The organism is Methylotetracoccus oryzae, from assembly GCF_006175985.1.
GTDB lineage: Bacteria > Pseudomonadota > Gammaproteobacteria > Methylococcales > Methylococcaceae > Methylotetracoccus > Methylotetracoccus oryzae.
In genome coordinates this window covers 1-57,671 of record NZ_SRSH01000021.1, presented here as the reverse complement: position 1 = coordinate 57,671, position 57,671 = coordinate 1, and the positions used below count along the sequence as shown (strand labels likewise).

The following is a 57,671-nucleotide window of genomic DNA, read 5'->3' as shown; positions in this document are numbered from 1 at the left end:
CCTCGTCCGGCTCCGCCACGGTTGCTGCCGCCCATCCCTTGCCCGAACTCGGTCTGTTGTCGGCGGCGCTGTTCCATTTGTTGCTGCTGTTCGAATTGCTGCCGGTCGCGTTCCCGAAGTCTTGCCTGATCTCGTTGCTCTACAGTGACGCGCTCGCGTTCCTGCTGCTGTTCCTGCGGCCGTTGCATGTCGGCCAGGACGACTGCGGCTGATCCCGCAGTGAACAACGTCACCAACGCAGCAAGCGTTACCGGGACGAATTTCCCTCGACCCATGACCCTATCCTCCCCTGTTTCTGCAAGGCAGCCCCTTGAAGTAAATCGGCGTCGTTCACGGCTGCGCGCTACATGTGAGCATCAACGAAATCTCGCCTTAGCGCCCCGGGAGGCGCGCGAGATAAACGCCAGCCATGTCGTCATCCGCTTCGTCCACGGCCACGGTGCCGGTTGCGCTCATTTTCGCGCTCACCGCCAACCAGGCGCCACGCAAGCCTTCACGTTCCAGACCGAGTTCCGAGATGATCGAAGCTTCCGGCGCCTCGGGATCGAGCGTTCGACCGGGCATCGACGTATCCAGCAACGTTGTGATGACCGCACGGCCCGGGTTGCTGGCCAGATAGATGCCCGTTGTTCCTGCGAGTGTCGTCGCCTTGAACACCGTGCGGACCGGAAGACCCTGTGCAGAGGCGGACACGAACGAGGTCGACCGCCAGCGGGGCGGTTCGCCATCATCGGAATCGCCCTCGCCTTCTCCCCCAGTCGGAATGCCGTTGGCTGCGCACCATTCCACCGGAGGCGACCCCGAGTAGTTCCAGTACACGAAATCGTCGAAAGGCGAGCTTTCCGTCCCGGTCCGGGCAACCAGACGCAGCCCATTCTTCCGCGCCTGGGTGTCGAGGACGAAGATCCCCTGATTCCTTGGCACATTGACTGTCGTATCGTCGGCGTCTTCACGGCAGTAAGCGATCCGACATTGGTTCCCTTCCGTCGGGCACTGCAGTGTCTTCGTCGCCGATTCCGTTCCCCAGGAACCCCAGAACCCCACGAAACGCCCGTCGAACGACACGGCCTCGCCTATCCTTGCGAACCTGGGCTGGCCAGGTAGCGGGATACCCATCTCATCGACGACCGGCGTACCCTGAACACCCACCGCAATCAGTGAGCGGAGGCGTGGATTCGGGCTGACCGGCGCCAGAAAAAGACCACCCAGCGTCGGGGCTTCCTCGTTGTCGAAGCCCGCGAACACCACCAGGCGGCCTGCAGCGCTGGGCGGTGCTGTGGATCCGAAAGGCGTCGTCGTGCCCGGGATCAGCGTCTCCCGGCTGGTCGCAATCGCGATCACCGGGCTACTACCGCCCGCCGGTGCCAGGGCGGCGGCGTCCGCCAACGGAATCGGCTCATTGCGCAGCTTGCGGAAATAAATTCCGGTCCTCCCGTCGGGCGAGTTGCCTTTGAAGACGACGGTGTCGCGATCCGTGACGGAGGGCGAACCGGGGAACACGTCGAAGGGCATCCCAAGTGAACCGGGCTCCGCGAAGAACCCGAAGTCGGGGACAGCGCCGAGCTTGGCCACACCGGTGATCAAGGCGCCATAGGGATTCGTATAGATGCCCGTCGTTCCGGCGCGGGTTTCGGAACCCTCGGTGAACGAATACCGCCACACGGGCTGATGATTCCCGCGGGTCGCGATCGTATTCGAAGACGCGTCGATCCGCGGAAAGGACGGCGTTTCGGCGAATAGACTGCCGAGGTTATTCGGCTGCGGGACGACCGTGTTCCGATCGAGAATCTTGACGATGGAACCACCGGGCCGAGCCATATCGCGCGTGTAGATACCGTGCGTCGCGGGGCCAGACGGCGGACCACCCCGACTGCGCGCCCGGATCACCACCGTCCCGCGGAGATTGACCGAGGGCTGGTTGTAGCTGTTGAAGGTTCGTCCCCCGGCATCGGGTATCGGATCGTTGTTGTTGGCGACCGTTTTCCAGTTGAGTTTCGGCGAGGGTGACGGATCGGCAAGGCTGATGGTGTCGACCGACCACAAGCCGGCAGCGGCCAGGAAACCCAAAGCAGTCGGACAGCGGCGTCGTTTCATTATTCTTTCCTCGGGGGGATTTGGGGTCCTTGCGCTTCGCCTATTTCTGCGCTGCACGCAGGACACAAGACAGGTGGAACGTTTCAGCGATGACGCGCGCGGCGCGGGAAAGGGGCCCGGCTCGGGCCGGTCAAGGCACTGCCCTGGCCGGCCGGTGACGAGGGAGATCGACTTGTCGTCGTCAGCCCTCGATCATGTGCGCCGATTCCCGTCGCGAGAACTACTTTGTCCTCCCGCCTTTCTTGCCACCACCGCCACCACCGCCACTGACGACGATGTCGAGGTACGCGTTGTTGGCGTCGTTAAGTTCGTGTAGAGCGTCAGTACCCGTGAACGTGACATTGGGTGCGTGAAACCGGATCTGGTAAGTTCCCGCCGCGGTGACGCGCAGGTTGTACCCGTACACGATCTTGCCGGTGGCGTTGATCTCGGGCGCGATTGCCTGGATCGGAACCGTGTACGTCCCGCTGGCCACATGCTGGACGCTGATCTGCATGCCGGCGTCATGTACCACCCACGACGCCTGCCCGACATCGACCGGGATGTCAGTCCAGCCGCTGGTAGAGTCACCGCCGGCCAGGTGACCGTAGGCGGATTCCCGGTCGAGCCTGCTCGGCTCCAGTTTGATGACGCTATAGCCTTTTAGGGTTCCGTTAGAAATCGACCCCGAAAAGTCGCCCGTGTTCGTGAGCACCAGTTCGACCCGGATCGGGCTGCCGGTCTTCAGGCTCGCATCCCCCGTAAGATTGTCGCCCCAGGCACCGAACACTGATGCCGTTGGGGCGTTGAAGCACTGCGCCTGCCAGGTGTGCACCTTCTGGACGTAGTAATAGCCCGGGACCTCGTAACCGGTCAGCGGTTCACTCGTGGGCGGCACCAGCGCTGTCGGCGCCTCTTCCGTACCGCAGATAAGAGTCCCCAGAGAACCGACCAGGATGGCCGGAACCGACAGGTTTTGGGCAGCGACGGTCTCGCCGCCACCGCCACCGCCACCTCCGCCGCCGCCAACACCCGGCGGACGTGCGGCAAAGGCGACCGACGTGGTCATCGCACCGCTCAGAATGAGCGCGATGGCTAGATTGAGTTTGTTCGTTTTCATGGCTGCATTCCTTCGTTGAATCGCAAGATCCCTTCGCCATTTTTTGTCTAGACGTTATCGCCTCGCGTGAGGCAAGGGCTTTCCTGCCCGCAGAAGCCGCGTCCCTGCCCACTCACACAAGACTCGACGCAACTGTATTCAGTGGAAGGCCGCCGGTAACTGACGTTCGTCACTTCTTTGAAAAAGATTGCGACGGGAATGACGCGCCGGTCCTGGATCTGGCAGAGGAGTCAGCGAACACCGAGCCCGGCATGGCGGTTCGGCACACGGTGTCCGAACATGGGGTAAGGCGTTCGAACTAGGCAGTTCTGCCAATTGTCTGCCGTCTGGGCTCACCGCAAACTGCGCATCAGTGAAGACTGATGATTCACGGCAACAGCGAGGGCAACCGATGGATGCGACCCCCCCGGTCCGACGACCCTTCCGAGAGACCATCGCGCGGTATTCGAAATGAACGGCGGAGCGCCGGCCCACTCAGAGTGTTGTCCCGACTGCTGCCGCCTGCAGTGTCTGATGGATCCTTCGGCTGCCAGCCGCTGCCGCCCTGTGTTGCGCAACCCGACCGCGACGGTCAAGTATCGCGAGGTGGTTGCGGGAGAGTCCGTCTTTCGCTCTACAGACAACCCGCAGGCGATCGTAATCATTCGCTCAGGTCTGGTGAAGGTGATCGACTATTCCGAAGGCGGAACGGAACGCATCATGCTGCTGGCGGGGCGCGGCAGCGCAGTCGGTCTGGAGGCAGTGCTTGGGCAGCCCATGCGGTACGGTGCGGTCGCTATCCGATCCGCCCAGATCTGCCGGATTCCCGTCGCTGTTCTCGCCACTTTGGGAAGCACTGATGCCGGGGTCTACCGGCAACTGATGTCCCTATGGCAAGCCAATCTCGAATTTGCAGACCGGAGCCTGTCGCGCTACTCCAGCGGTCCGATTGCGCTGCGGATTTTGCGGCTCATTGCCGACCAGATAGCCACTGAAACCTCAAGCGACCACCTCGAGATCAACTTGTTGCGGCGGCAGGACATGGCGGCCGTGATGGGAGTCGCTCCGGAGAACATTTCCAGAGCCATCGCAGAATTTCGGCGCAAGAAGCTATTGCGCAAGGTGAAGCGCGATGTTTACCGTTGTGACCTGAAGCAGATCAGGCATCTGGTCAAGACGCTGGCGATCCAGGCCGATCGCGGAGCAGGCAAAGCAAGGATCGCGAAGGCTGAATTGCGGGCTGCTTCACGATTGTCCTGAACGGGCGCGGTCCGCACATGGTGGCGGACAGCACCGCGAACATTCACCGGCACATCTCGTGTGACGGCGTTCGTCAACGTCGGACCACCACCTTGACGGGTGCCGCGCCGCGTGTGGCTGATTCCCTGCGCTTTCCCCATCCAACAGCGGCCCGATTCGCTGCCTGACGGACTCAGTCCTCGCTCGGCATCAGCGGGAAATCGAGCAGATCGCGTCGATAGACCTCATGCAACTCAGCCAGGGGGCGGTAGGCACGGTCGAATAGCAGTGCGCGGTGCTCGAACAAGGCCGCGGGCATAGTGAGAGGCTGCTCGGAATCCCGGTCGGTCATCTGCGGCTCGAGTTCCCAGCCGGCAGACAGCGGTGACCACAGCACCTTCGAGGCGAAGGTCCTGCGGGACGGGTCCAGCGGCTTGACGACCTTGCCGAAGGGGATGTCGGTGGTTTCCAGCAGCCCGTTCATCTCCGGCTCGAGCCGGTCGGGCACGTACCAGTTCTCGGCCTCCGACAGCACCCGGTCGCCGCAGCGCAGCTGGACGCGGCGATACTTGATCTCGGTTTCCGGCTCGACGCGCAGCCGCTCGCGCTGCTCGGGCGTGGGTGCGACGTCGCCCGACCTGACGCGATGGACAAAGACGCGCGGAGGGTCGGCGAGACGATGGGAGCCGCACCAGGCTTCGAGCGTCGCGGTCGCCGTGCGGCTGGCCAGGAGTTCGGCATTGAGTTGCTGAATCAGCGCCTGGGCCGCGAGCCGCGACACGAAGGAGTCAGGCCAAGCGGGCTTGTCCGGGGTTGCGGCACAACCCGCAAGCGCCGCGGCGAACGCAAGCGCCGCAAGCCGTCGACCGAACGAGTGAAGGGGTCGCCTCATCGACGGATATGATTCGGGGTACTTACGGGGCCGGGTCGATGCCCAGGCTGCCCCACAAGGCATCGACCCGTTCGCGGACGTCGTCGCGCATCCGGATCGGCACGCCCCATTCGCGGCTGGTTTCTCCCGGCCATTTGTTCGTGGCATCGAAGCCGGCCTTCGAACCGAGCCCGGACACCGGCGACGCGAAATCCAGGTAATCGATCGGCGTGTGCTCGATCAGGGTCAGGTCGCGCGCCGGATCCATCCGCGTGGTGATGGCCCACACGACGTCCTTCCACTCGCGCACGTCGACGTCGTCGTCAACGACGATGACGAACTTTGTGTACATGAACTGCCGCAGGAAGGACCATACGCCGAACATGACCCGCTTCGCATGCCCCGGGTATTGCTTCTTCATGCTAACGACCGCCAGCCGGTAGGAACAGCCCTCGGGCGGCAGATAGAAATCGACGATCTCGGGAAACTGCTTCTGCAGAATGGGCACGAAGACCTCGTTCAGCGCGACGCCGAGGATCGCGGGCTCGTCGGGCGGGCGGCCGGTATAGGTGCTGTGATAGATCGGCGCCTGCCGTTGCGTGATCCGCTCGATCGTGAACACCGGGAAGCTCTCGACCTCGTTGTAATACCCGGTATGGTCGCCGAACGGCCCCTCGGGCGCATTGTCGTCCGGATACAGAAACCCTTCGAGCACGATTTCGGCACTGGCCGGCACCCGCAGTTCGCTGAGCTGTGCCTTGGCCACTTCGGTCTTGGAGCCGCGCAGCAAGCCGGCGAACGCGTATTCCGACAGCGTGTCGGGGACCGGCGTGACCGCGCCGAGGATCGTGGCCGGGTCTGCGCCCAGCGCCACTGCGATCGGGAAGGGCTGCCCGGGATGGGCCGCCTGCCAGTCGCGAAAATCCAGCGCGCCGCCGCGGTGGGCCAGCCAGCGCATGATGACCTTGTTGCGCTCCAGCACCTGCAACCGGTAGATCCCGAGATTCTGCCGCTCCTTGTGCGGGCCGCGCGTGATGACCAGCGCCCAGGTGATCAGCGGGCCGACATCGCCCGGCCAGCAGGTCTGGACCGGATAGCGGCCGAGGTCGATATCGCTGCCCGACAGGATCAGCTCCTGACAGGGCGCGTTGCGCAATTCCTTGACCGGCATGTTCAGCACCTGCCTGAACAGCGGCAGCTTGTCGAACATGTCGCGCACGCCCTTGGGCGGATCCGGCTCCTTCAGGAAGGCCAGCAGTTTGCCGACCTCGCGCAGGGCTTCGACGCTGCTCTCACCCATGCCGAGTGCGACGCGCTGCGGCGTGCCGAACAAGTTGCCCAGCAGCGGCACATCCGAGCCGCGGCAGCGTTCGAACAGCAGCGCCGGCCCGGCGCGCCGCAGGGTCCGGTCGCAGATTTCGGTGATTTCCAGGTAAGGATCGACCTCGATGCCGATACGCCTGAGCTCACCCTGTTCTTCCAGCTGGGAGATGAACTCCCGCAAATCCCGGTATTTCATGCCGTCGTTCTCATGCCGCGCGACGCTGCTCCATCATGCGTTCGAGGATGGGCCGGAAGATGATTTCCATCGCCATGCCGACCTTGCCGCCAGGCACGACCACGGTATTCCAGCGTGACATGAAGGAGTTCTGCACCATCGACAGCAGACCGGGGAAATCCACGCCGAATTTTTCGGGATCGTTGATCCGGATGATCACGAGGCTTTCGTCGGCCGTCGGTATGTCGCGCGCAATGAAGGGGTTAGACGTATCGACCGTCGGCACGCGCTGGAAGTTGATATCGGTCAGCGCAAACTGCGGCGTGATGACGGTGACGTAATCGGGCATGCGGCGCAGGATGGTGTCGGTCACGTCCTCGGGCTTGTAGCCGCGTTCGGCCGTGTCGCGATGGATTTTCTGGATCCACTCGAGGTTCAGGATGGGCACGACGCCGATCAGCAGATCCGCGTATTGCGGCAGATTCAGTGTGTCGGTCACCACGGCACCGTGCAGTCCCTCGTAGAACAGCAAATCGGTGTCCGGCGGCAGATCCTCCCATTCGGTGAAGGTACCGGGCTTCAAGCCCCCAAAGCGCGCGCCCTCTTCATCGTCGTGGATATAGTGCCGGCGCCGGCCGGTGCCGTCCTTGCCGTACTGACGAAACAGCGCCTCGAGTTCGTCGAGCACGTTCGCCTGAATCGAGAAGTGGCTGAAATGCTCCTGCAAGGCATTCGCCCTGGCGATCCGGCGACGCATTTCCGTGCGGTCGTAGCGATGGTAGCTATCGCCCTCGATGATGGCGGCCTTGATGTTCAGCCGCATGAACAAATGCTCGAACGCCGTTTTGACCGTCGTGGTCCCGGCCCCGGAGGAGCCGGTCGTCACGATGATCGGATGCTTCTTCGACATGACGGCCGTGTTGCCCGCGGTGATTCGTTCGCTCTGCTGTGCCGAGAGTTCCGTCGCGACCGGCTGCCCGACGGCGGACAAGGAAGCCACAATCCCGTCACCCGTCCCGTGCCGCCGCGCTCCCTTCGAACGCATCGTACGCCATACCGGTTCCACCCAATCGAAACGCAGATCGTTCGACCGCTATAGCGCCTGAATTATCCACCACTGCGCTGGGACTTGTCACGGCGCGGGTCGGGCAACCCCCACCGAATCCGGCAGCCAACCGGCTCTGCGCTACCGCGGGGCGGCTTTGGTAACATAAGCCGACAGGGCAAACAGACCGTCACCGATAAGGGATCGTTATCCTAGCGCCACGATGAACATCACGCTGCGCCAACTCAAAGTCTTCGAACGCGTCGCCCGGCGCCTCAGTTTCACCCGTGCGGCCGAGGAGCTTTATCTGACGCAACCGGCCGTATCGATGCAGATCAAGCAGTTCGAGGAGGCTGTCGGATTGCCGTTGTTCGAACGCCTGGGCAAGAAGATTTATCTGACGCGGGCCGGCGAAGAGCTTTACCGGCTCAGCCGGACGATCTCGCAGCAACTCGAGGAAGCCGATCAGATCGTCGAGGAATTGAAGGGCACCGACGCCGGACGCCTGGTCGTGGCCGTCGCCAGCACGGTGCGCTATTTCGCCATCCGGCTGCTCGCCGATTTCTGCGCCCGGTATCCCAAGGTGCGGGTGAATTTCAAGGTCACGAACCGCAAGGGTCTGCTGGTCATGCTGGACGACAATGAAGCGGACATCGTGCTGATGGGACAACCGCCCGAGGACGGCGATCTGGTCGCCGAAGCTTTCATGGACAACCCCCTGGTCGTCATCGCCCCGCCGCATCATCCGATGGCGGCCCGGAAGGGCATCCCGCTCGAAGAACTCCGGCAGGAAACGTTCCTGATGCGGGAACAAGGCTCCGGCACGCGGAGCTCGGTCGAGCGGTTCTTTGCGGAACGCGGGCTGGCCATCAATGCCAGCATGGAAATGAACACCAACGGCGCAATCAAACAGGGCGTCGAGGTCGGCCTCGGACTGGGGATCGTTTCGCTGCACACCGTGGAGCTGGAGCTGTCCGCCGGCCGGATCGTCACGCTGGATGTCGAGAGCTTCCCGATCATGCGCCAGTGGTACATCGTCCATCGCAGCGGCAAGCGCCTCTCGGCTGCCGGGCGGGCCTTCGAGCAGTTCGTCCGCCAGGAAGCCGGACGCTTCGTCCGGGTCGCGATGCCTCCGCGCGAGAGCGTTGATCCCACCGCTGCACCCGGTGCGAGCCCCGCGTGACCGGCTGGCCGACCGCAGTTGACGGAGGGCGATTTCCGCTCTCGGGACCTGTCGCAAACCTCCGCTTCCCCGGATGACCCGCTCCGCCACGAGCGCTCCGCGCCGGCGACGCGGCGAGCTTGCGTCCGCCGTCCTGTGCCTGGCGCTGGCCGCGAGCATGCCGACCCTGGCCGGCGCGGCGGCTGACGACGACCGCGACGAAACCCCGTCGGCCACTCCGTCGGCCGCCGTATCCCGCGACCCCGGCCCACCGGCCAGCCCGCAAAGCGTGCAGCTGACCGAGGCTCAACGGCGAACGGCCGGCATCGCGATCATCGTCGCGCGGCGCGCCGAGATCCAGCCCGAGATGGCCGTGCTGGGCAAGATCGTCGACCTCAGCCCCTTGCTCGAACTGCGCGCCCGCTACCGGGCGGCGCTGTCCGAGTTCAAGATCGCCGAAGCGTCGAGCATCCTGGCCCGCCAGAATCGCGACCGCCTGGCGAAGCTCAACCAGGAAGCCATCATCGCCAACAAGGAACTGGTCCGTGCCGACTCCGAGCTGACCGCGGCGCAGGTCCGCTCCGCGACCACTCGCCAGCGCCTCGGCGAAATCCGCGAAGAGGCCTTGCACAGCTGGGGCCCCGAGCTGTTCCGGCTGGCGATCGAAGAAGACTCCGAGTTGTGGAACCGCCTGCTGACGCGGCGTGAAGCACTGCTGCTGATCGCGCTACCCGCCAATGTGGAACTGCCGGCCGGCACCCGCCAGGTCTACGTCGCCCGCAACCGGGACCGTCAGCATGCCGTCGTAGCCGACTTCCTGGCACCGGCACCGAACACCGATAGCGTCGTCCAGGGCGAAACCTACTTCTTTCACGTCAGCGCACTGCGGCTCCGCACCGGCATGCGGGTCGACGCGTGGATCGCCAACCGGGGCGGCACGGCCGCCGGCGTCTTCATCCCGGCCTCGGCGGTCTTGTGGCATGGCGGCTCGGCCTGGGTTTACGTGGAAACCCAGGCAGGCACGTTCGAGCGCCGACCGCTGCGCGACGCCGTCGAATACGGCAGCGACTGGTTCGTGCGCTCGGGCTTCAAGGGCGGCGAGCACATCGTCACGATCGGCGGGCAACTGCTCCTGTCCGAGGAAATGCAGCGCCAGATCCCGCGCGAGGACGACGATTAGTGCTCGACGCCATCGTCCGCTTCGCCGTCCGCAGGCGCGGCCTCGTGATCGCGCTGGCGCTGTTGTTCTCGCTCTATGGCCTGTACCGGATCACGCTGAGCAGCCTCGACATCTTTCCCGAATTCGCGGGCAAACGGATCGTGGTCCAGACCGAGGCGCCCGGTCTCGCCGCGGAACTGGTCGAGAACCTCGTGACCTTCCCGGTCGAGCGCGCCCTGGCCGGACTGGTCGGCTTGCGGCAGCTTCGCTCCGAATCGATACAGGGGCTGTCGGTGATCGTCGCGGTCTTCGATGACCGGACCGACCTGTACCGCAACCGGCAACTGGTCGGCGAACGTCTCGCCACGGTCACCGGACAGTTGCCCGCAGGCACCGGCCCGCCGATCCTGGTGCCGCTGTCGTCCTCGTCAGCGACCATCATGACACTCGGGCTGACCTCGGCCACCCGGCCGTTGATGGAACTCTCGGATCTGGTGCAATGGACCCTGGCACCACGGCTGCTTGCGGTGCCGGGCGTCGCCGATGTCAACGTCTTCGGGGCCGAGCAGCGGCAACTGCAAATCCAGGTCGATCCCGACAAACTGTGGCGCTACGGGATCGGCATCAACGGACTCGAGCGCAGCGCGCGCCAGGCCGCCTCGCCCGTCGGCCTGGGCTTCGTCGAGAACGCCAATCAGCGGCTGAGCCTGCAACTGTCATCGGGCGCGGACGTGATCCGTTCGCTCGCCCACATCGTGTTGCTGCGCAGCCCGCAGGGTAACGTCACCCTGGGCGACATCGCCAAGGTCAACACGGCACCCAAACCGCGCTTCAGCGCGGCTCAGATCGGCGAGACGCCGGCGGTACTGATGATGGTCATCGGTCAGCACGGCGCCAACACGTTGCGGGTCTCCGGGCTGGTCGACGCCGTGCTGGCGGAGTTCGAGCCGATGCTGGCCCGGCAGGGCATTGCATTGCATCCGCGCTTGTTCCGGCCCGCCGACTACATTCAACGTTCGGTCAGCAATCTGGCGGGGCATCTGGCGATCGGTGCCGTGCTGGTGATCGCCGTGTTGGGCACCTTCCTGTTCGACCTCCGCGCCGCCGCCATCGCCGCGCTGGCCATCCCGCTGTCGCTGCTGAGCGCCGTGACGGTGCTGCTCGATGCCGGCATCAATCTGAACATCATGGTGCTCGGCGGACTGACGATCGCCCTCGGCGAGGTGGTCGACGACGCGATCATCGACACCGAAAACATCTTTCGCCGGCTCAGAGAGAATCAGCACGCGTCCCGCCCACTGCCCGCCTGGCAGGTCGTCTACCGCGCCTCGCTCGAAGTGCGCAGTTCGGTGGTCTACGCCAGCTTCATCATCGCCCTGGTCTTCGTGCCGCTGCTGACCTTTGGCGGCGTCGCCGGCCGGCTGTTCGCCCCGCTGGGCTACACCTACATCCTGGCCGTGCTGATGTCGCTGCTGACGGCCCTGACCGTCACCCCGGCGCTGTGCTACCTGTGGCTGGACCCGGAGCGGCTCGATCGCCGCCCTCCCCCCTTGATGCGGGCCCTGCAGTCGCTTTATCGCCGCCTCCTCGGCCGGGTCATGCTCCATCCGAAAGCCACCGCGCTCGGCAGCCTGGCGGCCTGCGTCGGCCTGCTGGCACTGACCCCGGGCTTCGGTGGCGAGTTCCTGCCGAAACTGCGCGAAGGCCATTACATCGTGCACACGGCCAGCCTGCCCGGCACGGCACTGGCCGAGTCGATCCGGATCGGCAGCCGTCTGACCGAGCGCTTCCGCTCGTTGCCGGGTGTGGAGTCGACCTCGCAGTGGGCGGGCCGGGCGGAACGCGGTGCCGACACCTACGGCACGCACTACAGCGAATATGAAGTGCGGCTGAACCCCGAGGTTCGCGCGTCCGGGGCCCGTCAGCAGACGATCCTGGAGGGACTCCGCGCCGTGCTGGCGGACTTTCCCGGCATCGTGTTCGAGGCGAACAGTTTTCTGACCGAACGGATCGACGAAACCATCAGCGGCTATACCGCACCGGTCGTCGTCAACCTCTACGGCACCGAACTCTCGCAGCTCGACGACAAGGCGCGAGAGCTCGCCGCACTGATTGGTTCCATTCCCGGCGCGGTGGATGTGCAGCTGCGGTCCCAACCCGGGACCCCGTTGGCCGAGGTGCAGTTGCATCCGGACCAACTGGCCAGCGTCGGCCTACAGCCCAAGGAAGTGCTGGACGCCCTGCAGACGGCCTTTGCCGGCACGACCGTGGGGCGCTTTTTCGAAGGGGCCCGCGCCTACGACATCACGACCATCCTGGTTCCGGGCAAGCGCAGCCGCCTCGAGGATTTGCGGGAGCTACCGCTGTCCACGGCCGACGGGACGCTGATCCCCTTGCGCCAGGTGGCTGAAATCCGGGAGAACGGCGGCCGGTACAATGTTCTGCATCAGAGCGCGCAGCGGGTACAGACGGTCACCTGCGCCGTCCAGGGCCGCGACGCCCAGTCCTTTGTGACCGAACTGCGCGACCGCGTGCTGTCCGAGCTCCGCTTCCCGCCGGACACCTACCCCGAATTCACCGGTTCGGCGGTCGAACAGGCCGCGGCGCGACGGGAACTGCTGGCGCACTCGTTGCTGGCGGGCCTTGGCGTGCTGCTGCTGGTGTACATCTCGATCGGCAGCGTTCGGCATGTCGCTATCACGCTGCTGAACCTGCCGTTTGCGTTGGCCGGCGGTATCGCCGCGGCCTATCTGACGGGGGGGACGCTGTCGGTCGGCAGCATGATCGGCTTCGTGACCCTGTTCGGGATCACCGTACGCAACTCGATCATGCTGATCTCGCATTATCGTCGTCTGGTCGGAGTCGAAGGGCTGCCCTGGGACGCCGCCACGGCACTGCGCGGCGCTCAGGAACGACTGCCCTCGATTTTGATGACCGCACTGGTCACGGCCCTGGCAATGCTGCCGATTGCCATCGCCAGCGACAATCCCGGGCGGGAGATCATGGGACCGATGGCTTCGATCATCGTCGGTGGCCTGGTGTCGTCGACGCTACTGAACCTGCTGGTTCTGCCGACCGTGCTGCGCCGCTGGGGACGCTTCGACCGGAACGGGGGCGTGTTGACGGAGGACTGACCGCCAGAGATGCCGGAACGGCATCGGGGGTCGGCGGCAAGAGCGGGGATGAAGTCAAACCACGAAGCCGCTCGAGGCGGCTCCGCGGCGTGCTTGCGAACGGAGGATCAGGGCTTGGGGAAGCTGGCCACGTACGCGGCGACGTTGTCGACGTCCGTATCGCTGAGTGCGCTCGCCATCGCCTTCATCGTGGCGTTGTCTTTCGCACCGGTCTTGTACGCGTTGAGCGCTTCCTTGATGTAGGCTTCGTCCTTCCCGGCCAGCGACGGAGCGTTCGGCATCTTGCTGACGCCGTTCTCGCCATGACAACCCGCGCAGGTCGCGTATTTGGCCTTGCCGGCCGCGGCATCGCCCGCCGACGCCGTTCCGTAAGTCAACACCAGGGCGGCGGCACCAAGGATAGACAAGAGAAATCTGGACACAGCACTCACTCCTCTGATTCGTATTGTTCGGATCTAGCGCACGGGCGAAGAACAACGTCCGTGCCGCGCCCTTTGTACCAGAACGTCCGGGCGAGGCAAAGCGCAACCGGCGCGCTCAGGGCCACTGCCCCGGCGACCCGGGTGCCTCGCCTGCCCGGACCGGCGCGCCATAGGGAGTGCTCCCTCACGGTCCCCCGAGATACGTGAACTCCAGAATGGATCCGGGATCGTTCAGTGCGCTGCTGCTGCCTCCTCCCGTTGGCCCCGACGTCGCACCGATGGTATCGGTCAACAAATACAGCCGATCGCCCGTCCTGCTGATGGCTACATCGCGGTAGCGGTTCACGTCGACGAAATAAGGAATACCGTCTCCGACGATGCCGTCGTTCGTTGCGTTCAGCTTGAAGCGATAGAGGCTTCCGTTCTTCAGCGTCGGCACCAGCAGCGAATTGCTCCAGTCCGGGATCGTCGAACTACCATAGAAGTCGATGCTCGACGGCGCAATCGTGGGCCAATACAGCGAGCGGGACTGGGTCAGATCGCACACACTGATCGCGCTGCTCGCGCAATCGGGATACAGCGAACGGAGCGGAGGCTGGAAGTTGGGCAACAACACGCCCGTTTCAGGCTGTCCGGTAATACCTAGCCCCGCCGGATCGATGTTGTCGTCCCAGGCCGGGTTGCAGGCCGGCCCGGTTGATGAGTAGTTGTAATACGTGTAGCTCCCGTCCTCAGCAAAACCGGAAATCCGCGGCCAGCCGTAGTTGCGTCCCGCCCGGATCAGGTTGATTTCGTCGTCCACTCGCGGCCCATGCTCGCTGCTGTACAGCTTGCCGCCCGCAACCGGCGCTGGATACCCGTCCACCGGTGCGGTCTGGAATGCCAGACCCTGGGCGTTGCGGTGACCGATCGTGTATACGTGCGAGCGGACGCCCTGGAATACCGGATTGTTGGCCGGCACCGAGCCGTTCTGGTTGATGCGCAGAATCTTCCCGCTGTAATCGGCGTAGTCTCCGGCCGCGATCTGGGCGGCCGTGGGCGTGGTTTGCGAGCGGACGCCACGGCATTTGTTCTCGAACTGGTTGCCGCCCAGGTCGCCGACCGTGTAGTAGAGCTTGGCATCGGGCCCGAACACCAGACGCCCGGAACTGTGATCGTTGTTGGCCGGAAGTCCCTGCAGCACCACCTTCGGGTTGCGCAAGCCGGGCGCCGTGCCACCCGAATACCAGTAACGCACGATGCGCGCCCGGCGGTCGACGACGGGGCCGGGATCGTTATCGTAGACGTAGGCCAGAAAGATGAAATCCTGCCCGACACCCTGTCGGAACTGGGGGTGCAGCGCCAGCCCCATCAGTCCGTCCTGGCCGACCTGGGTCACCGTTCCCGCCGGGTTGCGCTTGAGGGTCAGAGCGACATCGGGAATGGTCAGCAACACACGGCGTGCACCGGTCGCCGGGTCGACACGGGAGACGCGACCGATTCGCTCGGTGACGTACAGGAAATCGTCGGGGCCGTAAACGAGCTCGAACGGATAATCCAGGCGATAGCGCGCGGTCTGGGGCAGCGTATCGAGCTGGTTGATGACCCGCTTGGCCGAGAACACTTCGGCTGCCCGCACGTTCGGAATGAAAACGCCCGCACCGATCAGGAGCGGGACCAACAGGCGTTTGAGCATGATCATGGGTAGCACCTCCGGCCGGGAGTCTGATCTCCACCTGCCGGGAGGCTACGCGCATTACGCTGTATTGACCAATCGCATCTCCGTGCGAGTGGCGACGATCGGCGCACCGGCCATCCGGGATCGGGCCGACAAGCCCACCCTTGCGATCAGACTCCCGGCGGCGACGATTGGGACAGGCTGGGTGATTCGTGGACCGGCACCACATGGAAGCGGTCCGGCACGACGTAGTGATCGATCAACAAGGCGCTGAAGATACCCACCAGATAGACCAGCGAGTAACCGAAGGTGGCCATGGCCACCTTCGCCGTGGGCGACCGCTTGAGGCGGAACGCGTGGTACAGGAAGCCGAGGCCGAACCCCAGCGCCGCCAGCAGGTACAACCAGCCCGACATGCCGGTCAGATACGGCAGCAGGCTGACGATCAGCAGCAGGACCGTGTAGAGCAGCACGTGCAACTGGGTCACCTCGACGCCGTGCGTGACCGGCAGCATCGGGATGTTGACCTTCGCGTAGTCGTCTTTCTTGGCGATCGCATACGCCCAGAAGTGCGGCGGGGTCCAGATGAAGATCAGCAGGAAAAGCAGCAGGGAATACGGGTGGATGTTGGCCGTGACCGCGCACCAGCCCAACACCGGGGGTGCCGCGCCGGCCGCGCCGCCGATCACGATGTTCTGCGGCGTGGCCCGCTTCAGATAGACCGTGTAGATGACCGCATAGCCGATCAGGGACAACAGCGTCAGTACCGCGGTCAGCGAGTTGACCAGCCCGAACAGGATCAGCATCGACAGCACGCCCAGCACGATCGCAAAGACGACGACCTTGCGCGGCGACAGCTGGCCCGTGGGCAACGGCCGGTTCTGGGTCCGCTTCATCTCGGCGTCGGCCTCGCGGTCGAGCACGTGGTTCAGCGCCGCCGCCGAAGCCGCGGCCAGCCCGATGCCCAGCGAGCCCCAGATCAGCGCGGAAAGCGGCGGAAAGCCGGGCACGGCCAGAAACATGCCGATCACCGCGGTGAATACGATGTGCCCCACCACCTTCAGCTTGCAGACGCCAAGGTAAGCCCTCCACGGTAGCGGCCGGGCGACCCCGCCCGTAGTTTCGAGTGCCATGGCTTCGTCAGGCCCTTGGGTTACAATGCGGGCGGCCGACCGCCGGCACCGGGTCTCGCGGGGAGGTCATTCGAAGTGGAGAAGTCATCAATGTCGCTGTCCCGAATTGCGCTATGGTTCGCGGCCATACCGATCGCTGTTCACGGGGCCGAAACGAAGGTTCACGAGTTTCGCCTCGACAACGGCCTCAAGGTCCTGATTCAGGAGGACCACCGCGCTCCCGTGGCGGTTTCGCAGGTCTGGTACAAGGTCGGATCGAGTTACGAATACGGCGGGATCACCGGGGTTTCGCACATGCTCGAACACATGATGTTCAAAGGGACGAAGAAGCATCCGGCAGGTGAGTTTTCCCGTATTATTGCAGCAAACGGGGGGAGTGAAAACGCTTTTACCGGTCAGGACTATACGGCCTACTTCCAGACCCTGGAGCGCTCCCGGCTGCCGGTCAGCTTCGAACTCGAAGCCGACCGGATGCGCAACCTGCAGCTTTCGCCGACTGAATTCAGCAAGGAACAGCAGGTCGTCATCGAAGAGCGGCGTATGCGCACCGATGACCAGCCCCACGCGAAAATGGAAGAGCACTTCCAGGCCGTGGCCTTCACCAACAGTCCCTATCAGAATCCGGTGATCGGCTGGCCCGACGACATCGCCGGGCTGACGGTCGCTGACCTCAACGCGTGGTACGGGCTCTGGTACGCGCCGAACAATGCCACACTGGTCGTCGTCGGAGACGTCGACCCGAAGGCGACCTTCGAACTCGCCAAGCGTCACTTCGGTCCGCTGAAAACCAGTCAACTGCCCCCACTGAAGGCCCGAGCCGAAGTCGAGCAGTTCGGGCAGCGCCGGATGACCGCCAAGATCCCGGCCAAGCTGCCGTATCTGGTGCTCGGCTACAAGGTGCCCGCACTGAAGACCCTGGCCGACCCTTCCGAAGCCTACGCGCTCGAAGTCGCTGCGGGCATCCTGGACGGCGGCAACAGCGCCCGTTTTTCGTCCCGGCTGATCCGCGGACAACAACTCGCCGCCTCGGCCAGCGCGGGCTACGACTTGTATTCGCGCATGAGCACACTGTTTACGCTGGAAGGCACACCGGTCGAAGGCAAATCGTTGGCCGAGCTCGAAGCCGCATTCTATCGGGAAGTGGCGCAATTGCGGGATGAGCCCGTGACTGCCGACGAATTGGCCCGCGTCAAGGCTCAGGTCATGGCCAGCAAGATCTATCAGCGCGACTCGATCTTTTACCAGGCCATGCAATTGGGGCTCGCCGAAACCGTGGGGCTCAGCTGGAAGGTCGTCGACGAGTATGTCGACCGGATCGGCCAGGTCACGCCCGAGCAGATCCAGCAGGTCGCACGCAAATACCTGACGGAAGACCATTCCACGGTGGCCCACCTCGACCCGCAGCCCTTGCCGGAGGGCGCCCAAGTCAGCGACGAGAGCACGGGCAACGGAGGCCACCATGTACGCTAAGTTTTTTCGATTGTCCCTCGCGCTGTGCTGGGCGCTGGCCTGCGGCGCCGCTCAGGCCGTCCCGGAAATCAAGACCTGGGTCACGACGAACGGCGCGAGAGTCTATTTCGCACAGACCGAAGGCCTGCCGCTGGTCGACATCCGTGTACTGTTCGACGCCGGCAGTGCGCGTGACGGCGACAAGTTCGGCCTGGCAACCCTGACCTCGACACTGCTCGACAGCGGTGCCGCCGACCTGGATGCCGATGCGATCGCCCAGCGGCTCGAGGGCGTGGGCGCCGTCCTGAGCACCGGGGCGTCACGCGACTCGGCTTCGGTTTCCCTGCGCAGTCTGACCCAGCCCGAGCTGCTGCGCACCGCGCTGGCCGTGACCAAGGCGATCCTGCTCCAGCCGCGCTTTGCCGAGCAGGATTTCGAGCGCGACAAGAAGCGAACGCTGCTGGCAATCCAGCAGCGCGAGGAAGGCCCGGACGACGTCGGCGGCATCCTGTTCTTCGAAACACTGTACGGCAACCACCCCTACGCGCACCCGAAAGAAGGCAATGCGGACACGGTCGCAAAGCTCACGCGCGACGACCTGGTCGGATTCTTCAAACAACACTATGTCGCGCGGAACGCTCGCGTCATCATCGTGGGCGACCTGAAATGGTCGCAGGCCGAGGGGATTGCCGACGAACTGGTCGGTAGCATGCCAGAAGGCAACGTCCCGCCGACGCTGGCGCCCGTCGAACCCGCACCCACGGGGAAGACGGTACGCCGGAACTTTGCGTCCGAGCAGACGCACGTCTTTGCCGGTCAGATCGGCATGCGGATGGGCGATCCCGACTTTTTCCCGCTATACGTCGGCAACCATATCCTGGGCGGCAGCGGCTTCGCCTCGCGCGTGGTCAAGGAGATCCGCGAGAAGCGGGGCCTGTCCTACAGCGCCTACAGCTATTTCTTCCCGTTTCGACAATCGGGTCCGTTCATGATGGGGCTGCAGACCCGCAACGACCAGGCCGCGCAGGCCCTCGAGGTGCTGCAGCAAACCTTGCGCGACTTCATCGCGAAGGGACCGACCGACGAGGAACTGACGGCCTCCAAGAAAAACATCACCGGCGGCTACGTGCTGAAGCTCGACAGCAACAGCAAGCTCACCGAGCAAATTGCGTCGATTGCATTCTATGACCTGCCGCTGGATTGGCTGAACACCTACATTCCGCGCGTCGAGGCCGTCACGAAGGCCGACATCCAGCGGGTATTCCAGGCACGCATCCACCCGGACGCGCTGCAAACGATCGTGGTCGGCGCCGGTCAGCGTGAGCAATGAAGTCCGCATCATCGCCGGCCAGTGGCGGAGCCGCCGGATTCGCTTTCCGTCGGCCGATCAGCTGCGTCCTACGCCCGACCGGGTCCGCGAAACGCTGTTCAACTGGCTGCAGGGTGAAATCGAAGGCGCCCGCTGCCTGGATCTCTACGCCGGCAGCGGCGCGCTGGGATTCGAAGCGGCCTCGCGCGGCGCCAGGCGCGTCGTGACCGTCGAACGCGCGGCGCGGGTCTGTGCCGCCCTGCGACAAAGCTGCGCCGCTCTGGGCGCGACCCAGGTCGAGGTCATACAGGCGGAAGCCACCCGTTTCCTTGCGGGGTCCGGGGGCCCCTTCGATATCGTCTTTCTGGACCCACCCTATCGGCGCGGTCATCTGGTCCGCTGCTGCCGGCTACTCGAAACACGCGGGTGGCTGGCCGACCGGGCCTGGATTTATCTCGAGGCGGAAGCCGAATTGCCGATCGAAACGGTATCCGGTCACTGGCAGGTGCTGCGCAGCCAGAAGTCCGGTGACGTTGGCTACCACCTGTGCCACCGCAGCGTGCAATGACAGGGCATGAAGAACACTGCGATCTATCCGGGTACCTTCGACCCGATCACGAACGGACACATCGACCTGCTCGCCCGAGCCAGCCGGATCTTCGACCGCGTGATACTCGCCATTGCCGAGAGCAAGGCGAAAGGCCCGCTGTTCACGGTGGCGGAGCGGCTGGCGCTGGCTCGCGAATCCGTTGCGGAATTGTCTAACGTCGATGTGATCAGCTTCGACAACCTGCTGGTCGAATGCGCGCGCACGCACGGCGCCAATGTGATCCTGCGCGGCCTGCGCGCGGTGTCCGACTTCGAGTTCGAGTTCCAGCTCGCCGGCATGAACCGTTACCTGGGCCCCGAGATCGAAACCCTGTTCCTGACCCCGGCTGAAAAGTACGCCTTCGTGTCGTCCTCGGTCATCCGGGAGATCGCCAAGCTGGGCGGCGACGTCTCCGGCTTCGTCCCGGACCCGGTGCGCATCGCGCTGGCCCGCGCCTTCCAGCACCCCTCATCCACCACCACCTGCTGATTCCATGGCGCTGATCATTCACGACGCCTGCATCAACTGCGATGTTTGCGAGCCCGAGTGCCCAAATGGCGCGATTTCCGAGGGACCGGAGATCTACATGATCGATCCGGACAAGTGCACCGAGTGCGTCGGCCACTTCGACAAACCGCAGTGCATGGAAGTCTGCCCGGTGGATTGCATCACGCTGGATCCGGACCGTGTCGAGGACCGCGAGGCACTGGAACGAAAGTATCGTCGCTTGGCCGAGAACACCGTGTAGACCGCATCCGTCCAGGCTGAATCAGGAACTGCTGACCCGATGCGCGTTCCATTCGGATAGAGACACCGCCAGCATCACCCTACGGCCTTCAGTGCAGGTAAGGCCCGTCATCGCCGATTTTGCCCGGGCCGTCCAGCACATAGATGCCCGCTGAGTTGGCGCGCACGTGGAAGGAGAGCGTGCCGTCCGGCGCGTGGCTTTCGGCCCCGGTCACGGCATCGCGGTAGAGGCCAGGCCGGACGCCGCCGACGTGTATGCTCTGGTCGCTGCCGATCGCCAGGCCTACCACGGCATAGCTGCCGCCCTCGGCATAGTCCCGCACGAAGCTCATGCCGCTGCCCCACTCCGCAACCTGGGTCATCCGCGCCTTCTGCAGCGCCGGGACGGCCTGCCGGATCCGGTTCAGCCGCTGGATATGCCGGTACAGCGGACGTGACTGCGTCTCGGCCAGGCGATCGTCTGTCAGATGATCCCCGAAATACGCGCGCCCGGTCCGGTCCAGCGTGTCGTTGGCCTCCGAGACGTCCTGCGGTGCGCCCTTCATGAACTCGATCTCTTCACCGTAGTACAGGCAGGGAATGCCGCGCGCGGTCCAGATCAGGTTGTAGGCGGCCGCGGCCATCCATTGCTCGCCCTTGAACCGGTATTTGAAGTCGTTGTCCGGCCCGACGTCGTGGTTCTGCAGGAAGGTCACCATCTGCGTGACGTCGCCGTAGATCCAGTCCATCGTCAGGATCTGCGCGGTGCCCCCATAGGTACCCTTGCTGACGGTATCGCGAAAGGTCGAAAACAGGCCGAAATCGAGCTGCGGAAAGCCGGAGTCACCGCCTGACAGCGGATTTCGCGGATCGTGGCCGAGGCGCGTGTACCACCAGGGCCGGATCTCCGACGGTCCGTTGTCGCCGCCGCCGAGATCGCCCCAGCCGTAGCCCTTGACCAGGTTCTCGCCGAACACGAACAGTCCCGGCTTGTGGGCCTTCCACGCATTCACGTATTCGAGCAGGTTGTCCCGCTCGATGTGCTTGACCGTGTCGATGCGCAGCGCATCGACCCCCATGTCGAGATAACGGTTGATCGCGCCGATCACGTAATCCTTGACGTTCTGCCGCCCGGTCGCCAGATCGATGCAGTCGCCGGCCAGGTGCTTGTGCTGCAGTGGATGCGCGCTCTCCCAGTCGCCGCCGCTGATAAACCCCTCCTGGTGATACCAGTCGGGATCGAGCGTGTTGGCATCGATGCCGAAGAAGCGGCACGGGTTGTAGCCGGGTTTCGGCACGGTCTCGCCGGTTCTCGGGTCCACCAGCGGCTCGATACCCTGCGGATCGGTGGCATGCCTTTCCCGGTACCAGTCGGGCGCGGCCGGATTGTCGATGTCGTCGCCATTCGGCCAGGCGTAATTGCCGAGATGCCCGCGATAAGGCCCGTTGTCGACGCGGCCGGACTCCGACCCCTGCGGCACGTAGTACTTGATCGGCAGATGGTCGATGTGGACCTTCCCGCGTATGCCCCACTGGCAGGAATGGTTGACCACGACATCCTGGATGATCTTGATACCCTTGGCATGCGCCGCGTCGATCAGATCCTGGTAGGTCGCGCCGGGCGATTCCAGCCGCGGATCGATCCGCGTCCAGTCATAGGCGTGGTAGCCGTGGTAATCCAGACCGGAACGGTTTTCGACCGGCGGCGTGATCCAGATGGCCGTGAAACCGAGGTCGCGGATGTAGTCCAACCGCTCGATCAGCCCCTTGAAGTCGCCGCGCCAGTGCGGGTCCTCCGGCTGCCCGGTCGTGGCATTGAACTTGATGCGGTCGCGGCAGAAGAAGTTATTGCCGGGATCGCCGTCGTTGAAGCGGGTGGTCAGCAGGAAGTAGATCGTCTCTTCGCGGAAGTCCGTGCGCTCGGAGACGGGTTTTAAGGAAGCCGGCACGGCTCGGGCGTGGCTTGGCCTGGCCTGAGTGACCGCAGCCGGTGCCCTGCCGGCGGCAGGCTCCCGGTCGTGCCAGCACTGATCGGCCGTCAGCCAGCCGTCCCGGGACCGGTGCAGATCCGCAGTCTGGCGCCCGTGACCGTCATTGAACACGAGATGGGTGACGGGCTCGGTGAACCGATGGACGAACCAGCGTCCGTCTTGCCGCTCCATCGGCAGTCCCGGCCAGACCGTATGCACCGAGCCGGTCGCGTCGTTCCAGAAATGGACGTGGACCGTTTCCGCCCACGCGGCGGGCTTTTCAAAATAGACGGTAAAGCCGCCCATACCGACGTCTCCTGCTGTTCCGTTCAAGCGCTCGTATTCGGGCAGTCTAACGGACACCTGCGACCGGCCGCATCTGCGTGTCGCAAAGGCCACCGACCCGCGCCGTCGCCGGCGTTCCGCTGCCCTGGCAGCTTGCCCCCCGATCCTTCAGTCGGCAGGTGATTTCGATCGGTCGTCCCTCGTCCAGCCAGGACGGCGTCTTGCGGTAACGCCCCACGCCGCCGCCGAAGCTGCAGCCACGGGGTATGCCGTAGGGCGGGCAGCCCGCGGACGGTTTCAGATCGACCTTGCGTCCGTCGACGACGAAGCCGGGATAGCGGTCAACCAGGTCGATGACATCCTCTTCCTCCTGGGCGTCCAGCATGAAGTCGCGGAAGTAGTAGCCGGAGCCGGCGCGTTCATCCACATGGATACGGGTGTTGGCCAGCAGAATGAAGTTGCTTCCCCGGTTCGCGACCGCGCCCGAGATGTACTCCATGCGATCGTGCCGCGGAAAGCATTTGCCCATCGCCGGCGCATGGTAGTAGTGCTTGACGCTTTTCAGTGCGCTCAATGCATTGTCCGGAAAGACGGCCTCCAGATCCGCGTCGGTGCCGAACAGGATCCGTTCGATGTCGCCGACATTCTGCTCGTACATGCCCTGCAACTTGGCATAGCGCTCGGCGCCGGGCGGCGCCTTGCCGGGAGCCAGATCGTCGCGCAGGAAGCAACTGGTCAGGCCCGACACCTGGGTGAGGTACTCGTCCCAGATGTTGTACTGCGATACGTCGGATGAAACCCCCTGGAAGTCGCCGGGGCTGCGGCAACCCTGGCCGCGGGCGCAGGACTCCCGGCCGCGGTTGCGGATCGACAGTGCGATGATGTTGCGCTCGCAGCCACCGTAGGCATTGCAGCCGCGATCGAGGTGCCCTTCGAAGATCGCCGTGCGCATCGTGTAATCGAGATGCTTGGCCTGTTCGATCGCCGAGGCGGGCCAGCGGCCGCGGTTACCCTGGGCGAACACCTCCCACGAGCGCTGCAACGCGTAGCGGCGCCCCATCAACTCGGCATTCGCGTCCCGGCAGTCGGGCGAGTTGTGGAAGGCACGGACGATCTGGTCCAACTGGCTGCGCCCCGCCGGGGCGCTTGCTGGCGGAAGCCGGGCCGGCGGGGGGTCGAAGTACGGTGCCTTGTCCAATGGATAGAGGTTCCGCACGTCAATCACGCGGTCCATGCCCGGCGCGCAGTGATGGTTCTCGACAGTCATCGCGCGACGCTGCGCCACGGTGGTCTTGAAACGATCGGTGGAAGCCGGCGTCGCTGTCCGTGCATCGACGACGACGTCGAAACCGACGTAGGGCGTGCCTTTGGCATCGGTCAGCGGCTGCCCGCCGCGCATGACCAGGCAGGGGATCACCGACGAGCCCTGTGCGAGCCGTCCGGCCGGCAGCCCCGCCCCATCGCGGCCCACGCTGTCCGCGTCGTAATAGGGCACGTCGAGCGGACCATTGAATTTGTAAAACGTCATCACCGGCGTCGCCGGGACGCCGCCCCAGGCAGTTCCCCAGCCGATCAGGAGGGTCAGCCATAACGGCTTGTTCACGGTCTTCTCCTTGTTGTTCGCTAGCGGCGCAAGACGGGTCGACTCGCCAGGAAACGGCCCGTTTTGCCGATAAATCATCGAGCCGGTATCATGGCCCATCGCCGCGCGATAGGCGAGCCCTTCGATGCTCCACGGACTGCGGTCGGCACCGCCCAACCCGCACGCGGAACCGAAGCCGTACGGACCCCGATGGTTCGGCCAGTTCTATCCCCCACCGTTCCCCAGAACGCACGATGACCCGGAACCCGATCACCTTTACCCATCTCTGCCGGTCGGCGCGAGTGTCCGCACAACGCTTCCTGTCACCCGCTCTGGCACTGACGTCGCTGTTCTTCGCCCCTGCTGCTGTCGCCGCGACGACGGAAACCCTGCGCACCGCCGTGGCCATGCCGAAGGCGAGCCTGGTGGCCGAAGACGGTGGGCGGACGGTGATTGCCCACCAGTCGGAACGGCCGATGATTCCGGCGTCGACGATGAAGATCCTGACTGCGCTGGCGTCCATCCAGCGCTGGGGGCTGGACCACCGTTTCCACACGGATTTCTACCGCAGCCATGACGGCTGGCTGTGGGTCAAAGGCTATGGCGATCCCTACCTGGTGTCACAGGAACTCGAAGGCATCGTCGCTGCGCTGAAACATCACGGGATCCGCTCGGTCGCCGGCATCGGCACCGATGACGGCTTCTTCGGCCCGGACGTGGAGATCAGCGGCCGCTCGGCCAGCAATAATCCCTACGACGCGCCCGTGACGGCCCTGGCGGCGAACTTCAACACCGTGAATGTCGTGCGTGCCGGTGGCGAACTGCACAGCGCGGAACCGCAGACTCCGCTGACGCCACTGGCCCGGAGCCTGGTCAGCCAGTTGGCGCCCAAGGAAAGCCGCATCAACCTGAAGGACCGGAATCTGGGGGTACGCTACTTCGGCGAACTGCTGGCCGCCAAACTGACCGAGGCCGGGATCGAGGTTGGCAGAGGCCTGCGCAACGGACCGGTGCCAACCGGGGCCGAGCGCGTCCACCGGCATCACAACAGCCGGGATCTCCGCGCCGTGCTTTCGGCCATGCTGAAATACTCCAACAATTTCATCGCCAACGATCTGTTCCTGCTGCTGGGCGACCGCGGCGACGGAAAGCCCGTCAGCATGGCCGGGGCGCAATCCTATGCCACCGCGTGGGCACAGCGTACCTTCGGCTGGCATGGGTTCCATATCGAGGACGGCGCCGGTTTGTCGCGCGAGAACCAGCTGAGCGCCCACCAACTGCTGCAGGCGGTCAAGGCCTTTGCCCCGCATCGCACGCTGCTGCCCGAACACGGCACCGACGTGCTGGCCAAGACGGGCACGCTGACCGGCGTCAGCTGCTATGCGGGCTTCGTCCATCGCCATGGTCGCTGGGAGCCCTTCAGCCTGATGATCAACCAGCCAGTGGCACCCGACTTCCGGCACCGCGTGGCCGACGCGCTGGCGCATTCGGAAGACTTGTCGCAGGTCTGCGCCGGCGCATCCTGCTGATTCCACGCCTCTGCTATCATCCGGCCATCTTCTGCGGCGGCGCCGGCGCGTGGCCGCGGACACACTTTACGAACCGACGAACACACGCTAAGGATTCACCCCATGAGCACGATTCCAGCCGATCTGAAATACGCCAAGACTCACGAGTGGGTCCAGGCAAGCGCGCCCGATGCCGCCAAGGTCGGCATCTCTGACCATGCCCAGGAGCAACTCGGCGACGTCGTCTATGTCGAACTGCCCGAGGTCGGTCGCCAGGTGCGCGCCGGGGAGGCGTGCGCGGTCGTCGAGTCGGTCAAGGCCGCCTCGGATATCTACAGCCCCGTCAGCGGCGAGATCGTCGCCGTCAATGCCACCCTCGGCGATGCGCCGGAGCAGATCAACCAGGACGCCTATGGCGCGTGGTTGTTCAGCGTCAAATGTACGGACACCGCCGAACTGGACGCACTGCTGGATGCCGCGGTTTACCAGGGACTCATCGAAGGCGCTGCCTGACAGGGCGCTCCCAGCCCCCCGTGCTCTCCCGCGCGCGGGCTACCGTCACACGCTTGCAATCAGGCCCCGTTATTCTCGTCGGAACGAATGTCCGCTCGGCTCGGCCGCCGGCTAGCCACGGCCGCTGACGCGTAACTATTCACCCAGCCTTTGCTCGTAGTGGGAGCGGGCCTGGCGGGAAAGACCGTCTGCGGGAGGGAACCCGCAGTCGAGCCAGGGACGGATTCACGGCGTGTCTCGACCTCCCGGCCCGCACCCGCGACAGGGACGTGAAAAGTTAACGCTGACGCCTGCCATCCGGCCATCCCGGAACGCTTCGGCCAGCGCTTACACGTCGGGCTCTTCTCCGATTCTTCACTCTTCCAGGACAGCTAACGATGGCGGGACAAAACCTGCGGGGCATCGCGCGGATGTACGCGGCGTTCTTCAATTCCATGGCCGGGTTCAAGGCCACCTGGCAGCACGAGGAGGCGTTTCGCCAAGAATGCCTGCTGTTTCTCGTCGGGGTACCCCTCGGCCTCTGGCTGGGCCAGGACGGCATCGAACGCAGCCTGCTGGTCGGCGTTCTGTTCATCGTGATCATCGTCGAATTGCTGAATACCGCGGTCGAGGTGACCGTCGACCGGATCAGCTTCGATCGTCACGAACTGTCCGCGCGCGCTAAAGACATCGGCTCGGCCGCCGTGTTAACCTCGCTGACTTTGGCCAGCGTGGTCTGGCTGCTGATTCTGCTCGATTGAGGAATTGCAAATGACGGCGATCATCTGTGGGTCGATGGCCTACGACACCATCATGGTCTTTCAGGACCGGTTCAAGAACCACATCCTGCCCGAGCAGGTCCACATCCTGAACGTGTCGTTCCTGGTCCCGCAAATGCGCCGCGAATACGGCGGCTGCGCCGGCAATATCGCCTACAACCTCAAACTGCTCGGCGCCCACCCGCTGCCGATGGCGACGGTCGGCAAGGACTTCCAGCCCTACACACAATGGCTGTCGTACTGCGGCATCGACCAGACCTACATCCGCGTCGTCGACGACACCTACACCGCGCAGGCGTACATCACGACCGACATGGACGACAATCAGATCACGGCGTTCCATCCCGGCGCGATGTCGCACTCGCACCTGAATACGATCCCTACCGACAAGGGAATCCGTCTCGGCATCGTCGCCCCCGACGGCAAGGACGGCATGCTGCAACATGCGGCGCAATTCGCCGCCGCCGGCATCCCGTTCATCTTCGATCCGGGCCAGGGCATGCCCATGTTCGATGGCAAGGAACTGCTCGAATTCATCGATCTGGCGCGGTGGGTTACGGTAAACGACTACGAAGCCGAGTTGATGCAGGACCGCACCGGGCTGACACCGGAACAGATCGCCGCGCGCGTCGATGCGCTGATCGTCACGAAGGGCGCCAGCGGGTCACTGATCTATACCGGCGGCGCGGTGCTGCAGATTCCCAGCGCGCAACCCAAGGATGTGCTCGATCCCACCGGATGCGGCGACGCCTACCGCGCCGGATTGATTTTTGGTCTGCTCGAAGGGCTCGATTGGGAAATCACGGGGCGAATCGCCTCACTGATGGGCGCCATCAAGATCGAGACCTATGGGACCCAGAATCACAGCCTGACGATGACAGGCTTCCGCGAGCGGTTCCGCGAAAACTTCGACATGGAATTCTGAGCCGAACCGGTCATGGAGCATACGCGCCGCCTCCTCGAGATCATGGCCCGGCTTCGGGATGCCGAGCGGGGTTGCCCCTGGGATCTGGAGCAGACCTTCTCGAGTCTTGCGCCATATACGCTGGAAGAGGCCTACGAGGTCGTCGATGCCCTGCATCGCGAGGATTTCGACGACTTGCGGGAGGAACTGGGCGACCTTCTGCTACAGATCGTATTTCATTCCCAACTCGCCAAGGAACAGAACCTGTTCGATTTCGAGGCCGTCGCGGCCGCGATCGGAGCCAAACTGGTCCGGCGGCACCCCCATGTGTTCGAGGGCGTCGATTTTGCCGACGATGCCGAGCGCCTGCGCTACTGGGAAGACTCGAAGCGCGTCGAACGCGAACGAAAAGGCAAGGAACCCGAAAGGGCCAGCATTCTGGACGGCATCGCGACCAGCTTTCCGGCGCTGATGGAAGCGCAGAAACTGCAGCAACGCGCGGAACGCTATGGCTTCGACTGGCCGGACGCCGATCCCGTGTTCGCGAAGGTCGAGGAAGAGTTGGCGGAATTGCGTCAGGCGCGCGCGGGCGCCGATCCGGAGCGGATCAAGGACGAGGTGGGCGACCTGCTGTTTGCCGTCGTCAATCTCGCCCGGAAGCTCGACATCGACGCCGAAACGGCGTTGAAATCGGGGAGCCGCAAGTTTACCCGGCGGTTTCGCTACATCGAGGAGCAACTGGCCGCGCAGGGCCGCAACCTCGAGGAGGCCTCGCTCGACGCGCTGGACGGCCTATGGGATGAGGCGAAGCGCCGGGAAGGATGAAGCCGGGACCGTCCGCACTGAATCAGGACGCACCCGGCCGGGGCTGCGCAGCCCCTTCCGACACTGGTAGAAGATCGGGGGCTGGAGTCCCGGCCGTTACCGGCTTACCCGACATGGGCATCATGCCCTAGGAATGCCGCAATTCCTTGTCTCGATAATGGACGTCGACCCAACAGCGGGGCAGCGTCTCACCGGAGGGGAACAGCAGGTCGGCCTTGGGAAATTTCTCGGCGTCCTGAATTTCCTCGCCGTAGTGGAGTCGCCCGACGACATGCGGATGCGTCGGATTGAACAGATCGACCAGTCCGAGGACTTCGATCAGATGACCATCGCTTTTGCGTTTCAGGTACATGGCCTCGATCCTCTTGGCTAAACGTTCTTGTTGGGCCCCTTGGCGATCGGGGTCCCGGGTTGACGTGAGCGCACAGGAGCGGTGCGGAATTCACTGTCAACCTCCACCCACTTTACATCCGAGCCGCATTCACCTACAAGATGCGACAATAGTTGCAGAGCCGGCGGAGCACCGCTGCCAGAATCGGGAATCCCACCATGTACGAACATCTTGAAACCGCGCAAAACCCGGAGAATCTTCGCCGCGTCGTGATCGATCCGGTCACGCGCGTCGAGGGCCACGGCAAGGTCACACTGCTGATGAACGAGCAGAACCGCGTCGAGCAGGCGCGGCTGCATATCGTCGAATTCCGTGGCTTCGAGCGCTTCATCCAGGGCCGGCCCTACTGGGAGCTGCCGGTGCTCGTGCAGCGCCTCTGCGGCATCTGTCCCGTCAGCCACCACCTGGCTGCGGCGAAAGCGGTCGACCAACTCGTCGGCGTCGATCAGCTCACACCGACCGCGGAGAAGCTCCGCCGCCTGATGCACCTGGGTCAGACACTGCAATCCCACGCCCTGCACTTCTTCCACCTGGCGACCCCCGATCTGCTGTTCGGCTTCGAGAGCGACGCGGCGCGCCGCAACATCGTCGCCGTGCTGCAGGCCTACCCCGAGGTGGGCCTGGAAGGCGTGCGGATGCGCAAATACGGTCAGGAAGTCATCCGGATGATCTCCGGCAAACGCGTCCACGGCAGCGCCGCGATACCGGGCGGCATGAACAAGCCGTTGAGCGTCGCCGATCGGGATTACCTGCTGGAAGACATCGACGACGTGACCAACTGGGCGCAGAAAGCCGTCGATTTGATCAAGGGAGTCTTCCTGTCGTCGGAGGAGTACCACCAGCATTTCGCGTTCATCCGGACCAACTTCATGAGCCTGTCGCGGGCCGACGGCGCTCTGGAGCTGTATCACGGCGGGCTGCGCGCACGCGACCAGTTCGGCAACACGATCTTCGATCACGTCGACTATCGCAACTACACGGATTATCTGCGCGAGGAAGTCAGACCCTGGTCCTACATGAAGTTCCCGTACATCGTCTCGCTCGGCAAGCAGCAGGGCTGGTACCGGGTTGGCCCGCTGGCGCGCGTCAACAACTGCGACTTCATCTCGACGCCGCTCGCCGAGGAAGCCCGACAGGCTTTCCTCGCATACGGCGCCGGCTCACCGGTGCACGGCTCCCTGGCCTTCCACTGGGCGCGGATGATCGAAGCACTGCATTCGGCCGAGGAAATCAAGAATCTGCTGCTCGACCCCGAGATCCTCGGCACCGACCTCGTGACCAAGGGCGAACGGCGGCCCGAGGGCGTCGGTGTCATCGAGGCGCCGCGCGGCACCCTGTTCCATCACTACCGGATCAATGACGACGACCTGGTCGTCAAGGCCAATCTGATCGTCTCGACCACCAACAACAACCAGGCCATGAACGAGTCGATCCGTTCGGTGGCTGACCGCTACTTCGATGGTCGCGAGTTGACCGAAGGCTTGCTGAACAATATCGAAGTCGCGATCCGCGCTTATGATCCGTGCCTGTCCTGCGCGACCCACGCGCTCGGCAAGATGCCGCTGCAGATCGAACTGATCGACGCGACCGGTACACCCGTGGACTGCCTGACCAAGGATTCCAGCGGCGCCATTCAGCGCGCCTGACGCTCCGCTCCCACGCGTTCCACGGCAGCCGTGGAACGCGCCTCGCCCCGATGTCGATGATCGCTGCCGCCACCCCAGCCCCTGTTCTCGTCTTCGGTTATGGCAACCCGAGCCGAGGGGACGATGCGCTGGCACCGCTACTCCTGCAGGCGCTCCAGTCGGACGACAGGCTCGCGGGAGCGTCCGATCAGGTCGAATTCCTGACTGACTTCCAGTTGCAGGTCGAGCACGCGCTCGACCTTGCGGAGCGCCGTGTCGTGCTCTTTGCCGACGCGCACGTCAGCTGCCCCGCGCCGTTCACATTCACCCGCCTCTCGGAGGCTCGCGACGACAGCTACACCACCCATGCGATGAGCCCCGCGGCGGTGCTGCACGTTTATCGGCAAGTGTGCGGTCGGGCACCTCCCCCGTGCTACCTGCTCAGTATTCGGGGACAGCAGTTCGAGTTGGGGGAACCCCTCGGCGATGAAGCGCGCGACCACCTCGAAGCGGCAGTCGCGTTTGCAAGGGATCTGCTGTCCGACACGACGCCCGCTCGCTGGCAGACACTGGCCGCCAGCGGTTGAGAATCGCGGCTGGATGCGCCGCGCCCCTGATCAGCAGCATGACCACGAAGCCCGCGCTCACCACGTCCGTCCCGCCCCCCACGCGGTAGGGCTCTCACGGACCGCGTGCTTCACCGCGTGGTCCAATTCCTTCGCACGACCGTGTGACCTGCCGTTGGCCTCGTGCGGTCATCAGCACCGCCCCGCCCACAAGCAAGTCCGCTGCTGTTGAGCTGCTACTTCGCAGGTCACGGGCACCTTCTCGCTTTCCGACACCCGCCATACCTGCCCGATCTGAAACGTACGGAAGAAGACAAACAAGCCTCCTGCTGATACCCCATGCGCCTCAGGTCGTCCGGAGGCGCAGCCCCCGGCCCCGAAATCGCACATCGGTGCCAAACAAGCGTCCGCTTCGACCCAGCGACGACAGCCTCTGCAACCGGAACCTTTCGATCGCAACGACTCCAACAGCGTTCCACGATCGTCAAACACAACGTGCGCCCCTCCGTCGCGCGAGCATTCGCTACCGGCGATGGGCGCCACCAACGGCATGCGCCCTAGCCCACATCGTGCGCTCTGACGATGCCGGACATCGCGCCGGGATGCAGGCCAAGACTCTCGTCCTACGACTTCAGAGCGGTCAGCATCGTACGGGGGCTCTACGCCCCAGCATCAACACAGCGTTTTCGGACCGTTCAGAACCTAGCGCGATCGAGTAAGCTGCCTTCAATCATCGATCCATTTCGCGGTACATCAATAATCTGACCCCTGTATTCGGATACATCTCCGTAAACGGAATCCCCAAGAAATCATCGACGACAACAGAGACAACGATCATTGCGTCCCTTCGTCCGCCATCGAGTTGAATTACAAACATTCTGACTGAAATAAAAATGCTTGGTGAACAGGAAAGTCCCGCACTATATCGATCCCATAATTCCTTTTATGTATTCCTCTTTCGCTACTCTACTTTTACCTCAGCTTATTCCTTTTTTCATACGCAACTGCACCTATTGACCGCACCTACCACCAGGAACAAACTTTCGCCCGAATCCTGGATATACAGATTCCAGGATGACCCCTGAGTTGAACGGAACAAGTATCAGGAAAACGGGATAAAGACCGGCCCGATACCCACCGTTTGATCAACAGTAGCAGGCTATATGAGGCAGTTGTCATGAATAAGACCTTGTCATTCGCGCTCGCAGCTATTTTCACGAGCGCCAACGCATTTGCGGACATGCAAACCATCAATACCAAGTACGAGCGGGCTTGGGACGGCGGAGCCAAGCTTTGCTTGGATCGCGATTATGACAGCGCCCCTCCGCCTTGGGCTACCGTTTACGGTGAATGGGGCTCACCCGAAGCGACTGCGGCCGCTGACGCCTGGGCGGGCGCGTTTGCATTGGTCAAGGTTTGGGCCAAGGCCGAAGCGGAATTCAAGATCAATCGCAACACCCCGCGTGGGCTAGTGAAAAACGTCTATTTCGATGCGGCGTTGAGTTCCGGAACCCTGACGGTCACTCTGGCCGAGGGTACGGCAGAGGCCGTAGCCGGGGCTGATTCGAGCTCCTATGCCGTGGCTTTCGCCGGTAAGAAGGACGCACAAGCGAAGGGTGTGGGTTCTGGCTGGGCCGCAGCAGAAGGTGTGGCCGGCGCATCGGCGTTCGCGGGCTCCATCGCTGGAACCCTAAGCAAATCGCTGAGCAACGTAGCGGTCAACACCTACGGCATCAAGAACTTCAAGGCGGGCTTGTTAATGGGCAACCTGTCCTTCGCCGATAGCGCAGCCGGCGCGACCGCGGTTGCGGATGTTGAAGCGCTGTCAAAGGCGTTCGCCGTAGCCTTCGCTTACGTGCGCCAATACGGGTACGGCGGCAAACACATCGACGTCGCACTCGACGTGGACAAAGACGCTGCAGCAGCCTATGCGGCTGCAAGTGCCTTCGCTAAGGCACTTGCGTTTGGGGGCGCCGTTGTTAGCGTGCAGGCTTCTTACAATCAAGCGGGACACAGCTGGAAGAAGGGCTGGGGCTCCAATACCCCTGAGTTCGATCTGACGGCCGATGCAAAAGTCGTTCTGGGTTGCGCTGCTTATGCGGACGCTGACGCTGTAGCTGATACCGCAGTGTCTCCTACTTGGGGCGAAGAGAAGGATAACCATGGGAATTGGCACCGTCGCGACTAACCCGTTAGCGACCTTTTGTTGACGGACAGACTGGTTGAGATAAGCCTAGGTTCTATCGCCAGGCACTTTCAGGTCTCATCCCGTGATCTCTACCTGGGCCGCGTCAGTCGACGCGGCCCATTTTTTCTCGCATAACCGCTGGTTTCCGCCTTCATCCAGGGCAGGCGGTCGATCGCGAATAGCACGATTCGTCGCTCTGCGACCGCTCCATCCGGTGGCCCTCCGATACAACGAAGGGCATATTTTTTAGCTCTGCAATGGCATCCCGCATGACGCCAAGTCCGGTCTGACGTTTATTGCCTGCGACGCCTGGAGTTGGCTCTGACCGGTCTTCCGCAAATGTCCGCACATGGCAGATGTGGGCTAATTCTCGATTTCCTGCTGCGACCACACCGAGGACTCGGCCCTTATGACTCGCCACCGTCGCGGCTCAAAGGGACATGGGTGTCGGGCTGAGCCTCGCACCCCAGCCGCGCGATGCGTACTTGGCAACAGGATAATCCTATAACGACAACTTCCACCTGAAAGTGGGTGGGTAACAAACATGATCAGCTCAAAAACCTATTGGGCGGAATGAATGGTTACCTTTTGGCTCGTGTTCGGGGCTGCGGCAGCGCGGTGCTCTCGGCGAATTTCTCAGTGGGGGTATCGGTCTGCTCGGCGTTACCTTCGCCTTCGGCCTCTCCGTTCTCACGATGGCCTATGCAATCGAACAGCTTTCCGGCTGCCACCGCAACCCGACTTTCCTGGGAGCTAAAGCATTCTCCGGCAAGGAATGGTCCTTTGCGGAAAGATCCACGAAGAATTGACCACTTTCAATGAACGACCTGAGGGGGATCGGGGATGTCGATGAATCTGATGGAAACCATCGCCGCAGCTTTCAGCAAAGAGATCGTAGAGCAAGCGTCGCCGCTTCTCGGGGAATCGGAAAGCGACACGGAATCCGCGCTCGGAATGCTGCTGCCCGCATTGCTGGCCGGGGTTGCGACGCATGAATCAACATCCGATGGCGCGTCAGCTTTGCTCAACACCCTGTCGCGACCGGACATAGACAGTAATCTGCCGCACAAGCTCACCGAGTTGTTCTCGGGAGGTGAGCGCACTGACGCTCTGCTGGCACTGGGTGCCAGTCTCGCCGGAACTGCATTCGGCGAAAGGCTGGCCCCCTGCTCGACACGGTGACAGCGCTGAGCGGAATCAGGGCATCTTCCGTCTCTACGCATCTTTACATGGTCACCCCTCTCATCTTTGGATGCCTGCAGCGGCTTGTCAGCGAACTCGGGTTGGACGCGGCAGGCTTGGCTTACTTGCTCGAGGATCAGAAGGGATACCTGACGGGTAGAGTGCATGCCCAAATTGCCGGCGCCCTCGCACTGGATCCCTTGTGCATGGAGCCACCGTTGACCGCCGCCCCGCAAGCAACCGCTCGTGAAGCCCATGCGACCGCCGCTCACGGCGCAGGCGATATCTCTCAGCCTTAGCCACGCCGTGGCCCTGGCTCGCGTTGTTGGCCGGGTTGGTGGGGGCCGCTAGCGCTTGGTTCCGCGACGGCCGTATCGCTGAAATGGCAGGCCCGGCCCCGGCGGAGGGGGCGAGTGAGGCTCCAGCCTAAGCCCTGCCGGATCAGGAACCGTTGCTTGCCAGAATCTACATCGAGGTGGGCAGCACCGCGATCGATGAAACAGGCCAACATGTGATTTCCAATGCCATATCCGCCATTCGGACGCAGGCGCTGACCGTGGCGATCACCGGTTATACGGACCGGACCGGCAACGCTGTCGAGAACATCGAGTTGGCGAAACAGCACGCGGTAGCGGTTCGGATCAGGATGCCCGGCGGGTCGATATTTCACCGGTGGATTGAAGGGAAGAGGCCCGACGCCAGAATGTGGTCCGCGTCAACGGCTTCGCGATCGCGATTCCTGGAATGTCGCCACGCGCCGGCAAAGGCCGCTCGGTGCGTTGGCAAGGGTTCAGAAGGAACGGCCAGGGTCGAATCGCAATGGACAAGACGGGGGGCGGCACCGCGCTTTGGGGCCCATCCGGTCAGCGCGCGGAGCCGGCACCCGACGCCGGTGTTTGTCAACGTACATGTCGCACATCCTTATGCAGCGTTGTGTAATGGAGCGCTCGCTTGGGAGGGCTCCTTGACGGGGTTTAACCAGACCTCGCCGATGGGTTGCCAGTTGCGGGTGGCGCCGCTCCAGCGCCCGACACCCCGCTTTCGAGGCGACCATGGGACTCTCAGACAACCGCCCGATCGGACACCGCCCTCAAGCTCGTGACTACTGCGAAACCCGGAATGCCGCACTTCGTCTGATCACGGTCGATTCCCGTAAGCGTCGGGGGATGGCGATTGCAATGTCTACGCTCACCCCCCCGCACCGAACATCACGGCGCAGGCTATGGTGCTCAGGCATTTCGGCACTCTCTGGACGAATTGCCGTGCGGAAGAGAACCAGTCCACCGTCATCCGATCCACGACGCACTCCCGACAGCGCCTGGGATGACATCCGTCCGCAGGATCCGCTGGCCATCCCCGGGATCACGACGCGCTGACCGAACCGGCACAGCGTGAGTCTCCGGGGAACATCCTTCCCCGCGCAGCAAGGCAGGGTTTGCCGGCTCCTGGAACGGCCTCTGGAGCAAGACCCGCGACTGATGACCTTATCGCGCCATCGCGCTCTCCGAACTGCTGAGCAGCGCAATCTGATCGGCGAGGAACGCCGCATGCGTCCGATTCCGCGCGTGCAGCTTCCGCATGATGTGCGCAACATGCACCTTGACGGTACCTTCCCGCATGCTCAGTTCCTCGGCGATCACCCGATTCGACAGGCCCTTGCGCAGCAGATTCAGCACGTCTCGCTGCCGTGGCGTCAGCCGCGTTGTGGGCGCGACGTCCATGACCTCGGTCGCGACACGTCCCAGGCTACCGCTAAGAATGGGGCTCTCGGCTTCGGTGTCCTCGCCGGACAGGATGCATTCGGGGATGTACGTGCCGCCGTGGAGCACCAGACGCAGGGCATCCATTGCCTGCTCGGCGTTCATGGACGCGTGGATGTAGCCGCGTACGCCGCGGCGAAACGCCTCGAAGATCTCCCTACGGTTATCGCACTCCGACAGAATCACGACAGGGATGTCCCATCGGTAGTCCTGGAACTGGTTGAGCATTTCGTCGATCTCGGCCTGCACATGCGTCGACGAACTGATGCCGAAAATCACCACATCGATATGGCCCTGAGCGGCATCGGACGCGGCGATCCTGCGGCAGAGTTCCTCGCAACTCAGGAACGGCAGAACCGTGAAGGCAATGTCTGCCTGGTGCCCGGTGTTCACAAGTTCCGCAAACATTCGGGTTACGCATTCCAGGATCAATGGCCGGCGATCAACAACGGCAATGTTGTGTTCCATACTCATGAATGTCGCCTCCGCGCCTTGTTCTCAGCGCTTAGCTTTATGTCGGCAAATCGAATCGACCCAGAACACCAGCCAATCAAGCTTAGGTTCTGGTCACTCTTTTGCTCATGCCATCCGGCCTGTCGTTGGCATCCCGATCCACAAGCCAGAGAAAAGTCTGCCATAGCGCAACAGACACCCGCAAACAGTATCATAAAATCGCCTACTTAATCACCGTATCGACCCTAGTCTCCCTACTTAAACGACCGCCACCGCGCCCGGAGTTAATCGAGAACAGCAGACAGGCCATAGAGAGAACCTCAGGGAAATACCTCATACAAACCGAAAATCAGATGAGAAATATGACTCCCGACCTAATATGACAAAATTATGATTAATTAGATTACGATCAGCAAAGACTATACCGACGGAATCGAATGATCAATAGGCACTTTTTCCTATACCACCACCGTTATCGGCAAGAAAGCGTCTCCGGCTATGCCACACCGTATTCGCGAATTACCTAGTGAAGCCAAGCCGTTGAAATAGCGTTTATTGATGGCTCTACTAGAGACTAAGGATTGGCGGTCGCCGGCTTGCTCCCGGTGGCAGTGAGGCATCGACAGGCTACCCCGTAAGAAAATCAAGCGACGAAATCGACCAATTTGAGCGGACACTAAACACAGGAGACCAAACCTCGGTCAGCTGCCGCCCCCCGGACAAAAGACGGGGGACATACAAGCACTATACCCCGCTCAGCGGCGCTCTGCGCGATTTATGCGGTTATCTCGATACATACCAAGGATTTATTGCGTGATGGCACCATGTGACAATGTATGCCGCCACCCAGGTGGCGAACGGCATCTACACTGCCTCGTTGAGACGCCTCCCAGGGACATGTCGGCCGACTCGATCGAAAACGGACAGGCATGCTCGGCAGCGCCTGGTCACGACCGTGTCGCGGCGTGAAGGCGGACGGAGCGATCATGACGCACCCGCTAAGCCCGTCCTTTTTCTGCGACAGGCTTTCGAAAGACCCGAGTGAATGGCCATTCCAGTGGAATGTGACGGCGAGCGGCAGATCAGCGGCCGGATGCGCCTTCCCGCCCCGTCCCGGCGACAGCCGCAGATGCCCGATCGGAGCCAATAATGACCTCGAACCATGAACGCGGGGGGCATCGGGCGTTTAGATCGCGCTTTGCGATCCCGGCCATCACGCGCACGATCAGGGACATCCATTCATCGCCTCCTTGGGAACGACCCGACCAAGGTGTCCGGGCGCGGGTTGATCGCAGATGCCGCGACCAGGCGAACCAGCCAGACCCACCATCGAACGCAGGGGAGCGCGAGCCTTCGGCCGTGACGCATTCCTGGAGATACCGAACGGGACATCTCAGTGCAGGACAGCCAATGGAACGCTGTCGATCGACAATGCGATGAGCAAAAAAATGCCGGGAGCGAGACGGGGATTCGCTCCCGGCCAATGTAGCGAATACGGCCAGCGGGGCAAATACACGCCGACCGACCCGCAAAAAAATGACATCTATGTCGGGCATCGATTCTCGCACTTCTCGTACCATTCAACAGCGGTATGAGAAAGCGACCTATCCATCTTGTTGTCGATGTTATCCATGATCGAAAATGGGCATATCCTTATCCTGGGCTACCCTCAGACGTTTTCGACCATTCCAATGGCAGAAGCCGAATCGACTCCTTGCCCTTCATCCCACGAAGCCTTACCGGAGCTACCCGGACGAACCCATTACTACAAAGAGCAATTTGCTCCTTCACCGGATGGCGATTACTTCACAAAAACCTATCATCACATCACCAAGCGGCAATCCCCCATGACCAGAAGATCACGATATGCCATTTGTCAAGTAGTGGTCGCGCCATAGTCCTTGGAAGACCAAATAACCATATCAAGCGGATGAAAAAAATTTCAAAACACCATTAACTGTGAACTATATATTCGCGAAACACCATTTTTAATCCGTAAGAATTCCTAAGCATTATTCCCTATATAAGCCACGATATAGTCGCAAAACCTATATAAACTGGCGCGAACATGAAGCGAATCGACCATCTACAGAATAACTGGACGCAAGCGCCTGTTTTGAAAGGGCAACCGTATGCGATTTGTCTTATTACAATACGCGATTTGCTGATGGGCGATGTCGGAATGACAGCCCTACCTGGGCAACCATTCCGGAAATAGCTCGCGGGCGGACTCGCCCCGTGATTTACCGGCGTCGGCAGGTTGCGCTCAGCGCGCCGAATCGATATCGGAGCTCGCCAGTTCGGGATAGGCGTTGCGCGCTGCTCTCAGATAACGAAGTGCATGCGGGAAGTCGAGCGCTTTCATGGCTGTCGCAAAGTCCTCGGCATGGTCGCCGAGCACGGCATCCAGGACCTCGCGCCCATGCTGCCAAGTCAGGTAAGCCTGCACATCCTCCGCCGCCAGTTGGTGGGTCAATGGTGTGAAGATCTGGAGCAACTGGAAGAAGTCCAGCTCGACGGTGGGAGGTGGTGCGGGAACCGAGGTTGCCAGGCCCGCCATGGCCGTTGCGTCGCTGCAGCCAAACGGGATCGCCACCCAGAATCGGCTGCCGCGACCGAGCGTGCTGCGAAATCCGATGGTGCCGCCCATGAGTTCCACGAGTTGTCGGCAGATCGCTAGACCGAGCCCCGCACCGCCGAAGCGGCGCGACCGCGAGTTGTCGGCCTGTTCGAAAGCCTTGAATATGTCCGCCTGCCGCTCGGCGCCAATACCGATCCCCTGATCGTCGATTTCGAAACGCACGACGACGCCATCCGGCGTGCTCTCGCCCAGGCGCACGCGCAGCGTGCAGGTGCCCTGCTCAGAAAACTTCACGGCATTGCTCAGCAGGTTCCCCAGCAACTGTTCGAGCCGTGAAGAGTCGCCGCACACGATCGGCGGCAGGGACGGATCGCTCTCCCGGAGCCACCCCAGCCCTTTCTCCTCGGCGCGGGCGCGCCACAAGGACTCTGCCTTGTCGAGCACGGCAGACAACTCGAAGGGCGCGGGCTGGATCTGCACTTTGCCCGCCTGCAGGTCGGCCATATCGATGATCTCATCGACGATGCCGAGCAACTGCTGGCCCGCCTTCTCGATCCTGGAAACCCGCGCGCGGACGCGTGGGTCGTTCACCTCGCCGGCGAGCAAACCAGCAAAACCGAGGATGGCATTCATTGGCGTGCGCAATTCGTGGTTGACGTTGGCCAGGAACAAAGTCTTGGCGCGGTGCGCCGACTCCTCCCTGACGAGCGCGTCGCGTAGCGCCTGGGTGCGTTCGCTGACGCGCGCACTGAGCTCGGCGTTCAATTGCCGCAACTCTTTGTCGCGCGACTTCAAGGTCAGATGCAACTGGACACGCGCCCGCACGATCGCGCGATTCACAGGCTTGTGAATGAAATCGACCGCACCGGCGGCCAATGCCCGGGACTCGCTATCGACATCGTTCCGCGCCGTAACGAACACGACCGGGATGTCACGCGTCCGAGGATCGCCTTTCAGCTGCTGACACACGGCATAGCCGTCCATGTCGGGCATCATGACATCCAGGAGTATCAGATCCGGCAAGCTTTCGCCGAGCAGGGCCAGGGCCTCCTGACCGGATAGCGCGTACTGGATCTCGTGGTCATCGTCGAGGAACTCGCCGAGAACCTGGATGTTGTCAGCCTGATCGTCAACGATCAGGAGCTGCGGGTATTGGCTCATGGACTAGGGCACCCTGTGGGAAAAGCGGCAGCCTCGGACTCGTGCGGTCTCACTTCGGCGGGAGGTCCGTAGCCTGCGTGACGCCCGTCAACGTGGGCACGGCACGCTTGAAGACGGACAGGGCAGCCTGCGCCTCGCGCGTTTTCAGCCTGCAGACCGCCGTCATCACGGGCTGGAACGACTCGGCCGCCGAGGTTTCGGCCACTAGCGACTGGATCTGCTCGGCAGTCTGTCGAGCCGACAGGCGATTGCTTCGCAGCGCGATCTCGAGTTCTTTCAGCAGGGACTTCAGCCGATCACGCTGGGCGCCGTGCAGGCGATCAACGGGCATGCGGCCACCACGACTGCCTGCCTCCGGAGCGAGCCACCGTAACAGGCTGTCGAGGAACACCGGCGGCGACTGAGGGGCAACGATCCATTCATTCACCCCGGCTTCCACGGGCATCGGTCCGCGGTCGGCAGATGGAGATTTCGCCAGGGCGATGACGATCGGCTTCGCACGACCCGAACGCTCGCAGAGCTGCTGGGCTACCCGTTCGACCTGCCGATCCGGCAGGTTCAGCGCGAGAAGAGCGAGATCAAAGCCATTCTGTGCGGCCTTCGCCACTGCCTCACGCGACGTCGCTGCCTGCGTTACGCTCAGGCCGAGACCGGCCAGCCAGTCGGGCATCGCAACCGCCTCCGGTTCGTGCCCCACCCAGAGGATCCGCTTGCCGTGTATCGGCCTGGCGCGCTGGATCTGGTCCAGTGCCTCCCTCTCGCACGGCGCACCACCGTCGTGCATCGGCACCTCGTCCCTCCCGAGACGCTGAAAACTCGCAGTAAACACAAAGGTGCTGCCTTCCGCCGGGACGCTGTGGACCGTGATCTCGCCGCCCATCAGGTTGACCAGGCGCCGGGCAATCGACAGACCCAGGCCCGTCCCTCCGTATTTGCGGGTGGTGGAGCTGTCGCCCTGCGCGAAAGTGTTGAACAACCGTTGTGTCTGCTCGGGGGTTATCCCGATGCCGGTATCTCGCACCGTGGTCCGCACGCTAACGAGTGAACCCTTCTCTCCCGCCCATTCCAGCGACAACGAAATACCGCCGCGTTCCGTGAACTTGACCGCGTTGCCAACCAGATTGACCAGTACCTGGTTCAACCGAAAGGCATCGCCCACCAGGTAGCGAGGCAGGCGTGGATCGCGTTCCACCCGCCAGTCCAGCCCCTTTTGTTCCAACCGCACCAGGAACAGATCCGCGACGGACTGTACGACCTGATCCAGTTCGAAGGGTGTCTGCTCGAGTTCCAGCCCACCCGCTTCGATTTTCGAGAAATCGAGAAGGTCGTTCAAAAGGCGCAGCAGCGCCTGTGACGCGGAGTGCACTTTTCTCAGATAGTGACGCTGTCGCGCTTCGAGTTGGCCGTCCAGGACATGTTGCATCAGCCCGATGATCGCGTTCATCGGCGTCCTGATCTCATGACTCATGTTGGCCAGGAACTGCCCCTTCGCCCGATTCGCCGCTTCGGCCTCCCGGGTTCGCGCCTGTAGGTCCTCATTCGCCTGTTCCAGCTTCAGATGCGCGTTATGGAGCTCGGTGATGTTCTCGGTAAAGATGACGATGCCGCCGACCTCGTGCGCCGCGGTGTACCAGGGACGCACCTCCCAGCGTAGCCACTGATCGGTCCTGTCCCGGCGCGCGAAGCGGTCCTCGTCGGCCCGCACGACTTCGCCCTCCAGTGCGCGACGGTGCACGGCCTTCCAGTGATCGGGAATGTCCGGAAACACATCGTAGTGGCAGGACCCGGTCAGGTCGACGTCCCCGAGTTCGTAATCGGTGCACCAGCGACGGCTGGTCGCGACGTAACACATCTCTCGATCCAGCATCGCGATGGCCGCCGGGGCGTGCCGTATGAACAGGCTGAGACGCTGCTCGCTCTCGCGCAATGACTCCGCTGCTCGCCGACTCTCGGTAATATCGATATGGGCCCCGAACATGCGGGTCATCCGACCATCGTCGTCCGGCGCCAACGCCGCCTGATCCCTCATCCACCGGTAGGAGCCGTCCCTGTGACGCAGACGATACTCGACGGTCAGATGTTGTCGCGGGTGAGCGATGAACTCGCGCACATCCCGCAGCACGCGTTCGACGTCATCCGCATGCGCCCGGCTGCGCCATTCGTCGAAGGAATCGGAGATCTCGTGGTCTTCGTAGCCAAGCTGGGCTTTCCATTCGCTCGAATAATGCACACGATCGGTGCGGATATCCCATTCCCAGAGGCCGACTCCGCCGGCGCGGACCGCCGTCTGCAGTCGCTGGGCGTTTTCGCGTCGACGCTGGTCGTGGAGCCAGCGCAGCGTGACATCCTGAAACGTCCCCTCAATCCGGGTCACGACACCCTCAGGGCCGCTTCGCGGGGCGGCATTGGCGACCAGAAAGCGCATCTCACCCGTGGACAAGCGACGGCGAAACGACACTTCTCCCGAATAGGCCGAGGCCCAGCAATCCTCGAACCACTCGCGAAGGGCCGGCTGGTCGTCCGGCTGAATCAGTTGCAGCAGGTTCTCGACCGAGGGCTCGAAGGCGTTCGCCGCCACACCCAGAATGCGGTAGGTCTCCTCGGACCAGAAGACACCGCCATCCCTCCGATAACTCCAGCTGCCCACCCGAGCAATCCGTTGCGACTCCGAGAACATTGCCCGGCTATCACGGATCGTCTGCTCGGCCGTTCTGCGCTCGCTCAGGTCACGCAGTACGATCACAGCGCCGGCGGCGGTCCCGGCGTCCCGCTGCACCGCGGTCAGCGTGTATTCGACGTCTCGACAAACGCCGTCCGCCGCGACCAGCGACACGGGCTGTGGGTCCAATTGAGAATCCTCGGTACCGTTGAGAATCCCGACAAGTTGGCGCTGCCAGTCCTTCCCCTCGGCATCGCCTTGCAGGGCCAGGACGTCGGCCACGGGTTTGCCCTCCACGGCATCGAGGTTCCATCCGCCCAAGGCAAGGGCTGCCGCGTTCATGAACTTGATTGACCCGGACGCATCCACCGCGATGAGGCCCTCGGTCATACTGGCCAGGGTCGCGTCCAGCCATTGACGCTTCTGATCGACCTCTGTTGCCAACCGGGTCTTTTCGATGGCGCTCGCGACAGCCTGCTGCAGCGTCACGACCGTCGCATGCTCCTTTTCGAGGAAATTCTCCGCGCCACTCCGCATCGCCGCGACGACCGTGGCAGTGTCGGCATGGCCCGTCATCGCGACCAGGGCTGGCCTATGCTGCGACGGTCTGGCCCGCAGCGCGGCGAGCAACTCCAGACCGTCCATGTCGGGCAGGCGTCGGTCGACCAGCACGCATGCCGGGCGGGCAGCATCCACCAATTCCAGCCCCTGCGCTGCACTAACCGCCTCCAATACGTCGTACTCCGAGCCGAGCCGCGCGCGCAAAACCGCGCGGTCCTCCGGGGAGTCGTCGATGATCAAGATCCGGGCTTTACCACTGCCTGGGGTCGACCGGACGGGGCCGAAACAGGCGCTCGGCACGAAGTCGGTCTCTGCAGCAAGCCCGTAGCGAAGCGCCTGGGTTCTGTGGCTTGGCTGCTTCTGTTCGCGCGACTCGGCGGGGGCCCTGCGCATGGCAGACTCACCGCTGCCAGCCGGACCACCAAAGGCCACCACGCCATCGGGTTGTTGCGGTCGGCCGGGGACTGCCGACGATCGTCGGGACGGGCGCGTTCGGGGCATCTAGAATCCACCCTCATTTGTGGGACTAACGCTGGCGGTCACGCACAGTTACATCGGATCGTTCGGATACCCCCGGGAGGCATAATGCCCACCCTGCCCTCGGCAAGGAATAGGTACGTTTACCTATCGACACCGGGCTATGCCTTTTGATTTCCTTACAGAACGCTCTCCCCTAGAACAAGAGAAGGCGCCAATCGGGACTCGCTCATGCCGGCTCGCCGGGACCGCTGCGAGCTTCCCCTCACACGGGTGCAAGCCCCAGGGCACGAGCCATTCGGGCCCGGATCCGGCGCGCGGCGAGTCGAGGTCTCACCGGAAACGGAAACCTTGCGCTTCCTCCTTCGCGGACAGTTTTGTGCACACTGGGAACGTCGGACGGTCTCGGCGCAGTGACGATCTGAGCCTTAACGCAGGGGGGCCGACCGTCAGTACCGGACAAGCAGCCCCAAGCCGCCCGGACGCACCAAATAGGGACACGGAAGACCCGTCATTGCACCACACTGATCCAGCCTGACCAGCGCATCAACATCGAGGCCCGCGTATCGCGGCATCAAGGCACCATCACAAGGCATTCTTCTTGCTTATGGTGCAAGTCCAAAAAAAATTTCCGCAACAAGGATGCAATCATGAAAAGTAATGACGTCTTGTTCGTGCTGCTGGGTGCAATCATGGTGCTGGCGATGCACTCCGGGTTCGCCTTCCTCGAACTCGGCACGGTCCGGCGCAAGAACCAGGTCAACGCCCTGGTCAAGATTCTCAGCGATTTCGCCGTTTCTACGATCGCCTATTTCTTCATTGGCTACTACCTGGCCTATGGCGTCGAGTTCTTTCGCGGCGCCGACCAACTCGCCGCCAATAGCGGCTACGACCTTGTCAAGTTCTTCTTTCTCCTGACCTTCGCGGCAGCCATCCCGGCGATCGTATCGGGCGGGATTGCGGAACGCGCACGCTTCGCACCACAGCTCACTGCGACATTCCTGCTGGTGGCCTTTGTCTATCCGTTCTTCGAGGGCATTGCCTGGAACAAGAACTATGGCTTCCAGGGCTGGCTGGAGCAGACCTTCGGCTACGCATTCCATGATTTCGCCGGCTCCATCGTGGTGCATGCTGTCGGCGGATGGATCGGTCTGGTGGCCGTGTTGATGCTTGGGCCGCGCCGCGGGCGCTATCACAAGGATGGGTTGATCGCTGCGCATCCCCCGTCGAGCATTCCGTTTCTGGCACTCGGCGCCTGGGTGCTGACGGTCGGCTGGTTCGGCTTCAACGTGATGTCGGCGCAGACGCTGGACGCCGTCAGCGGACTGGTGGCGCTCAACTCGCTGATGGCGATGGTGGGAGGAACCTTGTCAGCCTTGCTGATGGGCCGGAATGACCCAGGCTTCGTTCACAACGGACCGCTGGCCGGACTGGTGGCCGTTTGCGCGGGTTCAGACCTGATGCATCCGATCGGCGCCCTGGCGGTGGGCGTCGTCGCCGGCGGTCTCTTCGTCACGCTGTTCACGCTGACGCAGAACCGCTGGAAGATCGACGACGTCCTTGGCGTATGGCCGCTGCATGGACTGTGCGGCGCCTGGGGCGGCATCGCGGCAGGCATTTTCGGTCAGACGGCCCTGGGCGGCCTCGGCAATGTCAGCTTCGTAGCGCAGCTGCTCGGCACCGGACTGGGTATTGCAGTGGCGCTGATCGGGGCTGCGCTGGTTTATTTGCCCCTGCGCTACGCGGTAGGACTGCGATTGACCCCGGAAGAGGAGTTCAATGGCGCCGATCTGACGATACACCGTATCTCGGCAACGCCGGAAAAGGAGGCCGGCTGGTAGCCGGTATTGTCGGCGGAACCCTGCTCCCAAGCAGAGGTGCCCACGCGCGCCGCCGGCACTGGGCGGCGCGTGCCCTCGACCCCGGGCGGGATCGGGCGATCACCAGACCTGTCCCGGATGCGCCCGGTTGTAGGTCTTTATCAAATGATCGAGGCGACGTTTGACCCGGCTCCGGTCGGCGTCCAGATGGACGGGCGCGAGTTCCACCGGCTCTTCGAGCGGCAGTTCCGCGCTGTTCAAGCCGCCCTCCGGCACTTCGATCCTGCCGCTGCAGCGAGCGGGAAGCAAATCCAGCCAGCCCGGCCGGACCGGCGGCTTGCGCGACCGCCAGCGCGGCAGGCGAACGCCGGTCGGGGTCGGGTGGCGCCATAGGGCGGCTCGTGGTACGAATCGAAAGTGGCTCATCGCTGCGTTCTCCCGTCTGATCAAGGAAAGGTGTGGGCACAGTCTAGGGCGATCGAAACGGCGATATCAGACCGCAACCGGTAAAACGGGAGCCGCTCGATTTACGCAAAATTTACGTGTCCCGGCCGGGAGGCGTTGTTACCCTTGCGCCATGAGCCGCAAGATCCGACTACTGATCGTCGAGGATGAGCCCGCCATTCGCGCCGGGCTCACGGACGTCTTCGTGTTCCATGGCTATGAGGTCGAGACGGCCACGACCGGGCCCGAGGGCCTCTCGAAGGCGCTGAGCGGTCTGTTCGATCTGATCCTGCTCGACATCATGTTGCCGGGAATGGACGGACTCGAAGTCTGCGAGCGCATTCGTGAACGCGACCGTGACCAGCCCATCATCATGCTGACGGCGCGCACCAGCGATAACGACATCGTCCAGGGGCTGAGCCTGGGCGCCGATGACTATGTCGCCAAGCCTTTCTCGGTCGCTCAGCTGGTGCTGCGCGTCCAGGCGGTACTACGGCGCTCGCGGATCGGCGCAGCGCAGGAAGACTGCATCACGATCGGCGACTCCATTTCGATCGACACACGCAACCTGTGCGGCACACGCGGGTCCGAAACCCTGACCTTCACCCGCCGCGAGGTGGAGATCCTGCGTTACCTGCATGCGAATTCGGATCACCCGGTGGCACGCGAGGAACTGCTGGCGAAGATCTGGGGCTACGCCCGTCACCTGGAAATCGAGACTCGAACCGTGGATATCCATATCGCGAAGCTGCGCCGCAAGATCGAACCGAACCCCAGCGAGCCGCGCTACCTGGTGACGGTGCGAGGAGCCGGCTACCGCCTCCTCGCGGATTGAGCGTGGCCGAGTCCTGGATCGGACTCAACCGCGCGCGGCTGCGTTGGGCGCTCGGTTCGTTTTTCCTGGCGCTGGCGCTGCCGACCGGTATCCTGCTGCGGCAAACTTACAAGGAACTGCAGTGGGAATCCTTCCACCAGCACCGCGTGCTGGCCGAGGAACTCGGGGCTCGCATCGACAGCCGGCTGCGGCAATTGATCCTATCGGAAGAAGCCCGACCGAAATCCGATTATGGTTTTCTGGCGCTCGGCGGCGATCCCTCCGCGAACTTCGTCGTGCGGTCGCCCTTGTCGGGCTACCCGGTCCGCTCGGCCATACCCGGCGTGATCGGATACTTTCAGATCGACGACCGCGGCATGCTGACGACACCGCTACTCCCGCCTCCGCAGGCTAACCCGGTGCATTTCGGCATCCGGCCGACGGAGCTCAGGGCGCGGCGGGACCTCCAGACGCGCATCCGGGACATCCTGACCCGCGGGCAAACCCTGGCCGAACTGGGCCGGAGAGCCGCGCTACCGTTCAGTCCGGTACTGCGCTACGGCGCTCCGGTAAGCGTCCTGCCCTATGGCAGCCCCAGGCCGTGGCCCATCGACGAGACGCCGGAGACACCGGGCCGGCCACCGTGGACCAACAGCCCCAACGAACCCTGGGTGTCGGAATCGCGCCCGAACGAAGCCCCGGCCACTCCGGCAGAAGGAGAGGCTCGCAGCGCAGACTCGGACGGGCGCACGGACCCAGCCTCTTCGAAGGGACGAAATCCCGCGCCCGGCAACACACGCGAACTCCCTGACGATACCGAACCCGACCTTGACGGGCCGGTACCGCGGCACCCGGCATTCCGGTTGCAGAGATTGGCCGAGCCGGTTCGCCGCGCGCCGATGGACTTCGACCGCCTCGATACGGGCCATCTGGTGTTGTCTCGCACCGTGTGGCAGCAGGGGCACCGCGCCGTACAAGGGGCGTTGATCGAACCCGAGCGATTCATGGCCGTGTTGATCGAGCGCGATTTCCGGCACACGGCCCTGTCGCGCATGAGCGCCCTGGCCGTGGAATACCGCGGCACGGTATTGCTGGAAGCCAGCGGCGCGAGTTCATCCAGCGGCATTGCCGACACGGGGCGCTGGCGCGGCGACACACTCTACCGGACGCGCCTGTCGCCACCCCTGAGCGACATCGAACTCGTGTTCACGATCGACGATTTGCCCGCCGGACCCGGCGCCGCAGTCGTCGGCTGGCTGGGCGCCATCCTCTGCGTCGTGTTGATCGGCGGCTGCTGGCTGTTGTACCGGCTGGGCTTGCGCCAGATCGCCGCAGCGCAACAGCAACAGAATTTCGTCGCGGCGGTCAGTCACGAGTTGAAGACGCCGCTGACCTCCATCCGGATGTATGGCGAGATGCTGCGCGAAGGCTGGGTGTCCGAGGAGCGGCGAGCGAGTTGCTACGACTTCATCTGCACGGAAAGTGAACGGCTGACGCGGCTGATCACGAACGTGCTGCAACTGGCCCGGGTCTCGCGCCATGGCCTGGAACTCGAGCTGCAGCCGTTGGCTGCGGCACGTTTGCTGGAGGTGATCCGGCCGCGACTCGCCGCACAGATTCAGCAGGCCGGTTTCGTTCTGCACGTACTCTGCGACGAGCCTGCCGGGCAGACCACCATCCGCGCCGATGAGGACTGCTTTGCGCAAATCGCGATCAATCTCGTCGACAACGCGATCAAGTTCGCCGCCGGAACCGACGTAAAGCGCATCGAACTCTGCTGCTACCGTCATGGGCCCGAGGCGCTCGTCTTCAGCGTGCGTGACTTCGGACCGGGCGTTCCCAAGGAACGCATGAAGAACATTTTTCGTCTTTTCTACCGGGGCGAGAACGAAAGCGTGCGCGAAACGGCCGGCACGGGTATAGGCCTGGCGCTCGTCGAGCAGCTCGCCACTGCCATGCAGGCCCGCGTCGATGTGGTCAACCACGAACCGGGCGCGGAGTTCCGTGTCTGGTTCACACCCTGCGACGCCAGCGTGAGCCAGACAGCGGCCGCCACCGTGACCGGAATGCCGAGCGCGAACCTCTGACGGCAAGTGTCGCGCGCGCCTTTGAAAACCGGCGCGAGTTTCCTTATTCTTCGCGGCATGCCAAGCGCGATGAATGACAGCGTCCGTATCCTGCACGACCGGGTTCCCGACCGCATTCGGCTGCACGTCGCCCTGATCAAGCACCGCGCGACTTTGGCCGAAGTGCTCAAGCACAGCCTGTTGAAGGACCCCGATGCCCACGGGATCTACCATGCCGAAGCCAACGTGGTCACCGGCTCGCTGCTGATCAAGTTCCACCCGTCACTGCAAACCCAGACACGTGTCGTCGATCTGGTCAGGGCGACAGCGGGACGCATCGCTGAGGGCGAGATTCCGACCACGGCCAAGCACCGCAACCCTCGGGTCAGCAAGATGTTGCCCGGCGCTTATTTCTCGCGAGAACTCGCCGTCAGCGTGGCCGGAAATGTGATTGCGGGTCTGGTCCTCGCGGCCTTTCTTGCCCGCTGAGGGTACGGTACGGAACAGAACGGCGTGGGGTTGGCCACGTAGCGGCCCCGCCGCCGTGGGTGCAAAACAACGAGGTATGCGCTACGGTTCCGATCACCTGCTACACAGACGGAGTCTGTCCAATGCTCGAACTCGATTTCTCACGGGGACGGCGCCCCGAAACGGTGCTGTTCCTTGGCGCGCACTGTGACGACATTGAAATCGGCATGGGTGCCACCGTGATCAGGCTGGTCGAGCGCTATCCGGAAACGCATTTCGTATGGGCCACACTGAGCTCGGACGACGTCCGTGAACGCGAGACACGTGCCGCCGCCGCGCGGCTGCTGGCGGGAGCGCAGCGCAGCACGGTACTGGTAGAGCGTTTCAAGGGCAGTTACTTCCCTTACGAAGGCGCGTCGATCAAGAGTTTCTTCGAGACCTTGAAGCAGCATGGCAACCCCGATGTGGTCTTCACGCACTACCGGCAGGATCTGCATCAGGACCATCGGATCACCAACGAACTGACCTGGAACACGTTCCGGAATCACTGCATCTTCGAGTACGAGATCCCCAAGTACGACGGCGACATCGGCATACCCAACGTCTTCGTGCCGGTATCGCGAGCCTGTCTGACCCGCAAGATCGAAGTGCTGATGGAGTGCTTTCCGAGCCAGCACGACAAACAGTGGTTTACCCGGGACACTTTCGAGGCCATCGCCCGCCTGCGGGGCATCGAGTCCAACGCGGCCGAAGGCTTCGCCGAGGCCTTCCACTGCCGCAAGGCGGTGCTGGGCCTGTGAACGAAAACCGCCACCTCCCGCCGCAAGCGCCGCGCGCACGCGCCAAGACCCAAACCACACCTCACTCACCATGAAAAAGGTCGATTTCCTGATTGTCGGCGGCGGCGTCGTCGGGCTTTCGGTCGCGCGGGAACTGAAATCCCGCCGGCCCAGGGCAAGCGTGACGCTGATCGAAAAGGACGCGCGCTGCGGCCTTCACGGCAGCGGGCGCAACAGCGGCGTGCTGCATGCGGGTTTCTACTACACCGCGGACAGCCTGAAGGCCCGCTTCACGCTGGAGGGCAATCGCCTGCTTCGGGCCTACTGCGCGCGGCGGTCGATTCCGATCAATCAGTGCGGCAAGCTGGTCGTCGCCCGCGATGCGGCCGATCTGCCGCAGATGGACGAGTTGTTGCGCCGGGGCGCGGCGAACGGCGTCGAGTTGCAGCCGATGACCGCTGCCGAAGCGCGGGCGATAGAACCCCGCGTCAAGACCTACGAGCGGGCCCTGTTTTCCCCCGCTACCGCCACCGTCGACCCCTCGGCCGTGATGGCCGCCCTGTTGGAGGATGCCGGGCGCGAAGGCATCGAGATCCTGACCGGCGCGCCCTTCCTGAAGCGCGATGGCGACACGATCAGGACCGGCGGCGGCGAATTCCAGGCCGGCTACGTCGTCAACGCGGCCGGACTGTATGCCGACAAGGTCGCGCGCGAATTCGGGTTCTCGGAACACTACCGCATCCTGCCCTTCAAGGGTCTCTACCTGTATTCGGACGAGCCGGCCGGCGCCCTGAAGACCAACATCTACCCGGTACCGGACCTCAAGAATCCCTTCCTCGGCGTGCATTTCACGATCCGCACCGATGGCCGGATCAAGATCGGTCCGACGGCCATCCCTGCCTTCTGGCGCGAGCACTACACCGGTTTCGAAAACTTCAACCTGTCCGAGTTCGCTGAATTGATCTGGCGGGAACTCGGACTCGTCGCCTCGGCCAACTTCGACTTCAAGCGGCTCGCCGTCGAGGAGATGATGAAGTATTCGCGGCGGCGCATGGTCGCCCTCGCGTCGAAGCTGGCCGACGGCGTGCAACTGAAGCAGTATCGGACCTGGGGACAGCCGGGACTGCGCGCGCAGTTGATGGACATCCGCACCCGCAAACTGGAAATGGACTTCGTGCTCGAGGGCGACGCCCGCTCGATGCATATCCTGAATGCCGTCTCGCCCGCCTTCACCTGTTCCATGCCGTTCGCCCGGCATGTCTGTGACCAAATCGACAACCACCTAGGGACACTCCCATGAAGATCCTGATCGTCGGCAATCTCGGTTACGTCGGCCCGCTGGTCGAATCCCGGCTGCGTGCCTCGTTCCCCAATGCCACCCTGATCGGCTACGACATCGGCTATTTCGCGCACTGCCTGACGAATGCGTCGCGGCTGCCGGAAGTCTGCCTGGACGCCCAGCATTTCGGGGATATCCGCAACTTTCCGAAGGAACTGCTCGAAGGGGTCGATGCGGTCGTGAATCTGGCCGCTATCTCGAACGACCCGATGGGTAACAACTTCGAACAGGTTACGCTGGACATCAACCATGCCGCCTGCGTCGAACTCGCCCGCAAGGCCAAGGCGGCCGGCGTGCCGAACTTCGTGTTCCTGTCGAGTTGCAGCGTCTACGGCTATGCCGAGGATGGCGCACGGATCGAAAGCTCGCCGCTCGATCCCCTGACCGCCTACGCGCGCAGCAAGGTGCAGTCAGAAGTGGACCTCGCGCCGCTGGCCGGCCCCGACTTCCAGGTCACCTGCCTGCGCTTCGCCACCGCTTGCGGCATGAGCGACCGGATTCGGCTGGATCTGGTGCTGAACGACTTCGTCGCGGGCGCGATCGCCGGTGGCAAGATTTCCATCCTCAGCGACGGCACGCCGTGGCGGCCGCTGATCCATGTTCAGGACATGGCCCGGGCCGTGGAATGGGCGATCCGCCGCGAAGCGTCGAAGGGCGGACACTGTCTGATCGTCAACGCGGGCTCCGACGGTTGGAATTATCAGGTCAGGGATCTGGCGATGGCCGTGGCCGATGCGATTCCCGGCGTCGAAGTGTCCGTCAACCCGTCGGCCGCGCCGGACCGGCGTTCCTATCGCGTCGATTTCACGTTGTTCAAGTCGCTCGCGCCGGACTTCCAGCCGCAGGTGACGCTCTCGGCCGCCGTGAAAAACATCGAGACCGGGCTACGTGAAATGGGCTTCGACGATCCCGACTTCCGCAAGTCGCACCTGATGCGGCTGAACACGCTGAACCGGCTGCGCGAGACTGGACAGCTCAACGATCAGTTGCGCTGGTCCTTCGCAACGAGATAACGCCGACCGGGCAGCGGATTCAACCGAATTCGCTGCCGTTTGCTTCTGGCTTTAGCTGGCACCGCGTTCTCCGAGCAGCCGACCGGGCCTTCGACGACACTCAGGCCGGAAGTGAAAGCGCCGATTCGCCGTACCACCCCCGCATCGTCGGCAAACGGCCCCCGATTCGTTTCAGCCGCTGCTAAGACCTGAGCGCAGCGTCAGGACCGGTATCAAGGCGCAGGCATCTGAGGCCCCACGGCCGAACGCTCACGCGAGTTCGTGTGCCACCCACCGACCGATATCCGCGTGCGCAGCCGCCAGGGCCGGGAGCCTGGCGGGGCTACCGCTCAGGTACGCCGCAATGAGGATGGGCGCGCGATGGGGCGGGAAGGCGATCGCGACATCGTTGATCGCCCCACGTCGACCGCTCCCGGTCTTGTCGCCGACGACCCAGTCTCGGGGAAGACCCGCGCGGAGTCGGTCACCACCGGTTTTGCAGGCGCGCAACCAGCCCAGCAACAAATCCCTGGAGTTTGGCGCAAGTGTCTGTCCGCAAAGCAGCGTGTTCACCAGCCCTACCATCGCGCGCGGTGACGTGGTGTCGCGCGCATCGCCGGCCTCGTTGCTGTTGAGAGCGGGCTCGTTGCGGTCCAGGCGCGTCACGGGGTCGCCGACCGACCGCACAAATGCCGTCAGGGCCGTCGGACCGCCCAGCTTCGCCAGCAACAGGTTGGCCGCCGTGTTGTCGCTGTCGGTGACGGCAGCCGCCGCGAGTGCATCGAGGGTCATGGAACCCTTGGCGATGTTCGCCTTCGTGATCGGCGCATGATCGATCAGGTCATCCGGACCGTAAGCGATCCGGGCGCCCAGGGACATCCGCCCACGGTCGGTTTGCGCGAGGATGGCCGCGGCCAGCACCCACTTGAACGTCGAGCATAGGGCGAAACGCTCGTCCGGCCGGTTCGCCAGGGAACGGCCAGTACCGGTGTCCAACGCGAACACGCCGACCCGCCCGCCGACCCTTGCCTCGATCGCGACCAGTGAGGGCGGGTGAGCACGCGGTCTGACACACGACAGAACGGGTGCCGATGTCAAAAACGCGGCCGCGGTGACCAGGAACTGTCGTCGCGTGCAGTGTATGAATGGCTGAGGCAGCTTGCTCGATGACATCAGCGCTTCCTCCAGGTCGGCTCTCGCCGGAAAACCAGCCCCGAATTCGGCGCACGTCCCATTTCCGGGCAGACATCGCAATTCACAGGAGACCGGCGCCACCTCTCGGCCTTGCCAGCCAAACGACCTACGCTTGGCCGCCCGAGAAATTTCGTATCCCCAATGCCTAGCGCGTCCGGCGGCGTCAAGACAAAACGGAGATGATCAGGCAAGGCGACCCAAGTATCGATGTAAAACAAAAACGAGTGGCGTAGGCGAAAGCGCCGGGTGGCTTCATTAAAGGAATCGTTTCCGGGCTCCAGCCCATTGTCTGGTCGCCGCTGCAGCCGGCTCACCGCGTTGAGGCTCGTGCCACCGTAACCGTTCACGCCCCTCTTGCGGGAGCGGTCCGGGAGGCCGAGACACGCCGTGAATCCGTCCCTGGCTCGGCTGCGGGTTCCCTCCCGCAGACGGTCTCGCCCTCCCAGCCCGCTCCCACGACCTAACAAGGCAGCAGGGTGAATGGTTACCGTGCCACCGACGGCCAATTCGCCCCAATGATTCCGCCTCCCCGGACCTTCTTTGATGTCAGGGTGAAATCATGGGCGACCTGCCTCCGGTCAAGCTGCGCTAATCGGACCCACGCCGGCTATGGCGTTACCGCAAAGGCGGTTGCCGTACCGACCGTTCCGCCCAGGGTAGTCAATCTGATCTTCCCGGAGGCAGCACCCGCCGGAACAGTGACCGTGACCTGGGTGTCCGTGTTGACCACGAAAGTAGCGACCTTGCCACCGCCAAATGTGACCTTCGTGGTCTGCATCAGGCCGGTTCCGGTCAACAGCACCGAGCTACCACTCGTACCGCCCGCTGGACTGAACGCCGTCAAGGTCGGCAACTGCAGGAATGGCTTCAGCGTCTGCACCGAACCTGTCGGCGTCATCAACGTGATATGAGCGGTGGCGGCCCCCTTGGGCACTACCGCCGTGCGATAAGTGCTACCCGTGCCGGAGAAAGTCGCGTTCTCCCCGCCAAAGGACACCGCCGTAGTATCGGCAACGGCGCCCAACAAGACCACCGTGGCTCCCGCCTTGGCGGCACTCGGGACCGCGTTGATTAACCCCGGGGCACCGAGGTCAACACTGTAGACAGCTCCATGCCCGAAGCTGCTGCCGGCATAAGTCAGGCCGTAAATCTTGCCATTCGTGTGCAGAAAGGGCGTAGCGTAAGGGGTAGCCCCGGGCTGGTAGCCGAAGCTCGCTTGCTGCGTGTAGCCTCCGCTCGGTGTCACCTCGAATAACTTGCCTGCACCTGATTTGCTGTTGGTACTGGTTACTCCATAAAAGTTACCGTTGCTCGCCTGAACCAACCCCGCGTAAGTCGAGTAGCCAGCGATCGAAAAACTGGCAAATTCGTGAAGCGTCGTCAGCATACCGGCTTTGGTGAGCTTATAGACAGTGCCGCCGCCGAGTGAGCCCCCACTCGACGTGGTCCCGTAAAGGTTGCCGTCGGTACCCTCAACCAATGGTCCATGCGGATAGGCTCCGTCGGAGCCGCGAAAGGCGTAGAGCGTTGATGCTGCACCGCCCGTAGTCACTCTGAACACCGCTCCAAGGCCCGTGGCATTGGTGCCATAGGTAGTGGTCCCGTACAGCGCCCCATCCCTGCCCTGAAGCAGCGGCGCCCTTGGATAGTAGCCAAGCGGGGCCAGCCCCGCCGACGGGTCGTTCAAGAAGCTGAACAGCAATGCGAAGGTGCCATCACGGCTGATTTTATATATGGTGCCGCTACCATAGGCGCCACCGCCGAACGTCGTCCCATAAAGATTACCGTCCCGCCCTTGGATTGGGGCGCTTGCAGGGAAGCGGCCATCGCCGCGGCCACTAGGAGCGATAGGACCAAAGTGATGCAAAACCGTAATTGCACCCACAGGCGTCATCTTGAACACGACGCCTTCATCGAAAGCGCCTCCGCGAGAGCTCGTTCCATAAAAATCGCCGTCTTTACCCAGCGTCAATCCCCCGTCGGGACGCCGTCCATCATTGATGCCATCGAAGTCGTGCAGCTTGGTGAAGGCGCCCTCCGGTGTCAGCTTGAAAGCCGTTCCGTAGCCATAGCTGCCGCCCTCGGGCGTCGTCCCGTAGATATTTCCGTCACGTCCCTGCGCAAGGATGCTGAACTCCCGGGCGTGGCTTCCGTCAGCGAGTTTGAAGGTGTGTACGGCGCTCAGCGTTGCCGAATGCACCGCGCCCGAGCCTACGAGCGCAAGCATCGCGCACCCCAGGTCGAGGATTGAAGATCGCTTTTCTTTCATTTGTTTCATGTCGGTTATGGCGAATCCTGGCCATTGGCGAGGTCGGTCCGATTAGCGCAGCATCCGTCCGATTACACTGCGCTAATCGTGCCTACGCGGGCTTCATGACGCACAAGTTTCGCATTCAGGAGTCGTTGTCGGAGCGCGAGGCGTAAGGGAAACCGCTGGTGCCGCTTACCGTCGGCCCGGGTCACCGATGGTTCGGAGCAACTACGCAACACGTGCGATGTGCTTTCTCGATGACTTGTCTCGCTCAAGCTTCCCTTCGCGCATGAGCAGGCCGATCACGCTGTAGGACAGATAATCCTTTGAGCCTCCGCCGTAGTCGCTGCGAAGGCCGAGCAGACTTGCAGCATCAGAGTTAGAAATTCCCTTCGGATTAGCCTTCGCTAGTTCTAGCACGGCTTCCTTGAGTAGGGCGAGGCCAATTTGCGCCTTTTCCTTTGCGCCCGACGGAAGCACCACAGATGAGCGTTCCTTCCTGCCAAGCCCGGACGGAAGAACTGAATTGGTGAGCAGGCCACCCGTATCCACAGTTGCAAATGCCGCGATCAGTTCAGCTTCAAGCTTTATCGCTTGTTGCTCGGTCAGCGAATCAACTAAGCGAGAAACAAGAACATTGGCACCTGAAGCAAGAATCTCTTGGATACGGATCCCCTTGCGTGTGGAGTCTGGCTTTACCAGATGATCATGGGAGCGGGTGCCAGTACCCTTGCCGATATAGAAGGGCAAGGCTGGGGAATTACGTGGGTCCTTCAACGCATAGACATAATAGGAAGAGTCTACTGACACCAGTTGCTCCTGATATTTTTTGGGCCGACTTTTTCATTCGGAAGCGTGCAGGAGTACGATCTGTCCCCAGCTATGGCCGATATTCTCTTCTGTTCAGATCTACCTCAAGCCCATCAAACTGGATATCCGACAAAGAATTCACGCCCACGCTCAACCCCCTCCCAGCGCCCGCAGAAGGCC

General features: G+C 63.1%; 44 protein-coding genes and 1 pseudogene (1 of these 45 running past the window's edge). 27 read left to right on the top strand and 18 right to left on the bottom strand.

Features of this window, described 5'->3' with window-relative positions; translation table 11 throughout:
• Positions 1-212, top strand: partial view of a hypothetical protein gene (locus BWR02_RS17875; RefSeq protein WP_139559271.1) — the 3' portion only. The gene continues 94 nt to the left of window position 1, outside the view; only the last 212 of its 306 coding nucleotides appear in the window; its start codon lies off the left edge, out of view; the stop codon is at positions 210-212.
• A gap of 160 nt (positions 213-372) precedes the next feature.
• Here BWR02_RS17875 and BWR02_RS17870 read toward each other — a convergent pair whose 3' ends face one another.
• Positions 373-2,094: a hypothetical protein gene (locus tag BWR02_RS17870; RefSeq protein WP_139559270.1), complete on the bottom strand. Its 1,722-nt coding sequence runs from the start codon at positions 2,092-2,094 to the stop codon at positions 373-375.
• A gap of 220 nt (positions 2,095-2,314) precedes the next feature.
• A complete protein-coding gene (locus BWR02_RS17865) occupies positions 2,315-3,193 on the bottom strand; it encodes a hypothetical protein (protein WP_139559269.1) in 879 nt (292 codons plus the stop codon).
• A gap of 513 nt (positions 3,194-3,706) precedes the next feature.
• On the opposite strand from BWR02_RS17865, the gene BWR02_RS17860 reads away from it, so the two are divergent.
• Complete coding sequence (locus BWR02_RS17860; RefSeq protein WP_162560222.1) at positions 3,707-4,432, top strand: Crp/Fnr family transcriptional regulator; 726 nt, start codon at positions 3,707-3,709, stop codon at positions 4,430-4,432.
• 172 nt (positions 4,433-4,604) lie between these two features.
• On the opposite strand, the gene BWR02_RS17855 is transcribed toward BWR02_RS17860, so the two are convergent.
• The 3 genes from BWR02_RS17855 to BWR02_RS17845 are packed head-to-tail and all read right to left on the bottom strand — an operon-like array spanning position 4,605 to position 7,780.
• Positions 4,605-5,303, bottom strand: coding sequence for a hypothetical protein (locus tag BWR02_RS17855; RefSeq protein WP_139559267.1), 699 nt, complete (start codon positions 5,301-5,303; stop codon positions 4,605-4,607).
• Positions 5,304-5,325: 22 nt separating this feature from the next.
• Positions 5,326-6,801 (bottom strand): 4-hydroxy-3-polyprenylbenzoate decarboxylase, encoded by a 1,476-nt coding sequence (ubiD, locus tag BWR02_RS17850; RefSeq protein WP_139559266.1) that lies wholly within the window; start codon positions 6,799-6,801, stop codon positions 5,326-5,328.
• Between the two features lie 10 nt (positions 6,802-6,811).
• On the bottom strand, positions 6,812-7,780 hold the full coding sequence (locus tag BWR02_RS17845) for a phosphoribulokinase (RefSeq protein ID WP_268921427.1): 969 nt from the start codon (positions 7,778-7,780) through the stop codon (positions 6,812-6,814).
• Between the two features lie 268 nt (positions 7,781-8,048).
• Here BWR02_RS17845 and BWR02_RS17840 point away from each other — a divergent pair, with 268 nt between their 5' ends.
• The 3 genes from BWR02_RS17840 to BWR02_RS17830 all read left to right on the top strand — a co-directional run bounded on the left by BWR02_RS17840 (position 8,049) and on the right by BWR02_RS17830 (position 13,280).
• Complete coding sequence (locus BWR02_RS17840; RefSeq protein ID WP_139559265.1) at positions 8,049-9,008, top strand: LysR family transcriptional regulator; 960 nt, start codon at positions 8,049-8,051, stop codon at positions 9,006-9,008.
• Between the two features lie 73 nt (positions 9,009-9,081).
• On the top strand, positions 9,082-10,167 hold the full coding sequence (locus tag BWR02_RS17835; protein ID WP_236102393.1) for an efflux RND transporter periplasmic adaptor subunit: 1,086 nt from the start codon (positions 9,082-9,084) through the stop codon (positions 10,165-10,167).
• Complete coding sequence (locus BWR02_RS17830) at positions 10,167-13,280, top strand: efflux RND transporter permease subunit (RefSeq protein ID WP_139559264.1); 3,114 nt, start codon at positions 10,167-10,169, stop codon at positions 13,278-13,280. Before BWR02_RS17835 ends, BWR02_RS17830 begins: the two co-directional genes overlap by 1 nt.
• 107 nt (positions 13,281-13,387) lie before the next feature.
• Here BWR02_RS17830 and BWR02_RS17825 read toward each other — a convergent pair whose 3' ends face one another.
• The 3 genes and pseudogenes from BWR02_RS17825 to cyoE all read right to left on the bottom strand — a co-directional run.
• Positions 13,388-13,702, bottom strand: a complete 315-nt coding sequence (locus BWR02_RS17825) for a c-type cytochrome (protein ID WP_139559263.1) — start codon at positions 13,700-13,702, stop codon at positions 13,388-13,390.
• Positions 13,703-13,886: 184 nt separating this feature from the next.
• Positions 13,887-15,383: a PQQ-dependent sugar dehydrogenase gene (locus BWR02_RS17820; protein WP_139559262.1), complete on the bottom strand. Its 1,497-nt coding sequence runs from the start codon at positions 15,381-15,383 to the stop codon at positions 13,887-13,889.
• 218 nt (positions 15,384-15,601) lie between these two features.
• A pseudogene (cyoE, locus tag BWR02_RS17815) lies at positions 15,602-16,492 on the bottom strand (heme o synthase); the annotation flags it as partial.
• A gap of 90 nt (positions 16,493-16,582) precedes the next feature.
• Between cyoE and BWR02_RS17810 the strand changes: the two are divergent.
• From BWR02_RS17810 to BWR02_RS17790, 5 genes are read left to right on the top strand one after another with little or no spacing between them, the layout of a single operon-like run.
• Positions 16,583-17,962 (top strand): M16 family metallopeptidase, encoded by a 1,380-nt coding sequence (locus tag BWR02_RS17810; RefSeq protein WP_139559260.1) that lies wholly within the window; start codon positions 16,583-16,585, stop codon positions 17,960-17,962.
• Positions 17,952-19,271, top strand: a complete 1,320-nt coding sequence (locus tag BWR02_RS17805) for a M16 family metallopeptidase (RefSeq protein WP_139559259.1) — start codon at positions 17,952-17,954, stop codon at positions 19,269-19,271. Before BWR02_RS17810 ends, BWR02_RS17805 begins: the two co-directional genes overlap by 11 nt.
• Entirely contained in the window at positions 19,261-19,818 is a 558-nt protein-coding gene (gene rsmD / locus BWR02_RS17800) for a 16S rRNA (guanine(966)-N(2))-methyltransferase RsmD (RefSeq protein WP_139559258.1), read from the top strand. Before BWR02_RS17805 ends, rsmD begins: the two co-directional genes overlap by 11 nt.
• A gap of 6 nt (positions 19,819-19,824) precedes the next feature.
• Complete coding sequence (gene coaD, locus BWR02_RS17795) at positions 19,825-20,328, top strand: pantetheine-phosphate adenylyltransferase (RefSeq protein ID WP_139559257.1); 504 nt, start codon at positions 19,825-19,827, stop codon at positions 20,326-20,328.
• A 4-nt stretch (positions 20,329-20,332) separates the two neighbouring features.
• On the top strand, positions 20,333-20,587 hold the full coding sequence (locus BWR02_RS17790; protein WP_139559256.1) for a YfhL family 4Fe-4S dicluster ferredoxin: 255 nt from the start codon (positions 20,333-20,335) through the stop codon (positions 20,585-20,587).
• A gap of 88 nt (positions 20,588-20,675) precedes the next feature.
• On the opposite strand, the gene BWR02_RS17785 is transcribed toward BWR02_RS17790, so the two are convergent.
• Positions 20,676-22,841, bottom strand: coding sequence for an alpha-amylase family glycosyl hydrolase (locus tag BWR02_RS17785; protein ID WP_139559255.1), 2,166 nt, complete (start codon positions 22,839-22,841; stop codon positions 20,676-20,678).
• A gap of 46 nt (positions 22,842-22,887) precedes the next feature.
• Positions 22,888-24,423 carry a hypothetical protein gene (locus BWR02_RS17780; protein WP_236102391.1) on the bottom strand — a complete coding sequence of 512 codons (1,536 nt, stop codon included), beginning with the start codon at positions 24,421-24,423 and terminating at the stop codon, positions 22,888-22,890.
• 233 nt (positions 24,424-24,656) lie between these two features.
• Between BWR02_RS17780 and BWR02_RS17775 the strand changes: the two genes are divergently transcribed.
• The 5 genes from BWR02_RS17775 to mazG all read left to right on the top strand — a co-directional run bounded on the left by BWR02_RS17775 (position 24,657) and on the right by mazG (position 28,910).
• Positions 24,657-25,931 carry a D-alanyl-D-alanine carboxypeptidase/D-alanyl-D-alanine-endopeptidase gene (locus tag BWR02_RS17775; protein WP_139559254.1) on the top strand — a complete coding sequence of 425 codons (1,275 nt, stop codon included), beginning with the start codon at positions 24,657-24,659 and terminating at the stop codon, positions 25,929-25,931.
• Between the two features lie 102 nt (positions 25,932-26,033).
• Positions 26,034-26,423: a glycine cleavage system protein GcvH gene (gcvH, locus tag BWR02_RS17770; protein WP_139559253.1), complete on the top strand. Its 390-nt coding sequence runs from the start codon at positions 26,034-26,036 to the stop codon at positions 26,421-26,423.
• A gap of 377 nt (positions 26,424-26,800) precedes the next feature.
• Complete coding sequence (locus BWR02_RS17765; protein WP_139559252.1) at positions 26,801-27,163, top strand: diacylglycerol kinase; 363 nt, start codon at positions 26,801-26,803, stop codon at positions 27,161-27,163.
• 10 nt (positions 27,164-27,173) lie between these two features.
• Positions 27,174-28,106 (top strand): carbohydrate kinase family protein, encoded by a 933-nt coding sequence (locus BWR02_RS17760; RefSeq protein WP_139559251.1) that lies wholly within the window; start codon positions 27,174-27,176, stop codon positions 28,104-28,106.
• Positions 28,107-28,118: 12 nt separating this feature from the next.
• The gene (gene mazG / locus BWR02_RS17755; RefSeq protein ID WP_139559250.1) at positions 28,119-28,910 is read left to right on the top strand and encodes a nucleoside triphosphate pyrophosphohydrolase; all 792 of its coding nucleotides are present in this window, start codon (positions 28,119-28,121) and stop codon (positions 28,908-28,910) included.
• 127 nt (positions 28,911-29,037) lie between these two features.
• Here mazG and BWR02_RS17750 read toward each other — a convergent pair whose 3' ends face one another.
• On the bottom strand, positions 29,038-29,262 hold the full coding sequence (locus tag BWR02_RS17750; protein ID WP_139559249.1) for an acetyltransferase: 225 nt from the start codon (positions 29,260-29,262) through the stop codon (positions 29,038-29,040).
• Between the two features lie 197 nt (positions 29,263-29,459).
• Here BWR02_RS17750 and BWR02_RS17745 point away from each other — a divergent pair, with 197 nt between their 5' ends.
• From BWR02_RS17745 to BWR02_RS21740, 5 genes are all read left to right on the top strand, one after another.
• Positions 29,460-30,947, top strand: a complete 1,488-nt coding sequence (locus BWR02_RS17745) for a Ni/Fe hydrogenase subunit alpha (protein ID WP_139559248.1) — start codon at positions 29,460-29,462, stop codon at positions 30,945-30,947.
• Between the two features lie 50 nt (positions 30,948-30,997).
• Entirely contained in the window at positions 30,998-31,513 is a 516-nt protein-coding gene (locus tag BWR02_RS17740; RefSeq protein ID WP_236102388.1) for a hydrogenase maturation protease, read from the top strand.
• Positions 31,514-32,669: 1,156 nt separating this feature from the next.
• On the top strand, positions 32,670-33,680 hold the full coding sequence (locus BWR02_RS17735; protein WP_139559247.1) for a hypothetical protein: 1,011 nt from the start codon (positions 32,670-32,672) through the stop codon (positions 33,678-33,680).
• Positions 33,681-34,523: 843 nt separating this feature from the next.
• Entirely contained in the window at positions 34,524-34,862 is a 339-nt protein-coding gene (locus BWR02_RS17725) for a DUF937 domain-containing protein (protein WP_139559246.1), read from the top strand.
• A gap of 475 nt (positions 34,863-35,337) precedes the next feature.
• Complete coding sequence (locus BWR02_RS21740) at positions 35,338-35,964, top strand: OmpA family protein (protein WP_407941088.1); 627 nt, start codon at positions 35,338-35,340, stop codon at positions 35,962-35,964.
• A gap of 382 nt (positions 35,965-36,346) precedes the next feature.
• Here the strand turns inward: BWR02_RS21740 and BWR02_RS17715 are convergent, their stop codons facing one another.
• From BWR02_RS17715 to BWR02_RS17705, 3 genes are all read right to left on the bottom strand, one after another.
• Positions 36,347-37,096 (bottom strand): LuxR C-terminal-related transcriptional regulator, encoded by a 750-nt coding sequence (locus BWR02_RS17715; RefSeq protein WP_139559245.1) that lies wholly within the window; start codon positions 37,094-37,096, stop codon positions 36,347-36,349.
• 2,245 nt (positions 37,097-39,341) lie between these two features.
• Entirely contained in the window at positions 39,342-40,817 is a 1,476-nt protein-coding gene (locus BWR02_RS17710) for an ATP-binding response regulator (protein WP_139559244.1), read from the bottom strand.
• Between the two features lie 49 nt (positions 40,818-40,866).
• Positions 40,867-44,430 carry a PAS domain S-box protein gene (locus BWR02_RS17705; protein ID WP_162560220.1) on the bottom strand — a complete coding sequence of 1,188 codons (3,564 nt, stop codon included), beginning with the start codon at positions 44,428-44,430 and terminating at the stop codon, positions 40,867-40,869.
• 734 nt (positions 44,431-45,164) lie between these two features.
• Between BWR02_RS17705 and BWR02_RS17700 the strand changes: the two genes are divergently transcribed.
• Positions 45,165-46,355, top strand: coding sequence for an ammonium transporter (locus BWR02_RS17700; protein ID WP_139559242.1), 1,191 nt, complete (start codon positions 45,165-45,167; stop codon positions 46,353-46,355).
• Between the two features lie 99 nt (positions 46,356-46,454).
• Here the strand turns inward: BWR02_RS17700 and BWR02_RS17695 are convergent, their stop codons facing one another.
• Positions 46,455-46,760, bottom strand: a complete 306-nt coding sequence (locus tag BWR02_RS17695; RefSeq protein WP_139559241.1) for a hypothetical protein — start codon at positions 46,758-46,760, stop codon at positions 46,455-46,457.
• A 151-nt stretch (positions 46,761-46,911) separates the two neighbouring features.
• On the opposite strand from BWR02_RS17695, the gene BWR02_RS17690 reads away from it, so the two are divergent.
• The 6 genes from BWR02_RS17690 (at position 46,912) to BWR02_RS17665 (ending at position 53,257) form a co-directional block, all read left to right on the top strand.
• The gene (locus BWR02_RS17690) at positions 46,912-47,613 is read left to right on the top strand and encodes a response regulator transcription factor (protein WP_139559240.1); all 702 of its coding nucleotides are present in this window, start codon (positions 46,912-46,914) and stop codon (positions 47,611-47,613) included.
• Positions 47,614-47,615: 2 nt separating this feature from the next.
• A complete protein-coding gene (locus BWR02_RS17685) occupies positions 47,616-49,679 on the top strand; it encodes an ATP-binding protein (RefSeq protein WP_139559239.1) in 2,064 nt (687 codons plus the stop codon).
• 69 nt (positions 49,680-49,748) lie between these two features.
• Positions 49,749-50,147 (top strand): hypothetical protein, encoded by a 399-nt coding sequence (locus BWR02_RS17680; protein ID WP_236102386.1) that lies wholly within the window; start codon positions 49,749-49,751, stop codon positions 50,145-50,147.
• A 122-nt stretch (positions 50,148-50,269) separates the two neighbouring features.
• Complete coding sequence (locus tag BWR02_RS17675) at positions 50,270-50,926, top strand: PIG-L deacetylase family protein (protein ID WP_139559237.1); 657 nt, start codon at positions 50,270-50,272, stop codon at positions 50,924-50,926.
• A gap of 70 nt (positions 50,927-50,996) precedes the next feature.
• On the top strand, positions 50,997-52,205 hold the full coding sequence (lhgD, locus tag BWR02_RS17670; protein WP_139559236.1) for an L-2-hydroxyglutarate dehydrogenase: 1,209 nt from the start codon (positions 50,997-50,999) through the stop codon (positions 52,203-52,205).
• Positions 52,202-53,257 (top strand): NAD-dependent epimerase/dehydratase family protein, encoded by a 1,056-nt coding sequence (locus tag BWR02_RS17665; protein ID WP_139559235.1) that lies wholly within the window; start codon positions 52,202-52,204, stop codon positions 53,255-53,257. Before lhgD ends, BWR02_RS17665 begins: the two co-directional genes overlap by 4 nt.
• A 249-nt stretch (positions 53,258-53,506) precedes the next feature.
• Here the strand turns inward: BWR02_RS17665 and bla are convergent, their stop codons facing one another.
• The 3 genes from bla to BWR02_RS17650 form a co-directional block, all read right to left on the bottom strand.
• A complete protein-coding gene (gene bla / locus BWR02_RS17660) occupies positions 53,507-54,409 on the bottom strand; it encodes a class A beta-lactamase (protein ID WP_139559234.1) in 903 nt (300 codons plus the stop codon).
• A gap of 628 nt (positions 54,410-55,037) precedes the next feature.
• Complete coding sequence (locus tag BWR02_RS17655; protein ID WP_139559233.1) at positions 55,038-56,708, bottom strand: choice-of-anchor tandem repeat GloVer-containing protein; 1,671 nt, start codon at positions 56,706-56,708, stop codon at positions 55,038-55,040.
• A gap of 201 nt (positions 56,709-56,909) precedes the next feature.
• A complete protein-coding gene (locus tag BWR02_RS17650) occupies positions 56,910-57,491 on the bottom strand; it encodes a GIY-YIG nuclease family protein (RefSeq protein WP_139559232.1) in 582 nt (193 codons plus the stop codon).
• Between the last annotated feature and the right edge of the window lie 180 nt (positions 57,492-57,671).

Coding starts and splice junctions, on each gene's coding strand:
- BWR02_RS17870 (WP_139559270.1), bottom strand. CDS start 2,094: ATGAAACGACGCCGCTGTCCGACTGCTTTGGGTTTCCTGGCCGCTGCC.
- BWR02_RS17865 (WP_139559269.1), bottom strand. CDS start 3,193: ATGAAAACGAACAAACTCAATCTAGCCATCGCGCTCATTCTGAGCGGT.
- BWR02_RS17860 (WP_162560222.1), top strand. CDS start 3,707: ATGGATCCTTCGGCTGCCAGCCGCTGCCGCCCTGTGTTGCGCAACCCG.
- BWR02_RS17855 (WP_139559267.1), bottom strand. CDS start 5,303: ATGAGGCGACCCCTTCACTCGTTCGGTCGACGGCTTGCGGCGCTTGCG.
- ubiD (WP_139559266.1), bottom strand. CDS start 6,801: ATGAAATACCGGGATTTGCGGGAGTTCATCTCCCAGCTGGAAGAACAG.
- BWR02_RS17840 (WP_139559265.1), top strand. CDS start 8,049: ATGAACATCACGCTGCGCCAACTCAAAGTCTTCGAACGCGTCGCCCGG.
- BWR02_RS17835 (WP_236102393.1), top strand. CDS start 9,082: ATGACCCGCTCCGCCACGAGCGCTCCGCGCCGGCGACGCGGCGAGCTT.
- BWR02_RS17820 (WP_139559262.1), bottom strand. CDS start 15,383: ATGATCATGCTCAAACGCCTGTTGGTCCCGCTCCTGATCGGTGCGGGC.
- BWR02_RS17810 (WP_139559260.1), top strand. CDS start 16,583: ATGTCGCTGTCCCGAATTGCGCTATGGTTCGCGGCCATACCGATCGCT.
- BWR02_RS17805 (WP_139559259.1), top strand. CDS start 17,952: ATGTACGCTAAGTTTTTTCGATTGTCCCTCGCGCTGTGCTGGGCGCTG.
- coaD (WP_139559257.1), top strand. CDS start 19,825: ATGAAGAACACTGCGATCTATCCGGGTACCTTCGACCCGATCACGAAC.
- BWR02_RS17790 (WP_139559256.1), top strand. CDS start 20,333: ATGGCGCTGATCATTCACGACGCCTGCATCAACTGCGATGTTTGCGAG.
- BWR02_RS17785 (WP_139559255.1), bottom strand. CDS start 22,841: ATGGGCGGCTTTACCGTCTATTTTGAAAAGCCCGCCGCGTGGGCGGAA.
- BWR02_RS17775 (WP_139559254.1), top strand. CDS start 24,657: ATGACCCGGAACCCGATCACCTTTACCCATCTCTGCCGGTCGGCGCGA.
- gcvH (WP_139559253.1), top strand. CDS start 26,034: ATGAGCACGATTCCAGCCGATCTGAAATACGCCAAGACTCACGAGTGG.
- BWR02_RS17765 (WP_139559252.1), top strand. CDS start 26,801: ATGGCGGGACAAAACCTGCGGGGCATCGCGCGGATGTACGCGGCGTTC.
- BWR02_RS17760 (WP_139559251.1), top strand. CDS start 27,174: ATGACGGCGATCATCTGTGGGTCGATGGCCTACGACACCATCATGGTC.
- mazG (WP_139559250.1), top strand. CDS start 28,119: ATGGAGCATACGCGCCGCCTCCTCGAGATCATGGCCCGGCTTCGGGAT.
- BWR02_RS17750 (WP_139559249.1), bottom strand. CDS start 29,262: ATGTACCTGAAACGCAAAAGCGATGGTCATCTGATCGAAGTCCTCGGA.
- BWR02_RS17745 (WP_139559248.1), top strand. CDS start 29,460: ATGTACGAACATCTTGAAACCGCGCAAAACCCGGAGAATCTTCGCCGC.
- BWR02_RS17740 (WP_236102388.1), top strand. CDS start 30,998: ATGTCGATGATCGCTGCCGCCACCCCAGCCCCTGTTCTCGTCTTCGGT.
- BWR02_RS17735 (WP_139559247.1), top strand. CDS start 32,670: ATGAATAAGACCTTGTCATTCGCGCTCGCAGCTATTTTCACGAGCGCC.
- BWR02_RS17725 (WP_139559246.1), top strand. CDS start 34,524: ATGTCGATGAATCTGATGGAAACCATCGCCGCAGCTTTCAGCAAAGAG.
- BWR02_RS17715 (WP_139559245.1), bottom strand. CDS start 37,096: ATGAGTATGGAACACAACATTGCCGTTGTTGATCGCCGGCCATTGATC.
- BWR02_RS17710 (WP_139559244.1), bottom strand. CDS start 40,817: ATGAGCCAATACCCGCAGCTCCTGATCGTTGACGATCAGGCTGACAAC.
- BWR02_RS17705 (WP_162560220.1), bottom strand. CDS start 44,430: ATGCGCAGGGCCCCCGCCGAGTCGCGCGAACAGAAGCAGCCAAGCCAC.
- BWR02_RS17700 (WP_139559242.1), top strand. CDS start 45,165: ATGAAAAGTAATGACGTCTTGTTCGTGCTGCTGGGTGCAATCATGGTG.
- BWR02_RS17695 (WP_139559241.1), bottom strand. CDS start 46,760: ATGAGCCACTTTCGATTCGTACCACGAGCCGCCCTATGGCGCCACCCG.
- BWR02_RS17690 (WP_139559240.1), top strand. CDS start 46,912: ATGAGCCGCAAGATCCGACTACTGATCGTCGAGGATGAGCCCGCCATT.
- BWR02_RS17680 (WP_236102386.1), top strand. CDS start 49,749: ATGAATGACAGCGTCCGTATCCTGCACGACCGGGTTCCCGACCGCATT.
- BWR02_RS17675 (WP_139559237.1), top strand. CDS start 50,270: ATGCTCGAACTCGATTTCTCACGGGGACGGCGCCCCGAAACGGTGCTG.
- lhgD (WP_139559236.1), top strand. CDS start 50,997: ATGAAAAAGGTCGATTTCCTGATTGTCGGCGGCGGCGTCGTCGGGCTT.
- BWR02_RS17665 (WP_139559235.1), top strand. CDS start 52,202: ATGAAGATCCTGATCGTCGGCAATCTCGGTTACGTCGGCCCGCTGGTC.
- bla (WP_139559234.1), bottom strand. CDS start 54,409: ATGTCATCGAGCAAGCTGCCTCAGCCATTCATACACTGCACGCGACGA.
- BWR02_RS17655 (WP_139559233.1), bottom strand. CDS start 56,708: ATGAAACAAATGAAAGAAAAGCGATCTTCAATCCTCGACCTGGGGTGC.